Origin of the sequence: Tardiphaga robiniae (genome assembly GCF_001618955.1) — a bacterium.
In the GTDB taxonomy this organism is placed as follows: domain Bacteria; phylum Pseudomonadota; class Alphaproteobacteria; order Rhizobiales; family Xanthobacteraceae; genus Tardiphaga; species Tardiphaga robiniae_A.
In genome coordinates, this window is the sequence record NZ_LVYV01000054.1 from 114,082 (window position 1) to 171,752 (window position 57,671).

General features: G+C 61.9%; 52 protein-coding genes (2 of these 52 only partly in view). 22 read left to right on the plus strand and 30 right to left on the minus strand.

Translation table 11 applies throughout. The features are described from left to right. Together A4A58_RS25985 and A4A58_RS25990 are read right to left on the minus strand one after the other, a co-directional pair. Positions 1 to 2,026: the 5' portion of an amylo-alpha-1,6-glucosidase gene (locus A4A58_RS25985; RefSeq protein WP_068737673.1), read on the minus strand. Its footprint begins 179 nt before the window's first position; 2,026 of the gene's 2,205 nt are visible here — the first part of the coding sequence; its start codon is at positions 2,024 to 2,026; its stop codon lies beyond the left edge, outside the window. A 75-nt stretch (positions 2,027 to 2,101) separates the two neighbouring features. Further along, positions 2,102 to 3,868 (minus strand): ABC transporter ATP-binding protein, encoded by a 1,767-nt coding sequence (locus A4A58_RS25990; protein ID WP_068737675.1) that lies wholly within the window; start codon positions 3,866 to 3,868, stop codon positions 2,102 to 2,104. A 17-nt stretch (positions 3,869 to 3,885) separates the two neighbouring features. Between A4A58_RS25990 and A4A58_RS25995 the strand changes: the two genes are divergently transcribed. The 5 genes from A4A58_RS25995 (at position 3,886) to A4A58_RS30965 (ending at position 8,369) form a co-directional block, all read left to right on the plus strand. Further along, positions 3,886 to 4,170, plus strand: a complete 285-nt coding sequence (locus A4A58_RS25995) for a hypothetical protein (RefSeq protein ID WP_139069949.1) — start codon at positions 3,886 to 3,888, stop codon at positions 4,168 to 4,170. Then, the gene (locus A4A58_RS26000; RefSeq protein ID WP_068737683.1) at positions 4,171 to 5,235 is read left to right on the plus strand and encodes a glycosyltransferase family 4 protein; all 1,065 of its coding nucleotides are present in this window, start codon (positions 4,171 to 4,173) and stop codon (positions 5,233 to 5,235) included. A 187-nt stretch (positions 5,236 to 5,422) separates the two neighbouring features. Beyond that, the gene (locus A4A58_RS26005; protein ID WP_068737685.1) at positions 5,423 to 7,006 is read left to right on the plus strand and encodes a Na+/H+ antiporter; all 1,584 of its coding nucleotides are present in this window, start codon (positions 5,423 to 5,425) and stop codon (positions 7,004 to 7,006) included. A 113-nt stretch (positions 7,007 to 7,119) separates the two neighbouring features. Continuing rightward, a complete protein-coding gene (locus A4A58_RS26010; RefSeq protein ID WP_068737686.1) occupies positions 7,120 to 7,869 on the plus strand; it encodes a glucose 1-dehydrogenase in 750 nt (249 codons plus the stop codon). A 332-nt stretch (positions 7,870 to 8,201) separates the two neighbouring features. Further along, on the plus strand, positions 8,202 to 8,369 hold the full coding sequence (locus A4A58_RS30965) for a hypothetical protein (RefSeq protein ID WP_158005746.1): 168 nt from the start codon (positions 8,202 to 8,204) through the stop codon (positions 8,367 to 8,369). A 31-nt stretch (positions 8,370 to 8,400) separates the two neighbouring features. On the opposite strand, the gene A4A58_RS26020 is transcribed toward A4A58_RS30965, so the two are convergent. From A4A58_RS26020 to A4A58_RS26065, 10 genes are all read right to left on the minus strand, one after another. Then, complete coding sequence (locus A4A58_RS26020; protein ID WP_068737688.1) at positions 8,401 to 9,765, minus strand: FAD-containing oxidoreductase; 1,365 nt, start codon at positions 9,763 to 9,765, stop codon at positions 8,401 to 8,403. A gap of 113 nt (positions 9,766 to 9,878) precedes the next feature. Further along, a complete protein-coding gene (locus tag A4A58_RS26025) occupies positions 9,879 to 10,874 on the minus strand; it encodes a branched-chain amino acid ABC transporter permease (RefSeq protein WP_068737689.1) in 996 nt (331 codons plus the stop codon). Beyond that, positions 10,871 to 11,737, minus strand: coding sequence for a branched-chain amino acid ABC transporter permease (locus A4A58_RS26030; RefSeq protein ID WP_068737690.1), 867 nt, complete (start codon positions 11,735 to 11,737; stop codon positions 10,871 to 10,873). Before A4A58_RS26030 ends, A4A58_RS26025 begins: the two co-directional genes overlap by 4 nt. 12 nt (positions 11,738 to 11,749) lie before the next feature. Continuing rightward, complete coding sequence (locus A4A58_RS26035; RefSeq protein WP_068737691.1) at positions 11,750 to 12,454, minus strand: ABC transporter ATP-binding protein; 705 nt, start codon at positions 12,452 to 12,454, stop codon at positions 11,750 to 11,752. Beyond that, positions 12,447 to 13,166 carry an ABC transporter ATP-binding protein gene (locus A4A58_RS26040; protein ID WP_068737696.1) on the minus strand — a complete coding sequence of 240 codons (720 nt, stop codon included), beginning with the start codon at positions 13,164 to 13,166 and terminating at the stop codon, positions 12,447 to 12,449. Before A4A58_RS26040 ends, A4A58_RS26035 begins: the two co-directional genes overlap by 8 nt. 45 nt (positions 13,167 to 13,211) lie before the next feature. Continuing rightward, positions 13,212 to 14,456, minus strand: coding sequence for an ABC transporter substrate-binding protein (locus tag A4A58_RS26045; protein ID WP_068737697.1), 1,245 nt, complete (start codon positions 14,454 to 14,456; stop codon positions 13,212 to 13,214). A gap of 210 nt (positions 14,457 to 14,666) precedes the next feature. Next, positions 14,667 to 15,614 (minus strand): glutathione S-transferase family protein, encoded by a 948-nt coding sequence (locus A4A58_RS26050; RefSeq protein WP_068737699.1) that lies wholly within the window; start codon positions 15,612 to 15,614, stop codon positions 14,667 to 14,669. Between the two features lie 19 nt (positions 15,615 to 15,633). Next, on the minus strand, positions 15,634 to 15,843 hold the full coding sequence (locus A4A58_RS26055) for a hypothetical protein (RefSeq protein WP_068737702.1): 210 nt from the start codon (positions 15,841 to 15,843) through the stop codon (positions 15,634 to 15,636). A gap of 133 nt (positions 15,844 to 15,976) precedes the next feature. Next, complete coding sequence (locus A4A58_RS26060) at positions 15,977 to 17,257, minus strand: MFS transporter (protein WP_068737703.1); 1,281 nt, start codon at positions 17,255 to 17,257, stop codon at positions 15,977 to 15,979. An 84-nt stretch (positions 17,258 to 17,341) separates the two neighbouring features. Then, the gene (locus tag A4A58_RS26065; protein ID WP_068737987.1) at positions 17,342 to 19,624 is read right to left on the minus strand and encodes an FdhF/YdeP family oxidoreductase; all 2,283 of its coding nucleotides are present in this window, start codon (positions 19,622 to 19,624) and stop codon (positions 17,342 to 17,344) included. Between the two features lie 186 nt (positions 19,625 to 19,810). On the opposite strand from A4A58_RS26065, the gene A4A58_RS26070 reads away from it, so the two are divergent. The 3 genes from A4A58_RS26070 to A4A58_RS26075 all read left to right on the plus strand — a co-directional run bounded on the left by A4A58_RS26070 (position 19,811) and on the right by A4A58_RS26075 (position 23,383). After that, a complete protein-coding gene (locus tag A4A58_RS26070; RefSeq protein ID WP_068737704.1) occupies positions 19,811 to 20,923 on the plus strand; it encodes an alkene reductase in 1,113 nt (370 codons plus the stop codon). Positions 20,924 to 21,004: 81 nt separating this feature from the next. Continuing rightward, the gene (locus tag A4A58_RS29895; protein ID WP_081422070.1) at positions 21,005 to 21,196 is read left to right on the plus strand and encodes a hypothetical protein; all 192 of its coding nucleotides are present in this window, start codon (positions 21,005 to 21,007) and stop codon (positions 21,194 to 21,196) included. Positions 21,197 to 21,292: 96 nt separating this feature from the next. Next, entirely contained in the window at positions 21,293 to 23,383 is a 2,091-nt protein-coding gene (locus A4A58_RS26075) for a molybdopterin-containing oxidoreductase family protein (RefSeq protein ID WP_068737708.1), read from the plus strand. A gap of 221 nt (positions 23,384 to 23,604) precedes the next feature. Here A4A58_RS26075 and A4A58_RS26080 read toward each other — a convergent pair whose 3' ends face one another. The 3 genes from A4A58_RS26080 to alr form a co-directional block, all read right to left on the minus strand. Beyond that, positions 23,605 to 25,245 (minus strand): GMC family oxidoreductase, encoded by a 1,641-nt coding sequence (locus tag A4A58_RS26080; RefSeq protein ID WP_068737710.1) that lies wholly within the window; start codon positions 25,243 to 25,245, stop codon positions 23,605 to 23,607. A 327-nt stretch (positions 25,246 to 25,572) separates the two neighbouring features. After that, positions 25,573 to 26,826 (minus strand): D-amino acid dehydrogenase, encoded by a 1,254-nt coding sequence (locus tag A4A58_RS26085; RefSeq protein WP_068737990.1) that lies wholly within the window; start codon positions 26,824 to 26,826, stop codon positions 25,573 to 25,575. Then, complete coding sequence (gene alr / locus A4A58_RS26090) at positions 26,823 to 27,986, minus strand: alanine racemase (RefSeq protein ID WP_068737992.1); 1,164 nt, start codon at positions 27,984 to 27,986, stop codon at positions 26,823 to 26,825. Before alr ends, A4A58_RS26085 begins: the two co-directional genes overlap by 4 nt. A 152-nt stretch (positions 27,987 to 28,138) precedes the next feature. On the opposite strand from alr, the gene A4A58_RS26095 reads away from it, so the two are divergent. Continuing rightward, positions 28,139 to 28,615: an Lrp/AsnC family transcriptional regulator gene (locus A4A58_RS26095; protein ID WP_068737711.1), complete on the plus strand. Its 477-nt coding sequence runs from the start codon at positions 28,139 to 28,141 to the stop codon at positions 28,613 to 28,615. Between the two features lie 63 nt (positions 28,616 to 28,678). Here the strand turns inward: A4A58_RS26095 and A4A58_RS26100 are convergent, their stop codons facing one another. Then, entirely contained in the window at positions 28,679 to 30,304 is a 1,626-nt protein-coding gene (locus tag A4A58_RS26100; RefSeq protein ID WP_068737712.1) for an ABC-F family ATP-binding cassette domain-containing protein, read from the minus strand. A gap of 91 nt (positions 30,305 to 30,395) precedes the next feature. Continuing rightward, entirely contained in the window at positions 30,396 to 31,304 is a 909-nt protein-coding gene (locus A4A58_RS26105; protein WP_068737714.1) for a LysR family transcriptional regulator, read from the minus strand. A gap of 165 nt (positions 31,305 to 31,469) precedes the next feature. On the opposite strand from A4A58_RS26105, the gene A4A58_RS26110 reads away from it, so the two are divergent. The 8 genes from A4A58_RS26110 to A4A58_RS26145 all read left to right on the plus strand — a co-directional run bounded on the left by A4A58_RS26110 (position 31,470) and on the right by A4A58_RS26145 (position 40,249). Then, on the plus strand, positions 31,470 to 32,522 hold the full coding sequence (locus tag A4A58_RS26110; protein WP_068737716.1) for an ABC transporter substrate-binding protein: 1,053 nt from the start codon (positions 31,470 to 31,472) through the stop codon (positions 32,520 to 32,522). Next, the gene (locus A4A58_RS26115; protein ID WP_068737718.1) at positions 32,522 to 33,979 is read left to right on the plus strand and encodes an amidohydrolase family protein; all 1,458 of its coding nucleotides are present in this window, start codon (positions 32,522 to 32,524) and stop codon (positions 33,977 to 33,979) included. Before A4A58_RS26110 ends, A4A58_RS26115 begins: the two co-directional genes overlap by 1 nt. 208 nt (positions 33,980 to 34,187) lie before the next feature. After that, complete coding sequence (locus A4A58_RS26120) at positions 34,188 to 35,237, plus strand: ABC transporter substrate-binding protein (protein WP_068737720.1); 1,050 nt, start codon at positions 34,188 to 34,190, stop codon at positions 35,235 to 35,237. 193 nt (positions 35,238 to 35,430) lie between these two features. Then, the gene (locus tag A4A58_RS26125; protein ID WP_068737994.1) at positions 35,431 to 36,225 is read left to right on the plus strand and encodes an SDR family NAD(P)-dependent oxidoreductase; all 795 of its coding nucleotides are present in this window, start codon (positions 35,431 to 35,433) and stop codon (positions 36,223 to 36,225) included. Positions 36,226 to 36,239: 14 nt separating this feature from the next. Further along, on the plus strand, positions 36,240 to 37,667 hold the full coding sequence (allB, locus tag A4A58_RS26130) for an allantoinase AllB (RefSeq protein ID WP_068737722.1): 1,428 nt from the start codon (positions 36,240 to 36,242) through the stop codon (positions 37,665 to 37,667). Between the two features lie 4 nt (positions 37,668 to 37,671). Beyond that, on the plus strand, positions 37,672 to 38,514 hold the full coding sequence (locus tag A4A58_RS26135; RefSeq protein ID WP_068737724.1) for an ABC transporter ATP-binding protein: 843 nt from the start codon (positions 37,672 to 37,674) through the stop codon (positions 38,512 to 38,514). Further along, positions 38,511 to 39,287: an ABC transporter permease gene (locus A4A58_RS26140; protein ID WP_068737726.1), complete on the plus strand. Its 777-nt coding sequence runs from the start codon at positions 38,511 to 38,513 to the stop codon at positions 39,285 to 39,287. Before A4A58_RS26135 ends, A4A58_RS26140 begins: the two co-directional genes overlap by 4 nt. Positions 39,288 to 39,301: 14 nt before the next feature. Further along, positions 39,302 to 40,249 carry an acetamidase/formamidase family protein gene (locus A4A58_RS26145; RefSeq protein ID WP_068737728.1) on the plus strand — a complete coding sequence of 316 codons (948 nt, stop codon included), beginning with the start codon at positions 39,302 to 39,304 and terminating at the stop codon, positions 40,247 to 40,249. Here the strand turns inward: A4A58_RS26145 and A4A58_RS26150 are convergent. The 3 genes from A4A58_RS26150 to A4A58_RS26160 form a co-directional block, all read right to left on the minus strand. Next, entirely contained in the window at positions 40,246 to 41,265 is a 1,020-nt protein-coding gene (locus A4A58_RS26150; protein WP_068737995.1) for a carbon-nitrogen hydrolase family protein, read from the minus strand. The two genes, A4A58_RS26145 and A4A58_RS26150, sit on opposite strands and share 4 nt — an antisense overlap. A gap of 189 nt (positions 41,266 to 41,454) precedes the next feature. Continuing rightward, positions 41,455 to 41,769, minus strand: a complete 315-nt coding sequence (locus A4A58_RS26155; protein WP_068737730.1) for a hypothetical protein — start codon at positions 41,767 to 41,769, stop codon at positions 41,455 to 41,457. 132 nt (positions 41,770 to 41,901) lie between these two features. Next, positions 41,902 to 42,459, minus strand: coding sequence for a helix-turn-helix domain-containing protein (locus tag A4A58_RS26160; RefSeq protein ID WP_068737732.1), 558 nt, complete (start codon positions 42,457 to 42,459; stop codon positions 41,902 to 41,904). Here A4A58_RS26160 and A4A58_RS26165 point away from each other — a divergent pair. The 4 genes from A4A58_RS26165 (at position 42,444) to A4A58_RS26180 (ending at position 46,771) form a co-directional block, all read left to right on the plus strand. After that, a complete protein-coding gene (locus A4A58_RS26165; protein WP_158005747.1) occupies positions 42,444 to 44,231 on the plus strand; it encodes a sensor histidine kinase in 1,788 nt (595 codons plus the stop codon). The two genes, A4A58_RS26160 and A4A58_RS26165, sit on opposite strands and share 16 nt — an antisense overlap. Continuing rightward, the gene (locus A4A58_RS26170) at positions 44,224 to 44,865 is read left to right on the plus strand and encodes a response regulator transcription factor (protein ID WP_068737735.1); all 642 of its coding nucleotides are present in this window, start codon (positions 44,224 to 44,226) and stop codon (positions 44,863 to 44,865) included. Before A4A58_RS26165 ends, A4A58_RS26170 begins: the two co-directional genes overlap by 8 nt. 99 nt (positions 44,866 to 44,964) lie before the next feature. Then, on the plus strand, positions 44,965 to 45,330 hold the full coding sequence (locus A4A58_RS26175) for a response regulator transcription factor (RefSeq protein WP_068737736.1): 366 nt from the start codon (positions 44,965 to 44,967) through the stop codon (positions 45,328 to 45,330). A 136-nt stretch (positions 45,331 to 45,466) separates the two neighbouring features. After that, complete coding sequence (locus tag A4A58_RS26180; RefSeq protein ID WP_068737737.1) at positions 45,467 to 46,771, plus strand: PQQ-dependent sugar dehydrogenase; 1,305 nt, start codon at positions 45,467 to 45,469, stop codon at positions 46,769 to 46,771. 62 nt (positions 46,772 to 46,833) lie between these two features. Here the strand turns inward: A4A58_RS26180 and A4A58_RS26185 are convergent, their stop codons facing one another. Beyond that, positions 46,834 to 48,327 carry a CoA-acylating methylmalonate-semialdehyde dehydrogenase gene (locus A4A58_RS26185; protein WP_068737738.1) on the minus strand — a complete coding sequence of 498 codons (1,494 nt, stop codon included), beginning with the start codon at positions 48,325 to 48,327 and terminating at the stop codon, positions 46,834 to 46,836. 98 nt (positions 48,328 to 48,425) lie between these two features. On the opposite strand from A4A58_RS26185, the gene A4A58_RS26190 reads away from it, so the two are divergent. Beyond that, on the plus strand, positions 48,426 to 49,313 hold the full coding sequence (locus A4A58_RS26190; RefSeq protein WP_068737739.1) for a LysR family transcriptional regulator: 888 nt from the start codon (positions 48,426 to 48,428) through the stop codon (positions 49,311 to 49,313). A gap of 12 nt (positions 49,314 to 49,325) precedes the next feature. On the opposite strand, the gene A4A58_RS26195 is transcribed toward A4A58_RS26190, so the two are convergent. The 9 genes in view from A4A58_RS26195 to A4A58_RS26235 are tightly spaced (at most 29 nt apart) and all read right to left on the minus strand, a layout consistent with a single transcriptional unit that may run on beyond the window. Beyond that, positions 49,326 to 49,772, minus strand: coding sequence for a CoxG family protein (locus A4A58_RS26195; protein ID WP_068737740.1), 447 nt, complete (start codon positions 49,770 to 49,772; stop codon positions 49,326 to 49,328). Between the two features lie 27 nt (positions 49,773 to 49,799). Beyond that, positions 49,800 to 50,504 carry an ABC transporter ATP-binding protein gene (locus A4A58_RS26200; RefSeq protein ID WP_068737741.1) on the minus strand — a complete coding sequence of 235 codons (705 nt, stop codon included), beginning with the start codon at positions 50,502 to 50,504 and terminating at the stop codon, positions 49,800 to 49,802. Continuing rightward, positions 50,497 to 51,252: an ABC transporter ATP-binding protein gene (locus A4A58_RS26205; protein WP_068737742.1), complete on the minus strand. Its 756-nt coding sequence runs from the start codon at positions 51,250 to 51,252 to the stop codon at positions 50,497 to 50,499. The genes A4A58_RS26200 and A4A58_RS26205 overlap by 8 nt, the downstream gene beginning before the upstream one ends. Continuing rightward, positions 51,249 to 52,241, minus strand: coding sequence for a branched-chain amino acid ABC transporter permease (locus A4A58_RS26210; RefSeq protein WP_068737744.1), 993 nt, complete (start codon positions 52,239 to 52,241; stop codon positions 51,249 to 51,251). Before A4A58_RS26210 ends, A4A58_RS26205 begins: the two co-directional genes overlap by 4 nt. 11 nt (positions 52,242 to 52,252) lie before the next feature. Further along, entirely contained in the window at positions 52,253 to 53,119 is an 867-nt protein-coding gene (locus tag A4A58_RS26215; protein WP_068737750.1) for a branched-chain amino acid ABC transporter permease, read from the minus strand. 18 nt (positions 53,120 to 53,137) lie between these two features. After that, positions 53,138 to 54,388 (minus strand): ABC transporter substrate-binding protein, encoded by a 1,251-nt coding sequence (locus A4A58_RS26220; RefSeq protein WP_068737752.1) that lies wholly within the window; start codon positions 54,386 to 54,388, stop codon positions 53,138 to 53,140. Between the two features lie 29 nt (positions 54,389 to 54,417). After that, entirely contained in the window at positions 54,418 to 56,790 is a 2,373-nt protein-coding gene (locus A4A58_RS26225) for a xanthine dehydrogenase family protein molybdopterin-binding subunit (protein WP_068737754.1), read from the minus strand. Then, complete coding sequence (locus A4A58_RS26230; protein WP_068737755.1) at positions 56,787 to 57,299, minus strand: (2Fe-2S)-binding protein; 513 nt, start codon at positions 57,297 to 57,299, stop codon at positions 56,787 to 56,789. The genes A4A58_RS26225 and A4A58_RS26230 overlap by 4 nt, the downstream gene beginning before the upstream one ends. Beyond that, positions 57,296 to 57,671: the final stretch of an FAD binding domain-containing protein gene (locus A4A58_RS26235; RefSeq protein WP_068737760.1), read on the minus strand. It continues 488 nt past the right edge of the window; only the last 376 of its 864 coding nucleotides appear in the window; its start codon lies beyond the right edge, outside the window; it ends in the stop codon at positions 57,296 to 57,298. Before A4A58_RS26235 ends, A4A58_RS26230 begins: the two co-directional genes overlap by 4 nt.

Sequence of the window (57,671 nt, forward strand, 5' to 3'; positions counted from 1 at the left end):
CGCGCGCGACATCGAATTCTATTCCTAGTGCTGCCTCGAGCAGAGTATACGGCGTTGCGCTGGCCCAGGCCTGCGGCGCGCAGGCCACCGGATACAAGGTCGGGCCGCGGCGTTTTTCGCGCTGGAAGCCGCAGAACAATTCCGGCAATCGTCGCAAGTCCATATAGGCCGCGGTGTCGAACAGGCCCTTGAAGACGGCCTCGACCGAATGCTTCAGGCCATAGCGCGCCAGACCGAGTGTGATCAGCGCATTGTCGTGCGGCCAGATCGAGCCGTCATGATAGGACATCGGATTATAGCGCGCCTCGCCGCGCGCAATGGTGCGAATGCCCCAGCCGGTGAAGAAATGCGGGCGCATTAGGTCGGCGGCGACCATGCGTGCACGGTCTTCACGGACGATGCCTGTGAACAGCAACTGTCCCGCATTGGAGGCACGAACCGCGCAAGGCATCTTCTTGCCGTCGAGCGCAAGCGCATAGGTGCCGAGTTCCTCGCACCAGAATGCTTCCTCGAACCGCGCAGCAAGTTGCTCCGCTTCGGCCTCGAGCTGCCGGGCCTTGTCGGGCAGGCCTATGCGCAATGCGAGACGCGACGCCAGATGCTTGGCGGCGAAGACATAGCCTTGCACTTCGGCCAAGGCGATATTGCCCTCAACGAGCTTTCCGTCGGCATGGAAGATGGCGTCATACGAATCTTTCCAGCCCTGGTTCTGAAGTCCCTGTTCGGTGGCGCGCTGATATTCGACGAAGCCATCCTTGTCGGGGTCGCCGGGACCATCGATCCATCCGAGGGCCGCCTCAACGGACGGCCACAGCTCGCGCAAGGTTTCATCATCGCCGGTGCGCTCGACATACATCCCTGCGAGCATCACAAAGAGCGGCGTGGAGTCGACGCTGCCGTAATATTGCGCGAACGGCACCTCACGCAGGGCAGCCATCTCGCCGCCGCGCATTTCGTGCAGGATCTTGCCGGGCTCGGCATCCGCAAGCGGATCGACCGACTTCGCCTGAAATGCCGCAAGCCGTTTCAGCACGCCGCGCGCCACGCGCGGATCGATCCACAACAGTTGCAGCGCGGTGATCAGGCCGTCGCGGCCGAATGTCGTCGAATACCAGGGAATGCCGGCATAGGGATATCGCCCCTGCGGCGTATTCGTCATCAGGATACTGAGATCGGCCATCGCCTGGCAGAGCACCTCGTTGAAAATATCATTCGAGGTCTCGACCGTCGCCGCACCCTTGCTGAAATTGCGCATCTCGCGGCGATGCGCGAGCAACCCACGAAAGAACGGCACAGGCTTGTGGCCGACCTCGGCGTTGCAACTGGCGGCAACGAACAGCGACGTCGTTTGCTGCGGCTTCAGCTCAAAGTGATAGGTCGCTGTATTGGCCGCCAGCCGCGTCGGGCGCGGATCGAAATGCACCATCGTGCTGAGCGGCCTGCCGTCGAGGCCGGTATATTCCAGCGCAACGTCACTGGGTCCGATCAGGCGGCTGGTGGCGATGCCACGATGCTTGCGTTTTTCGCCGCGCACCTCGAACAAATCTGCAAAGTCATTGTCGAAAGATAGCGTCAGATCGAAACTGGCACGGTGTTCGCCGTGATTTTGCAAGCCGATCCGCTGATAGGCTGCACCACGCCACAGGAAGAACGTGCGCACGATGTGCAGCATATCTTTCTGCAGCACGAGGCGGCCGTTGCGATAGATATCCGGATTGGTCAGATCGACGGTCAGCGACGAGTTGTCGTCGCGCAGATTCGAGCCGAGCAACAGCGGCTGAACGTCGTTCAGGGCCAATTCCAGCCGCGCGAGATAGCGCGTATCCGCATTGAACAGGCCATCCGGCCCACCCGCGGACGCACCGATGTCACCATGGCTGTCGAGCACCACAAACGTATCGTCGTGTTTGAGCGCACGCCTCGGGCGCGACGCAGGACCCGTCATCGGAATATAGAACGGTGATTCGACCGCTTTTTGATCGGCGATGGCGTTCAACTTGGCGGCGGCGGCGGCTTCGACAGGCATGAAAGACCTCGGCCGGTTGTGGGGTCAGGGCAGGCACGGAGACAGACGCAGCGCTGGCGCAGAATAGCTGAGTCGTCAGGCGGCATGCTGCGCAAGACGACTCATCTCCTGCGTCACCAGTTCCCGATACGGCCCCTGGGACTGCATCAGATGGTCCGGCTTGCCATCTTCAATGATCTTGCCGCTCTGCAGCATGACCACGCGATCGAAATTACGCAGCGTCGCGAGGCGATGCGCGATCGCTATCACCGTGCGACCACGCATCAGACGCGACAGCGCCTCACGGATCGCCTCCTCCGATTCACTGTCGAGGGCAGCCGTCGCCTCATCCAGCAGCAAAATGGGCGCGTCTTTCAGGAAGGCGCGTGCAATGGCGATGCGCTGGCGCTGCCCGCCGGACAGTTTGACGCCGCGGTCCCCTACCATAGTGTGAAGACCTTCCGGCAGCGTCTCGACGAAGTCGCAACGCGCCGAAATGGCTGCACGCAATACCTCGTCATCCGTCGCCTCGGGACGTCCATACCGGATGTTCTCCATGATGGAGCGATGGAACAGTGAGATATCCTGCGGCACCACGGAGATCGCATGACGCAGGCTGTGCTGGGTCACGCGTGAAATATCCTGGCCATCGACGGTGATGCTGCCATCCTGCACGTCGTAGAAACGCTGCAACAGCACGAACAGGCTCGACTTTCCTCCGCCGGACTGGCCGACAAGGCCAACGCGCTGCCCGGCATTGAGCCGCAACGTGAACTTGTCGAACACCTGCAGACCGCCGGGGTAACGGAACGAGATGTTATTGAAGGCGATCGCTGCGCCTGACTTCACCAGCGGCTCGGCCTCGGGATGGTCGCTAAGCTCATGGGGCACCAGTAATGTGGACAGCGCCTCGGACAAGCGCGCAACATGTTGTGTTACATCCACGAGCGCCACCGCAAGATCTCGCGTCGCGTGCAGAATCGAGAGACCGAGCGTACAGATCAGAACAACGTCGCCGGTACTGGCGCCGCCGCGTTGCCAGAGCGTGATCGCCCAGGCGAGCAGCCCGATCGTCAGCGCGACCGTGATGGCCGCATGCGTCAGGCGCAGACGCTCAAGATAGCGCAGGCTGCGACCACGGGCGTTGAGCTCGCGATCGACCGTTTCATCGAAGCGGTCATGCTCGAAGCTCAATCCGCAGAATGCGCGGACCAGCGGCATATTGTTGATGACATCGACCATTTCGCCATCGACGGCGGCCGCCTTGCTGGCGAAGTCGTCATGCAGTTTCTTGCCGGCCGCGGCCATCTTGAACATCATCACGACGACCGCGCCCGCCACGACTGTCAATCCCGCCGCCATCGGCAGGCTCACGGTTCCAATCAGCAGGATTGCCGCGAATGTCGCGACACATGGCGGCAACACGTTCCAGACAAACATGTTTTCGACGGTGAAGACGGCGTTGGATGTTGCCGTGATACGGCTGGTCAGCATGCCGGGCAGCCGATCCGAGAAGTAGCTCGGTGCGTGTCCAGTCAGATGGCGAAAGATATCGCGCCTGAGATCGCCGGTGACACCAACGAATGTGTAGCTCGCGGTCCAGCTGGCCACGCGCCACAGGAACATGTCTGCCGTAATCAGGGAGATCAGAACGCCAAATGCGATCCAGACAGCATTACCCGCTCCCGAAGGTCCCGATGAGAGGCCATCGACTAAAAATTTAATCCCGTATTGCGTGCCCACCGAACAGGCGACGGCAGCAAGCACGGATATCAGGATGACCAGATGCGATGCAGAACGCATCCTGATGTAGCGCATCACGAAAGCGAAAGGGCGATACGCATATCCGGAAAGACTGTCCATGTGATTGTCAAAACCCGTTGAATAAGAACAAGAATCTCGACGGACAGCGTCCCCGCCCGCTGATGGAGATGATGCCATCCCGAATTTCCCACGCTCTCGCCATCTCGGCGCAACATTCGGGCAGCATTAACACTCCGGAAACCGTGGTTGAACGTGATGGCATCAGCAAGACCACAGTGTGGACGAACTACGCAGATCACATAGGAACTTCGCAGATGCGAGAACGTTCCAGCTTCAGGCATATCGATACCGACACGTCATCGCTGAAGTTGTTCATCATTTCCAACATGGGAGATATGTAAATGCGCATCGCGCAAGTTGCTCCGCTGACAGAAGCCGTTCCGCCGAAGCTCTATGGAGGCACGGAACGGGTCGTGCACTGGTTGACCGAAGAGCTGGTGGCGCAGGGGCATGATGTTACGCTGTTCGCCAGCGGCGACTCTCAAACGTCAGGCAAGCTCGACGCCGGATGGCCGAAGGCGCTGCGGCTCGATGGCTCTGTCCGCGATCCCAACGCACTCCATATGGAAATGCTCGAGCGCGTAAGGCGGAAATGTGACGACGACGAATTCGACGTTCTGCATTTCCATCTCGACTACTATCCGTTCTCGCTGTTCTCCCGCCAACCCACGCCGTTTCTCACGACGCTGCACGGCCGCCTGGATCTGCCGGAGCATCAGCCGACCTTCACGACCTTCTCCAAGATTCCCGTGATTTCGATTTCGAATGCGCAGCGGCGCCCGGTACCCCAGGCGAATTTCGTGCGCACGATCTATCACGGCCTTCCCGAGAAGCTGCTGACGCCGCAACCCATCACGCCGAGCTACCTCGCTGTGCTCGGGCGTATTGCGCCCGAGAAGGGCGTCGACCGCGCCATCAAGATCGCCATCCGCGCCGGCATCCCGCTGAAGATCGCAGCCAAGATCGATCGCGCGGATGAGGACTATTACGAGCAGGTCGTCCGCCCGCTGATGGATCATCCGCTGGTCGAATATATCGGCGAGATCAGCGACCGGGAGAAGCCGGAATTCCTCAGCGGTGCCTATGGCCTGCTGCTGCCGATCGACTGGCCGGAGCCGTTTGGCCTGGTGATGATCGAATCCATGGCCTGCGGCACGCCCGTCATCGCGTATAACCGTGGCTCGGTGCCGGAGATCATCGACGAGGCTCTCACCGGCTTTATTGTCGAGGACGAGACCAGCGCAGTTGCCGCGGTGGGTCGTCTCACCGGCATGGACCGCACGGCAATCCGCAAGCAGTTCGAAAAACGCTTCACGGCCCGGCGCATGGCCCTCGATTATGTGGCCACCTACCGCAGCATGATGGAGCATAAGGCGCCGCTGCGGCTGGTCAGCAGCGCGGAGTAATCTGAAGCGCATAATAAGGCATCGAAGGGCGGCCCGTCGGGTCGCCCTTTTTGGTACTGGCCTGCTGCAAAATCATCGGCCCGCTGTACAGCCTGCGCGGCATTTGCAAGATAGATGACAGACATCAGATCACGGCATTGGCCCGAATCGACGTCCGACCGTTTTTCTCGCATTTCGACAGGCCCTCATGACCGCCGTTTCCCGCTTCGAAATTATCCTGCTGCTGATGGCTGTCATCGTTTTGCTCGACATGATCGCGCGGCGTTTTCAGCTCCCGCGCGCGGCTGCACTGATCCTCGGCGGCATCGGCTTCGCGCTGATCCCAGGCACCCCCGATGTCGAGATCGACCCCGAGCTGGTGCTCGTGCTGTTTTTGCCACCGCTTCTGATGTCGAGCGCCTGGTTCACCTCCTGGCGGGATTTTCGCGCCGATTTGCGCATCATCCTGCAGCTCGCCGTCGGCGCCGTCTTCTTTACCACCCTCGTGGTCGGCGTCGTCGCGCATTGGGTGATGCCGTCGCTGCCCTGGGCTGCCTGTTTTGCGCTCGGCGCCATCGTCTCGCCGCCGGATTCGGTGGCGGCCAAGGCCGTGCTGCAGAGCGTGCCGCTCCCACCGCGCATCATCGTGCTGCTGGAGGGCGAAAGCCTCGTCAACGACGCATCGGGCCTGGTGCTGCTGCGCTTCGCCATCGCGGCAGCGCTGACCGGCTCGTTCAGCGCCACTGCGGCCACCGTGAGTTTCTTCTCGGTCGCGATCGGCGGCCTGCTTGTTGGCATCGCATTCGCCTTCGCCGCCATCCTGGTGATCAAGCGCATCAAGGACATCGACCTCGCCATTGCATGGACCTTCCTGGTCGCCTGGATCTCCTATATCGCAGCGGAAAAGCTGCACGTCTCCGGCGTGCTGTCCACAGTCGCCTGCGGCATGATCCTCGGCTGGAAGCAGCACGAGTTCTTCGGCGCTGCGACGCGTACCCGCGCCACCGCAGCGTGGAGTGTCGTCGTGTTCGTGCTGGAATCTCTGGTGTTCATCCTGATTGGCCTGTCGCTGCGCGGCGTGCTGTATCGCCTCGGCGGCTATGACGCGCTGGTGGCATTGTTGCCGGCGACAGGCGCAATCATCGCCGCGGTGATCCTGGCCCGCTTCGTCTGGATGTTTCCCGGCACCTATCTGCCGCGCATGCTGATGCCGAGACTGCGTGCCCGCGACCCCGCTCCGCCATGGACGGTGCCGTTCATCATGAGCTGGGCCGGTTTGCGCGGCGTGGTCAGTCTCGCTGCCGCGCTGTCACTGCCGGAGCAATTTCCCGGCCGTGATGTGATCCTGGCGATCACCTTCGCGGTGATCCTGTTAACCGTCCTTGTCCAGGGCTCGACGCTGGCACCGATCGTGCGCCGTCTGATCAAAACCGAGAATGTCCGCACACCGCATCACTCGAAACTCAGCGAGGCGCAGGCGCGCGCGCGGGTCGCAACCGCGCAATTTTCTGCCGTCGAGAAGGCGTCGCGCAATGATGACGGTACACATCGCCATCCGCGCCTGTTCGAGCAGTATACCTATCGCAAGGGTGCAGCAGCGCGCTATGCCGAAGAGGCTGAGGCACTATCGCCACACCGCATCGACCATTACACGACGGTGCTGGCCGCCATCGAAGCCGGCCGTGCAGAGCTCCTGAAGATGCACCGCGAGGGCGAAATCCACGACAGTGTGCTGCATGCGATCGAGGAAGGCCTCGATCTCGAAGAAGTCAACGCAAGACGTTTCCTGTAGAAGCCACGCTTCCTCTAGCAGCCATTCGCTGTCGAGACTTCCCAGCCGCCATCACAGGCTCTAACGTTCATCGTTAAGCGCCGAACAAGGCGCGGCATCCGGGAGAAAACACCATGAGACTTCAAGGCCTGTCTACCATCGTCACCGGCGGCGCATCGGGCTTCGGCGCCGAGATTGCGCGCTCTTACGCCCGCGAAGGCGCCAAGGTCGTCATCCTCGATCTGAATGCCGATGGCGCGAAGAAGGTTGCGGCCGAGATCGGCGACAGCGCAATCGCCCTTGGGGGCAGCGTCACCAGCAAGGCCGATGTTGATGCCTCGGTGAAGCTCGCGGTCGAGAAATTCGGCAAGCTCGACGTCGTCGTCAACAATGCCGGCTGGACCTTTCGCAACAAGCCCTTGCTCGAAGTGACCGAAGAAGAATTCGACAAGGCGTTCGACATCAATGTGAAATCGATCTTTCTGATGACCAATGCCTGCGTGCCCGTGATGAAGAAGCAGAAGAGCGGCCGCATCATCAATATCGGTTCGACAGCCGGTGTCCGGCCGCGCCCGGGCCTGACCTGGTACAACGCCACCAAGGGCGCGGTGAACCTGATGTCGAAATCGATGGCCGTGGAACTTGCGCCCGATGGCATCCGCGTCAACTGCATCGCGCCGGTGATGGGCGAGACCGGCCTGCTGGAATCCTTCATGGGCGTACCCGATACGCCGGAAAACCGCGCCAAGTTCATCGGGACAATCCCGCTCGGCCGCATGTCGCGCCCCTCGGATATCGCCAATGCCTGCGTTTATCTGGCGGGCGAGGAATCCGAGTTCCTCACCGGCGTGATCCTGCCGGTCGATGGCGGGCGAACGATTTGAACCACAAGCTCGTCGTTCCGGGGCGCGCGCATCTTCGCGCGTGAACCCGGAACCTCGAAGTGGTGAGTCTCATATCGAGATTCCCCGCCACTCCAAGTGGAGTGGCTGAGGTTCGCGCGCGCAAAGAGGCGCCCGCGCCCCGGAATGACGTGAGTGGCCGACTGCAGAAATTCATAAACCATCGAATCCGGTCAGATTCGATTCACCAATCGCGTTAAGCAGTTCACCGGCCATTCATGCGATAGTCGCGTCATGATCGGGGGATGAACCTCGGCAGGGAAGGCGTCAGGGTCAGGCCGGTCAACGGTCTGGCCCTCCTCTTTGGGGACATCATGGCAGCAAAGAAAAAACCCGCACCGCGCAAGAAGGTTCTGGCGCCGGATGCAGCCTATCCGACATCGGCCGTCGTCATCGCCACGCACAATCTCATCAACATGGCCGTCGTCATGGCATCCTGCGGGACGATCCTGCTCACGCTGATCATCGTCCAGAAATTCTGAGACACCAAGAAATTCCAGGACGTCACATCCGTCACTTCATTTCGTTGAGCAGCGTCGGGATCAGTTCCGACACGGTCGGATGGATCGGCACCGCCCATTGCAACTGGGTGTAATCGGCACCTGCATTCATGATGTCGAGAATGCCGTGAATAGCCTCGTCGCCCCCGGTACCGAGAATGGCTGCCCCCAAGATCTTTTTCGTCTCAGCGTCGACCACAACCTGCATCATGCCGGCGGTCTCGCCCTTCTCGACCGCACGGCCCACATGGGTCATCGGCCGGTTGCCGATCAGCAATTTCTTGCCTGTGGCCTTTGCCTGAGTCAGCGTCATGCCGACGCGACCAAGCGGCGGATCGATGAACAGCGCGTAGCCGGGAAGCCGATCGCTGACGCGGCGGCTTGCGCCATCGAGCAGGTTCGCGGCGAGAATCTCGAAGTCGTTATAGGCCGTATGCGTAAAGGCGCCGCGACCGTTGCAATCTCCCATGGCAAAGATGCCGGGCACGTTGGTGGCAAGACCGTCATCGACCTTGATGTAGCCGCGGGCATCCACAGCGACGCCGGCCTTGTCGAGACCGAGATCGTCGGTATTCGGCCGTCGCCCGACAGCGAGCAGCACATCGCTGCCGATGATCTCCGGCGCGCCTTCGCTGCAATCGACACCGACAGCCACGCCATCGGGATGCGACTTGAAGGTGATGCATTCGGCATTGGTGCGGATATGAATGCCCTCGGCAAGCAGGATGTCGCGGATCGCCTCTGAAATCTCCACATCCTCGCGCGAGACCAGATGCGATCCCTTCTCCACCACCGTCACTTCGGCGCCAAAGCGACGATACATCTGTGCGAATTCGAGTCCGATATAGCTGCCGCCAATCACCACCAGATGTTTCGGTACCCGGTCGAGCTGCAGGATGCCTGTATTGGTCAGATAGGTGACGTCGTTGATCCCCGGCATATCCGGCACGACAGCCCGCCCACCGACATTCAGGAAGATCCTCCGAGCGGTCAGCAACTCATCGCCAACACGGACCGTATCCGCGGATTCGAAGCGCGCATGGCCGTTAATGACCGTGCATTTGTCCATACCGCGCAACCAGCTTTCGACGCCATTGCGCGAGTCGTGGATCACCTTGTCGGCGCGCGCCTTCACGCGGGCCATATCGATCCGCACGGGCGCGTCAATCATCACGCCATATTCGCTGCCGCGGCGCGCAAGATGCGCGGCATAGGCGCTGGCGACCAGCGTCTTGGTCGGTTTGCAGCCGGTATTGACACAGGTGCCACCAAACAGATGACGCTCGATGATCGCGACCGACATGCCTGCGGATGTGAGCCGACCGGCGAGTGAAGGTCCGGCCTGACCGGCACCGACGATGATGGCATCGAAGCGCATGATTTCAGCTCCAACCGGCAGAGCCAATGCTCCGCCGCGGCGAGAGACTATCGTTGGAAACGGCATCAGCCAACGGATGACCGAAGTTTCAGCGCCGGAAATTCCCGAACCGCTTACGGCTTGCTGGCAACCGCCGGGCCGCGCCAGCGCGCCCAGAGCCGCTCGAACAGCGGCAGCAGCCCGCGCGGCGTGACCAGGATCACCGAGATCACGACGATGCCGTAGATGAAATAATGCAGGCCGGGCAGCGTGCTGCCGAGCTTGCCGCGCAGGATTTCGCCAAGCGGCACCAGCAGCAATGCGCCGAGCGCGGGGCCATAGGCACGACCCAGACCGCCGACCGTTGCGAACAGCACGATCTCGATGGTGATCACGGGCGAAATCAGCAGATAGGGATCGGCAAAAGTGAGATAGCGCACATAGGCGGTGCCCACGACAGAGGCGAGCATCGCCGAGATCACCATCGCGGTGATCTTGTAGCGCAGGATGTTGACGCCAATCGCCTGCGCCGCCTTCTCATTGTCGCGGATGGTGCGCAGATAGTAGCCAAGCGGCGAATTGAGGATCGCGACATTGACCAGCACGCAAATTGCGGCCAGCCCCAGCATCATCCAGAACGCGCCGTGGCCACCGCCAAACTGGAACGCCAGGAAATTACCCGTGTCCTTCGGCAGCAGCAGCCCGGACGCACCGCCGAGGAAGTCCCAGCCTTCGACGACGATGCTGCCCATTTCCGCGAAGGCCAGCGTGATCAACACGAAAGAGAGATGGCCGAGCTGAAAGCGGAAGTCGATCCAGGCTATGACGGCACCTAGGATTCCGGAGATCACCGCCGAGATCACGAGACCCAGCCACATATTGATGCCGAGCTTGAGCAGCAATGCCGCGGAGAACATCGAGCCGATGCCGATGAACAGACTGTGTGCCAGCGAGATCTGCCCGGCCATGCCGCCGACGATGTTCCACGACGAGGCCAGCGCCACATAGACCAGCGCCAGCGTGAGAATGTGGACGTAATAGCTCGACAGCACGAAGGGCATGATGGCAGCGATGACCAGCGCGCCCCACCAGATCGGCGACGACAGCGTCTTGTAGAATTCCTCTCTCATCGTGCCGAGCTCCAGGTCAGGCCCTTCGGGAGAAACAGCATGATCGCCACGAAGATGATGTAAGGCAGCAGCAACCCGATCGGACCATCGAGATAGATCGTGCCGAAGGCCTCGGCGATGCCGATGATCAGACCGCCGAGCATGATGCCAACGAAATTGGTCATGCCACCGAGCACAACGACCAAGAGCGTGATCACGGTGTAACGCAGGCCCTGGGTCGGCTGGATCGGCGTCCCCGGCAGCAGCAGCGCGGCAGCCAATGCGAGAATGCCGATGCCGAGCGCGAAAGTGAGCACCTGGACGCGGCCGACATTGATGCCCATCAGCGCCGCGGCATGGGCATTCTGGTGCACGGCGCGGATCGAGCGGCCGAAATCGGTCGAGCGCAGCATGATGTAGAGGCCGATGGCCAGCGCAAAGGAGACGACGAAGGCCACGATATGCGGCACCCGCAGCACCACGTCACCGAGAATGATCAGCTTGGATTCGACGAAGGACGGCGTGCGCGCCGGCTCGCCACCGAACACCATCAGGATGCCGTTCTGCAGCACGAGGCTGAGCCCCAGCGTGAGCTGCACCACCATCAGGAACTGATGCCCGACCATCGGCCGTATCAGAAAGATGTAGACCAGCGCGCCGATGGCGGTCATCAGCGGCACGGTGATGATGATCGACACATAGGGGTCCATGGCGAAAGCCGAATACAGCGCGAGGCACATGAACATGCCGAGCGAGATGAAATCGCCATGCGAGAAGTTGACGACGCCCGAGACGCCGTAGACAAGACCCATGCCCAGCGCCAGCAAGCCATAGGTGGCGCCGATCAGAAGACCTTGGGCGAGAGCCTGATAAAGTTCGGTCACATCACTCTCCGATCACAGACCAAGATAGGCGCTGCGGGTGCGCGGATCGTTTTTCACGGTGTCCGCATCGCCCTCGACCGCCACCTGCCCGCGCTCCAGCACGTAGCAGCGCCTGGCGTGGCGCAACGTCAAATTCAGATTCTGCTCGACCAGCAGGATGGTCAGCCCGTCGGCATGCAGTCTGTCGATGATCTCGAAAATATACTGCACGAACAGCGGCGACAGACCGAGCGAGGGTTCATCGAGCATCAGGAGCTTGGCTTCCGCCATCAGCCCGCGACCGATCGCCAGCATCTGCTGTTCGCCGCCTGACAGTGACCCGGCGCTCTGGGTCAGCCGCTCGCCGAGCCGCGGAAACAACCCGATGACTTTTTCCATCTGCTGCGGACGATGCTTGCGCGCATGCGCATTGATGCCGCCAAGCAGAAGGTTTTCGCGGATGCTCATTTCCGGAAACACCAGGCGGCCTTCCGGCACCTGCACGATGCCGAGCTCGACACGCGCCTGCGGCGTCAATTTGCTGATGTCCTCGCCGAGAAACAGAATGCGGCCGGATATCGGCTTGACCATGCCGGACAGTGCATTGATCAGCGTGGTCTTGCCGGCATTGTTGGCGCCAAGCAGGCCAACGATCTCGCCTGCAGCGATCTTGGCGTTGACATCGCGCAGCACCGGCACACCGCCATAGCCTGCGACCAGATTATCGATCTCAAGCATCGAGATGATCTCCGAAATAGGCATCGACGACGCGTTGATCCTTGAGAATCTCGTCGGGCGTGCCTTGCGCGATCTTCTCGCCGAAATTGATCACCACCATGCGCTGCGCCAGCCGCATGATGACCGGCATCACATGCTCCACCATCACGATGGTGACGCCCTGCTTGTTGAGCTCCTCGATGATCGCGATCGGCGCGGCGGTCTCGGCCATGGTCAGGCCGGCCATCACTTCGTCGAGCAGGATGCAGCGCGGATCGGTAGCAATGCACTTCGCCAGTTCCAGCAGCTTCTTGTCCTGCAGCGACAGTGTCGCCGGCGTCTTGTGCTCCTTGCCGCCGAGGCCGACGCGCAGCAGCGCCTGTGCAGCATAGTCAATGGCCTCACGCATTGGCCGGCGTGTCAATGCTGCGGTCGTGACGACGTCGAGCGCCGTCATGTCGGCAAAGGACTGGACGATCTGGAACGAACGCATCAATCCGCGACGCACCAGCCGATCCGGCGACACCCCGATAATGCTTTCGCCGTCATAAACGACGTTACCGGAGCTCGGCGGAATGAAGCCGGAGATCACACCAAACAGCGTGGTCTTGCCGGCACCGTTCGGGCCAATGATGCCGAGAATTTCGCCCTTCTCGACGTCGAAGCTCACCGCGTTGAGCGCGACCAGCCCGCCAAACCGCCTGGTGATGTTGGAGACTTCCAGAAATGCCACAGCCGTCCACTCTCTAGGTTGTGCTCAGTCTTACTACAGCGCCGCTCAGGACTTCGGCCGCGGCGGCACCTGGGCAAATTCCTTCGGGAATACGACCTGCTGATCCTGCTCGGGCGTCCATTGGACGAACATCGCAGAACCATCCTTGAGCAGACGGTCTTCCGCGAATTGCAGACCCTTCGGCTTGGCGATGTAGAGGTTCGGATCGCCTGCGGGAATGTTGACGTTCTTCAGCGCCTCGAGCAATGCATCGCTCTGCAGCGACTTGGCATTCTCGAGCACCTGCTGCAGCACGCGCGCCGCCTGGGCGTATTGCACCGCGCCCTGGCCGATTTTGTCGAGCTTGGCGACATCACGCAATTCCGTGACGATCTTCTGCATTGATTCGATCTTGGCGCCGGCGCTGAAGCCGGTCATGCCGAACAGGTTCTTCGTCAGCACGGCCTTGCCGATCTCGGGGCCGAGATCCTTCCAGAGCGACAGATCCGAGTAGCCGCCAGTGCCACCGCAGAAGATGCTGCCGTGATAGTTCAGATTGTAACGCGCCTGATGCAGCAGAATGCCATCGCGCGGCGTCACGAGGCCGACAACGACGTCGGGCTTGAGCGAGCGAATGCGAACCATGGCCGCCGTCTGGTCCTGCGCACGAATATCGAGCGCGGCTTCGCCGATGATCTGGATGCCGCTCGCCTTCAGCTTCTCGACCAGGAACTTGTTGGACTGCTGGCCGGCCTCGTAATTCGAATAGGCCATGACGGCAGTCTTGATCGGAAACTTGAAATCGTCGCGCAATGAGATGACGAAATCATGCATGGTCTGCGCATAGCCGCGATCATACGGGTATCCCAGCGTGAACATATAGTTCGACTGCGACCCACCGGCCCAAACCGACAGCGTCGGAATCTTGGCTTCGTCGACCACCGGCGTCAGCGCCAGCATCTGTGCGCTGAGAATGGTGCCGGTCAAAAGCTGCACCTTTTCCTCGGTGATCAGACGCCGTGCTTCAGCGGCAGTCCGCGCCGGCTGGCTGGTATCATCCGCCAGCACCAGCTCGATTCTGGCGCCGCCCTTACTCTTGATGCCGCCTTCGGCATTGATCTTCTTGATGATGTATTCGAACGCCGGCTGGCCTTCCTGCGCGTAAGCCGCAAGACCGCCGCTCATCGAATTGACCATGCCGATGCGGATCGCCGGCTCGGCAGCACCTGCGCCGCGAATGAATGGCGCGGCGATCGGCCCTGCCAGAACGGCAGAGGCACCAAGTCCAAACGTGCGGCGGGTCATGGTCATGTCATATCCTCCGAATTCGCAGCGTCGCTGCTACGACGCGCTTTCTTGTTCTGTTGCTGTGCGCTGAAGTGTCGAGCATTGCTTTGCAGATTGGGAGTCTGCATGTCGCAGTCGGGCAACGTTTTTCGGACTTAGCCGCGTTTGCGCAGCTGCGTCAAATTGCGGCGTACGGAAATCGCGAATGAGGGCCATGCATCTGCGATAGGGCTTTCACAGTCGAGCAATCGCAAAGCCTGTACGCGGGAAATGTACAACCGTCGCGCCGACATCAGGATCGTTACGCCGCAAAGCGATGCTGTCATGACCCGCAGAAACAAACGCACCGATAACGGGATCAAAGCCCCAATCGGTCGGCGTGACCGACACCATCGTGCCTTCCGTAAAAAGCTGATCCTGATCAGCGACAATATCGTTGTGAGCAGGATGAGGTGTCGCTACAGGTTGGCAAAACCGCGCCGTCTCCAGCGCCTGCTCGGGCGACAGCTCCTCAACCGTTCCGTGCCCGAGCGCGGCAACCCGGTCCATCCACGCGAGAACGCGCGGATGCTCGGCAAGGCCCTCGCTCTCGCCGAGATTGCCGCGCGCATACCAGAGCGGATGATGGACGGCGAGATCGGCAAGTGACGGCGCGTTGCCGAGCAGGAATGCGTCGCCATGCGTGAGCCAATCGTTGAGCCAGGCAAGATGAATGCGAAACTGGTCACGCAGCACGGGAAGCTGCGCGCGCATCTTCACGCTGTCCCAGCCATCGAACTTGCCTGATGTGAAACTCGCGCGATCGGCATGCAACTCCGGCGGGAAACGGTCGCCGTTGATGCCGAACACGAGACCAAGCGCAGTGGCGAAGAGTGCGCGATCGGCCCAGGCCGCAATGATATCGGCCTGACCACGCGTGCCCGCCAGATAAAGCGTCGGCTCGGGAAAACGCCGCTCGAGTTCGGCCAGAATACGGCGGGTATCGCAATAGATATCCGCGCCGACCTGCAGCACCGGAATGCGACGATAGCCTCCGGTAAGCGGCACAAGCTGTGGCTTCGGCGCGATCCGTGGCTGGATCACCGACTGCCAATGCAGGCCCTTCAATCCGAAGGCGACGCGCACTTTCTCGGCAAACGGCGAACGAGGATAGTGATGCAGAACAAGATCGGTCGCCGTCACTGCATCCCTTGCCTGTCAGCTATGTCGCATGCACCGCCGTCGTCGCGCCGGCGGAATACATCGCCTCGAATTCGGCAATCGGATGCGGAAGTCCATCCGGACCGGTGATCTCAACATCCCAGCTGCCGTCATCGAGCAGCTCCCTGGCCTTCTTGACAGCTCCGGCCGCGTTGTCGCGGCGGAGTGAAACAGTCCCTGACGTATCGGTTCCCCTGACGAAAAACGGCAAGTCACGTCCTCCCTGTGTGAGGCGCCCCGCAATGCGAGACCGCGCGCGACATCTTGATCGCGTCACTCTACGCATCAGACCACAGGACTCACGGCAATTCCAGCAACTTGCCGTCGCAATCATCATGAACCTGTTATGCAGCCCCGCGCTGCGCTGCGGGACGCGTCAACACGAAGAAGATGAGCGTGCAGACGGTCAGGAATACCGCCATTGAGATTAAAACTGCGGGCAATCCCCAGGCGGCAGCGATCGGACTGGTAGCCGATTGCATCACGGCGGTGCCGAGGAAGAACGACAGGTTTGCCGCAGAGAGCGCTTTGCCAATATTCTCGGCAGCAACGACCTGGCGGATCATCGCATAGACGAGCGGCTGCATCGCCACGAGAAGGCCGATGACCACAAGCAGGCCGGTATCGACTGCCACGGGCATCACTGGCAGGCCGAAAAGCGTGGCCAACGGATAGCCCGGTGCACCGAGCGCCATCATGAGCAGCAGCGCGGCGGCACACAAATGGACCGCAAGCAGCAGCACGCGGCGATGACCCAGCTTGCGATCGAGCAAGCCCGACAGCGTCGGTCCGATCACCAGCGCAACCGTAAACAACGCCAGCACATTGCCGGCCTCTATCCGCGACAGTCCCTTGACATTCATCAGCCAGGGGCCTGCCCAAAGCCCACGCAACACAAGCTGAACCGCAAGTGACACGAAAGCGAGGATCACGATACCGCGCACCGCACGGGAGACACCGAGTTGCAAAACCGAAACCATCTCACCCAGAAGCGCGCGCGGTTGGCCTTCGGGACGCGACGACGGAACGATAACCGCGATCAGCATGGCCACGACAATAGCCGCGGCCGCCGCAATCCAGAAGCCAGCGCGCCAGCCCCAATGCTCGACGACGTAAGCAAGCGGACTGGCCGACAAAAGCAGCCCCGCATTGCCGAATGATAGAATGATGCCGGACCACAGACCGAACTGCGCTGGTGTCAGTCGCTTGGCCGCGAGCGTCATCGGGCACATCAGCATGCCCGACGTCGCCATGCCGATCGTTGCCTGCGACACGAAGAACGAGAGCGGCCCGGTCGACAGCGCCGCGATCGCCGCGCCGCAGACCGTACCGGCGAACAGCACGAGCGACACCGTGCGGATGCTGTAGCGATCCAGCGCGACGCCGACCGGAATCTGCAGGAGCGCGAAGAAAAAATGATAGGCCGAAGTCAGCGCGGCCAGCGTCTGCGGCGTAACGCCGAGATCGGCCGACATCAGGTCGATCGCGACCGCAGGCGTGGTGCGCAGCATGTTGGACAGTACATGCCCGCAGGTCAGAATGAGCATGGCGGCCACGAGCGCTACGCTCACGGGCGGATCGATGGCAACGGGCTTGAAGGCAGAAGAGTCGGCAGCACTGGTCATGGCGCTCGCCTACGCGGAAACACGGCGCGCATCAACCGCCACGAAAGCCGTGGCGGTCATGCTCTCTCAATGCTGCGGTGCAGCTTAGGCGGCCGATGCCTCGATCCGGATCGGGATCGATTTGTAAGCCGGCGTTCCCGACTTCAAATCGTGCTGGTCGAGCGACACGAGCACATTGGCCTCGGGATAATAGGCCGCCACCGATCCTTGCGGAATGTTGTAAGCCACCGCCGTCACCCGACGCAGCGCGCGCGGCGCGCTGTCCGGACGGTCCAGCACGATGTCGATCAGATCACCGTGGCTCAGCCCGCGGCGGGCGAGGTCCTGCTCGTTGACGAACACCACATCGCGCCGCCCGGTGATGCCGCGATAGCGATCGTTCATACCGTAGATCGTGGTGTTGTACTGGTCGTGGCTGCGCAGTGTGGTCAGCGTCAACGCGGTCTCGGCGGGGCCGTCCTCATAGAGGCCGGAGAAAACCAGGAATTGCGCCTTCTTGCTCGGCGTCAGCCATTCCCGTTCCGAGGCGGCGTTGCGCAGCCGGAAGCCACCCGGCTTCTTGATCCGCGCATTGTAATCCTGGAAGGCCGGAAAGACCGACTCGATGGCGTCGCGGATCTTGCTGTAGTCGGCGACGTAGTCGAGCCACTTCACCTTGGTATTCGGCAAAGTCGCGATTGCCATATCGGCAACGATCGCAGTCTCGGACTTCAGATGCTCGGACGCCGGCTTCAAGCCGCCGCGCGAGGCGTGCACCATCGACATCGAATCTTCTACCGTCACCAGTTGCGGTCCCGTCGCCTGCACGTCGATCTCGGTACGGCCAAGGCATGGCAGGATGATCGACTCTTTCGCGATCAGAAGATGCGAGCGATTGAGCTTGGTGGCGATATGCACCACGAGATCGAGGCTACGCATCGCCGGATAGGTCGCCTCAGGATCTGACATCGCGACCGCGAGATTGCCGCCAAGACAGATCAACGCCTTCGAACGGCCATCGCGGATCGCCTTCACCGACGCGACGGCATCGTGACCATGCGCGCTCGGCGGCTTGAAGTTGAAGGTGCGTTCGATACCGGCGAGCAGTGCGGCGTTGGGTACTTCGGTGATCCCCACGGTGCGGTCGCCCTGCACGTTGGAGTGCCCGCGTAACGGCGAGATGCCGGCGCCGGGACGGCCGATGTTTCCGCGCAGCATCAGGAGATTGGCGATCTGCTGCACGTTACCGGTGCCGTGGCGATGCTGGGTGATGCCCATGCCGTAATTGATGATGACGCTCTTGGCCCCGGCGTAGATGTTGCCTAGGTTTTCGATATCGGCGCGCGGCAGGCCCGACGATTTCTCAATCGCCTCCCATGAGGTCGCGTCGAGATCCGCGAGCAGCGCCTCGATGCCGTCAGTGTGTTCTGCGATGAAGGCGCGGTCGAGCACACCGGGACCGCCCTGGGCCAGGCTCGCGGCGTCGAGCGCCACGACGGTCTTCATCATGCCCTTCAGCACCGCAATGTCACCGCCGACCTTGACCTGGTAATAGGTCGACGAGATCTGCGTGGAGCTCAACGTCAGCATTTCCGCAGGATGCTGCGGGGATGTGAATCGTTCCAGCCCGCGCTCGCGCAGCGGATTGATCGAGACGATGGCAGCGCCGCGCTTGGCGCATTCGCGCAGCGTCGTCAGCATGCGCGGATGATTGGTGCCGGGATTGTGCCCGATGCAGAACACCGCATCGGCATAGTCGAAATCCTCCAACGTCACCGTGCCCTTGCCGACGCCGATGGATTCCGGAAGGCCGACGCTGGTGGCCTCGTGGCACATGTTGGAGCAATCGGGAAAATTGTTTGTGCCGTATTCGCGCACGAACAACTGATACATAAACGCTGCTTCGTTCGAGCAGCGGCCCGACGTGTAGAACTCGGCCATGTTCGGATCTGGCAAAGCGCGCAGGCCGGCACCTATCCGCGCCATCGCATCTTCCCACGAGATCGGAAGATACTTGTCGCTAGCCTGGTCATAGGCCATCGGATGGGTGAGACGTCCCTCGTTTTCGAGGTCGTGATCATGCCATTCCCAGAGTTCGCTCACCGTATGGGCCGCAAAGAATTCCGGCGTCGTGCGCTTGGCCGTTGCTTCCCACGACACCGCCTTGGCGCCGTTCTCGCAGAATTCGAAGGACGATGTATGCTTTGGATCGGGCCAGGCGCAGCCCGGGCAATCGAAGCCGTGCGGCTGGTTCATCGTCAGGAGGCCATGCGTTTCGTTGACTACCGCCAACTGTCCGCGCACCGCGTCGGCCACTGCTTTCAACGCGCCCCAACCTGCGGCGGCACCTTTATAGTCTTCGACGCCCTGAACGTGCTTCTTCGCCATCGCGATCCGTCCTTCACCATTCCGGCCCATACGGCCTAATTCCGCCTCGTAGCATTAAAGGCTGCATTGCTGCGAATAGATGCCATCAACTTTGATTGACCGAGGCTACGCTGTATTGAACGATACGAATGTCGCGACACCTCTAGTGAACGCTATCGCCCGATTGATATTTTGAATGGAGCGCCGATGACGTCTTCTTCCCTGTTCCAGCCGCTGCAAGTCGGCCCGTATCGATTGAGCCACCGCGTCGCGATGGCGCCGCTGACGCGCATGCGCGCCGAGAAGACATCCCTCGCTGCGTGGACGCTCAATGCCGAATATTACGCGCAGCGCGCGACCGAAGGCGGATTGATTATCGCCGAGGCGTCGCAGGTCATGCAGGAAGGACAAGGCAATCCGAACACGCCGGGCATCTATACGAAGGAGCAGATCGCCGGCTGGCGTCAGGTTACCGACGCCGTGCATGCCAAAGGCGGCATTATCTTCCTGCAGTTGTGGCATGTCGGCCGTGCCTCGCATTCCTCGTTCCAGCCCGGCGGCGGGCTTCCGGTCGCGCCGTCAGCCATTGCGATCAACGCCACCACGCGGACGGCTTCAGGCGAGACGGTATCTTACGAAACGCCCCGCGCGCTCGAGACCAGCGAGATTCCCGGCATCATCGACGCCTACCGACAGGCCACGCGCAACGCCAGGGAAGCCGGCTTCGACGGCGTCGAGGTGCACGGCGCCAACGGCTATCTGCTCGAACAATTTCTGCAGACCCGCAGCAATCGGCGCACCGACCAATATGGTGGCTCAATCGAGAACCGCGCTCGCCTGCTGCTCGAAGTGACCAATGCCGTCATCGGCGCCTGGAGCGCGGATCGTGTCGCCGTCCGCGTGTCGCCCTATGGTGTCTCGAATGACTCCGGCGAGGCCGATCCAATGCCGCTCTACAGCTATGTGGTCCGTGAGCTCGACAAGCTCGGCCTCGCTTACCTCCATTTCGTCGAGCCGCGCACCAGCGGTGTCGGCCGCGCGGAAGTGTTTCATAACAATGTGCCTAAAGCCTATGAGCTGTTCCGGCCGATGTGGAGCGGCGTACTGGTCACCGCCGGCGGATTCGACGGCACCTCCGCCGAGGAGGCCGTCGCTTCCGGCAATGTCGATATTATCGCCTTCGGCCGCCCGTTCATCGCCAATCCGGATCTGCCGGAGCGTATCAAGCGGAAGGCGCCCTTTACGCCTTATAACCGGGCGACGTTTTACGGCGGCGATGTGGCTGGCTACACCGACTACCCGGTGCTTGGCGCAGGCTAGTGCTGCGGATTATTCAATAGAAAGCACTTCTGGCGCGCTATAGTCTGTGTAGGGCCCGTAGCGGGTCAGGAGTATCGCCCCATGGATTCCACCCTCTCAGCCGCCGAGCTCGACGATCGCATCGCCATCCTTCGCGACAATATCCGGCAGTTGATCGAGCAGGCCACCGCGGCTTCCGGCGAGAGCAACGAGGAGCGCACCGCGGATCGGCTGGCTCAGCAGAATGAGGAGCTGGACCGGCTGATCGCCCAACGCGACGCCCTGGGCAAATAGCCGAGAGGACTACGGACTGGAGGCCTGCCCGGTTGTCGGGCGGGATGCGTAAAACCACGGCTTTTCCTCCAGTAAACTTTTGGCTAGCTTGGCTTCATGAACGTTCAAGCCAAGATCGACATCAAGCACTCCACCTGCCCGCATGATTGCCCCTCTGCCTGCGCCCTCGACATCGAGGTGATCGGCGGGAACACCATCGGCCGGGTCCGCGGCTCCAAGGAGCAAAGCTATACCGCCGGCGTGGTCTGCGCGAAGGTCGCGCGCTATGCCGAGCGCATCCATCATCCCGAACGGCTGATGTATCCGATGCGCCGCACCGGGCCGAAGGGCACTGGCCATTTCACCCGCATCACCTGGGACGAGGCGCTCGACGAGATCGCCACGAAGTTCGACGCGGCCGAGCGCGACTTTGGCGCGGAGTCGGTGTTTCCCTATTACTATGCTGGCACCATGGGTCTGGTGATGCGCGATGGCATCAACCGCCTCGCCAATGTGAAGAAATATTCGCGCTTCTACTCGACGATCTGCGCAACCATTGCCTGGGCCGGCTTTGCCGCCGGCACCGGCAAGGTCGCCGGCGTCGATCCGCGCGAGATGGCGAAGTCGGACCTGATCGTGATCTGGGGTACCAATCCGGTATCCACGCAGGTCAATGTGATGACCCACGTCTCGCGCGCGCGAAAAGAACGCGGCACCAAGCTGGCGGTTGTCGACATCTACGACAACGACACCATGAAGCAGGCCGACATCAAGATCCTGCTGCGACCAGGTACAGACGGCGCCTTCGCCGCCGGCGTGATGCATGTGCTGTTTCGCGACAACCTTGTAGATCGCGACTATCTCGCCAAATACACCGACCACTCGCCCGAGTTCGAGGCGCATCTGGCGGCGCGCACGCCGCAATGGGCCTCAGCCATTTGTGGTGTGCCGGCCGCCGAAATTGAAGCCTTCGCGCATCTCGTCGGCGAAAACAAACGCAGCTATTTCCGCCTCGGCTATGGCTTCACCCGCAGCCGCAACGGCGCCGCGCAGATGCATGCAGCGCTGTGCGTGCCCACCGTTACCGGTGCCTGGCAATATGAAGGCGGCGGCGCTTTCTTCAACAATGCCGCGATCTGGAAATTCGACAAGACGCTGATCGAGGGCCTCGACGTGCTCGACGAGAGCGTTCGGCGCCTCGATCAGTCGAAGATCGGCCGCATCCTGACCGGCGATGCCGAGGCCTTGCATAACGGCCCGCCAGTGAAGGCGATGCTGATCCAGAACACCAATCCGATGACGGTGGCGCCCGAGCAGGCCTTGGTGCGGCAGGGCTTTGCCCGCGAGGACCTGTTTGTCGCGGTGCATGAGCAGTTCATGACCGAGACCGCCATGATGGCCGACATCGTGCTCCCCGCGACCATGTTCATGGAGCACGACGATCTCTATTACGCCGGCGGCAACCAGCATATCTCGGTCGGCGCCAAACTGATCGACGCGCCGGAAGAATGCCGCTCGAACCACGACGTTCTGCAGGGCATCGCCACCCGCCTCGGCGCGAAACACCGCGCTTTCGAGATGCATCCGCGCGACATCATCGACGAGACGCTGCAAGTCAGCGGCCGCGGTGGCATCGAAGGGCTGGAGGCCGACAAATGGCGCGATATCCAGCCGGATTTCCGCACCTCGCACTATCTCGACGGTTTCGCCCATGCCGACGGCAAATTCCACTTCAAGGCGGACTGGTCGAAAGTGCCGATGCCCAATGCCGGGCTGATGGGCGCATGGGACGAGATGCCGTCATTCCCCGACCACTGGGCGGTGATCGAACAGGTCGATGAGGCGCATCCGTTCCGTCTGGCCACCAGCCCGTCGCGCTCGTTCCTCAACACCTCGTTCAACGAGACGCCATCATCGCAGGCCCGCGAGGGTGCACCCAGTGTGATGATGCATCCCGTCGACGCGGCCAAGCTCGGCATTGCCGATGGCGATGCCGTCACGCTCGGCAACACGCGCGGCGAGACGACCCTGACCGCGCGCATCTTCGACGGCCTGCGGCGCGGTGTGCTGATTGCGGAATCGGTGCACCCCAACAAGGCGCATATCGGCGGTCATGGAATCAATATGCTGACCGGCGGCGAAGCGGTCGCGCCCTATGGCGGCGCGGCGTTTCATGACAACAAGGTGTGGGTGAAGAAGGCTTCTTGAGTCAAGAAGCACCGGCCGCGCGCTCCTTCTCCCCGCTCTGCGCGGGGAGAAGGGTGGGATGAGGGGCGTGGCACAAGGCGCAATACAATGGCGCACCATCGGGTCGGCATATGTGAGATCCGAGAGCTGAATGATAAGAGCAAGTTCAGTGGATGCCCCTCACCCGCCCGGCTTCGCTGCGCTTCGCCGGTCGACCTCTCCCCGCAAAGAGCGGGGCGAGGTTAAGAACGGGCATCCCCCAGGATCATATCCGACGCCTTCTCGGCGATCATGATCACCGGCGCGTTGGTGTTACCCGACATCAGGTCCGGCATGATCGATGCATCGATGACGCGCAGACCTTCCAGCCCACGCACGCGCAGGCGCTGATCGACCACCGCCTTCGCATCGTTGCCCATCCGGCAGGTCGAGGTCGGGTGATAGACGGTGCTGCCGCGCTGGCGGCAATAAGCGAGCCATTGCTCGTCGGTCACAGTGCCGGTACCGGGCTCGACTTCCTTGGTCACGAAGGGATTCATCGCCGGCGCGTTCAGCATCTTGCGCAGGATCTTGAGCCCTTCGACATTCGCCGTCCGATCCGTTTCCGTCGCCAGATAGTTGATGCGGATCGCTGGCGGCACCGAGGGGTCCGCGCTCTTAATACGCAGCGAGCCGCGGCTTTCCGGGCGCAACTGACAGACCGAGGCGGAGAAGCCGGAAAACGGATGCAGTTTCTCGCCCATCTTATCGGTGGAGAACGGCAGGAAGTGGATCTGGATATCCGGCGACGCCATGCGCGGATCGGTCTTGAAGAAAGCTCCTGTGGTGCCGGCAGCATAGGTCAGCGGGCCGGTGCGAAACGCCGCGTATTGCAGCCCCATCATCGCCCTGCGAACCGGATGATTGACGAAGTCATTGAGCGTGATCTTCTGCGGACACTCCATCACCATGCGGACCTGCATGTGATCCTGCAGATCGCTGCCCACGCCCGGGGCATCGAGAAGGACCTCGATGCCGTGCTCCTTGAGCAGATCGGCCGGACCGACGCCGGAGAGCTGCAGCAGTTGCGGTGAATTATAGGCGCCGCTCGACACCAGCACTTCCTTGCGGGCGCGCGCCTTGCGCACCGCGCCGTGCTGCTTGAATTCGATGCCGATGGCACGCTTGCCTTCGAACAGGATACGCTGCGCCAGCGCTTCGGTCTCGACGCGAACATTGCCCTGTTTCAGCGCCGGGCGCAGATAGGCTCGCGCCGTCGAGGCGCGACGGCCGCCCTTTGTCGTGGTCTGAAACCAGCCGGCGCCTTCCTGCGTGGCACCGTTGAAGTCGTTGTTCACCGGAATGCCCGTCTCGGCAGCTGCAGCGATGAAAGCTTCCGACAGCGGGTCGGGGCAGCGCGAATCGGACACCGGCAGCGGGCCGCCGACGCCGTGATACTCGCTCGGCCCGCGCGTCTGATTTTCCGCCTTCTTGAAATAGGGCAGCACATCGTCATAGCCCCAGCCGGTGTTCCCCAACTGACGCCAGCGATCGTAATCCTCATGCTGGCCGCGCACATACAACAGTCCGTTGATGGAGCTGGAGCCGCCGAGCACTTTTCCGCGCGGCTGAAACACTGAACGCCCATCGAGGCCCGGTTCGGGCTCGGTCTGATACATCCAGTTGACGGTCTTTTCCTTGAACAGCTTGCCGTAGCCGAGCGGAATGTGGATCCAGATATTGCGATCCTTCGGGCCGGCTTCCAGCAGCAGCACCGAATGTTTGCCGGATGCCGACAGGCGATTGGCGAGCACGCAACCGGCCGAGCCGGCGCCGACGATGATGTAATCAACCTCAATGGCATCAGCCGACGCGCGATGCGTCGACGCAGTTTGACCGTTCATGTTTCCCCCAATTGTTTTAAGCAACTGAAAACGGAAATGGCGGGGATGTAAATGGGCGCGGCCGGAAGCATGGCACGCATGCGGCTAGAATCGTCGCAATGCGAAAGCGGGAGACTGCGTGAGGTAAGCTCCCTCTCCCCGCTCTGCGCGGGGAGAGGGTTGGGGTGAGGGGCGAGGCACAAAGCCCCGAGACGGGGATGCTTTATCGGGTCGACATATGCGCGACCCGATAAATGGTGATTGAGGCTTCGTCCGAGACGGCCCCTCACCCGCCGCGAAAACGCGGCGACCTCTCCCCGCGCAGAGCGGGGAGAGGTTAAGCAAGCATTAAGCGTATCGCGCGATCGCCAGATCCTTCACATCCAGCTCCGGTGCCTTGCCGGAGATCTGGTCGGCGAGCACGCGGGCGGTGCCGCAAGCCATGGTCCAGCCGAGCGTACCATGGCCCGTATTGAGATGCAGATTGCCTAGATGCGTTGGACCGACGATAGGCGGGCCATCCGGCGTCATCGGCCGCAAGCCACTCCAGAACGTCGAGCGCGACAGATCGCCGGCGGTCGGGAACAAATCGGTCACTGATTTATCGAGCGGCATGCGGCGCGGTGCGGTCGGCACTGGGTGATAATTGCCGACTTCAGCGGTGCCGCCGACACGGATGCGGTCACCAAGGCGTGTGATGGCCACTTTGTAGCTTTCGTCCATGATCGTCGATTGTGGCGCAACACTCTCATCGGTGATCGGAACCGTGAGCGAATAGCCCTTCACCGGATAGACCGGCGCATCGATGCCGAGCGGCCGCAACAGCAGCGGCGAGAAGCTGCCGAGTGCCATCACATAAGTATCCGCGGTGAAGACGCCCTTGTCGGTCATGACCTGTGCGACGCGGCCACCCGTGACATCCACCGACTTGATCGTGGTCTCATAGACGAATTTCACACCGAGCCCGGCCGTAATCTTTTCCAGCCGCTGCGTGAACAGATGGCAGTCACCAGTCTCGTCCTCCGGCAGACGCAAACCACCGACGAACAGATCCTGCACACCGGCAAGACCCGGCTCATATTTCACGCAGCCGGCGCGATCCAGCACCTCATAGGGCACGCCATATTGCTTGAGCACGTCGATATCGCCGCCGGTGGCATCGAGCTGCGACTGCTTGCGGAACAGTTGCAGCGTGCCCTGGCTGCGCTCGTCATAGGTGATGCCGGTCTCGGCGCGCAGCGCGCGCAGGCAATCGCGGCTGTATTCGGCGATCCCCACCATGCGTGATTTGTTCAGCGCGTAGCGTGCGCTTGTGCAGTTGCGCAGCATCTGCAGCATCCAGCGCCACTGATGCGGATCGGCCTGTGGCCGCACCACCAGCGGACCGTATTTGTCCATGATCCAGCCGAGCGCCTTCTTCGGCACGCCGGGGCCGGCCCAGGGCGAGGCGTAGCCGGGCGAGACTTCGCCCGCATTGCCAAAACTCGTCTCCAGCGCGGGGCCGGGCTGGCGATCGATCACCGTCACCTCATGGCCGGCCTTGGCCAGATAATAGGACGTGGTAACGCCGATCACGCCCGCGCCGAGAACCAGAACCTTCATCGCACCGTGCCTCCAGACCGAGCGGTCCACCGCACATCGATCTCATCCGAGTAAATTCTCTCATAGCGCTGACCCAACGAGGTCAGCATTTCATAGCCAATCGTGCCCGCGGTTGCGGCCAGCGCGTCGAGCGACTGATGCCCGCCGATGATCTCCACTTGCGAGCCCCGTGCCAACATGCCGGGCGGCAGATCGCCGAGATCGACGGTCAGTGAATCCATCGAGACACGTCCGGCAATCGCCAGCCGCCGCCCACGGAAATAGACCGCGCCGCCATTGCCGAAGGCGCGCTGCAATCCGTCGGCGTAACCAATGGCCAATGTCGCCAACCGCGTCGGCTTCGTCGCCTTGAAATTCCAGCCATAGCCGACATGGGCATCGGCTTCGATCTCGCGGGTCTGGATCACCTGCGCGGTGAGCCGCACCACCGGCAGCATCGGATTGCATTGCGCGGGATTGGGATTGAGACCGTAGAGCGCAGCACCAGGGCGGACGAGATCGTGATGGTAATTACGGCCAAGAAAAATGCCTGAGGAGTTGGCGAAGGATTTTCGCGCACCGGGAAAGCGCTTCGCAAGCGTCTGAAACGCTGCAAGCTGATGCGCATTGGCCGGATGCTCCGGCGTATCGGCGCAGGCGAGATGGCTCATCACCACCTGGATATCGAGAACCGAGGTATCGTTGCCGGCAAGGTCGGCGATTTCGCGTGGCGACATGCCCAGTCGCGACATGCCGCTATCGACCTGAACGACTGCCGGCAGAATCCGGCCGCGTTGCCGCGCCTGATCAGACCAGGCTTGAAGCTGTTCGCGCGAATTGAGCACCGGAACAATGCCGGCTTCGACGCAGTCACGCTCGCCGCCTGAGGGCAGACCATTGAGCACATAGATCGCGACGTCGCGGGGCAGATGCGTTTGAAGGTCCAACGCCTCGTCGAGATGCGCCACGAAGAAGGTGCGGCAGCCGGCCCAATAAAGTGTCGGCGCGACGCGATCGGCACCAAGGCCGTAGGCATCGGCCTTGACCACACCGGCACAGGTGACGCCGGGGCCGACCCGCTCGGCCAATAGCCGGTAATTGCGTGAGATCGCTTCGAGGTCGATGGTCAGCACCGCGCTCGCGTGCCGCGTGCCCGTTCCGCCTGTCCAAGGTGCCAGCATCACATCCCCCGCCGCGAATGATCGCAACGGCAGTATCTCACCTTCCGCATGCCGCTTTACGGCGATTCCGGCCGCTGCTACGGTCATAAACGGTGATTATCGGCGTCAATTTACGTCCGCGTAGAGAAATCCTGCGAATTTTTGCGAGAACCATGGCAAGCGACCTCGATTCAACCGACCGCAAGATCCTTCGCGAGGTCGTCCGGGATGCCCGGATCAGCCAGATGGCACTGGCGGAGAAAGTCGGCCTGTCACCCACCGCCTGTACCCGGCGGCTCACGGCCCTGGAAAAGAAGGGTGTCATCAAGGGCTATGCCGCCGAGATCGACGCATCCGAGCTCGGCTACATGATGACGGTCCACGTCCACATCACGCTCGACAAGCAGAGCGAGGATGCGCTGTCAGCCTTCGAGCGCGAGATCGCCAAATGCCCGGATGTCGTGTCCTGCTACCTGATGTCGGGCAATGACGACTATCTCGTCCATGTGCAGGCGCGCGACATGGAAGACTATGAGCGCATCCACAAGCAGCACCTCTCGCGGATGCCCGGCGTGGCGCGGCTGCATTCAAGCTTCGCGATGCGCAGCGTGGTGAAGCGCGGTGTCTCGGTGTCCGCGCTGACAGGCTGAGCTTGCTTAACCTCTCCCCGCCTAGCGAAGCTTCGCCGGGCGGGGCGAGGGAAGCAGGCGCGCTTAATTCGGATGCAGCCCCGGCGCTTCCTGGCCGGTGCGTTCGACATATTCAGTATAGCCGCCGCCATATTGCTGGATGCCGTCCGGCGTCAGCTCAAGCACGCGGTTCGACAGCGCCGCGAGGAAGTGGCGATCATGCGACACGAACAGCATGGTGCCTTCGTAATCGGCGAGCGCCTTGATCAGCATTTCCTTGGTGGCCATGTCCAGATGGTTGGTCGGCTCGTCGAGCACCAGGAAATTCGGCGGATCGAACAGCATCTTGGCCATCACCAGACGCGCCTTCTCGCCGCCTGACAACACGCGGCAGCGCTTCTCGACATCGTCGCCGGAGAAGCCGAAGCAGCCGGCGAGTGCGCGCAGCGTGCCCTGGCCGGCCTGCGGGAATGAGTCTTCGAGATTCTGGAAGATCGTGCGCTCGCCATCGAGCAGATCCATCGCATGCTGCGCGAAGTAACCGAGCTTGACGCTGCCGCCGATGGTGACGTTGCCGTTGTCAGGCTCGGCCGCGCCAGTGACCAGCTTCAGCAGCGTCGACTTGCCGGCGCCGTTGATGCCCATGACGGCCCAGCGTTCCTTGCGACGCACCGAGAAATCCAGCCCTTCATAGATGGTGCGGCTGCCATAGGCTTTGTGGATGTTCTTCAGGCTGACGACGTCTTCGCCCGAACGCGGCGCCGGCAGGAAGTCGAACGACACGACTTCACGACGCTTCGGCGGCTCGACGCGCTCGATCTTGTCGAGTTTCTTGACGCGGCTCTGCACCTGCGCAGCGTGCGAGGCGCGGGCCTTGAAGCGCTCAATGAACTTGATTTCCTTCGACAGCATCGCCTGCTGGCGCTCGAACTGCGCCTGCTGCTGCTTCTCGTTCATGGCGCGCTGCGCTTCGTAGAATTCGTAGTCGCCCGAGTAAGAGGTCAGCGATCCGGAATCGATCTCCATGATCTTGGTGACGATGCGGTTCATGAACTCGCGGTCATGCGAGGTCATGAGCAGCGCGCCCTCGTAACCCTTGAGGAAGCCTTCGAGCCAGATCAGGCTTTCGAGATCGAGATGGTTCGACGGTTCGTCGAGCAGCATCACATCCGGCCGCATCAACAGGATGCGGGCCAGCGCCACGCGCATCTTCCAGCCGCCGGACAGCTTGCCGACGTCGCCTTCCATCATTTCCTGCGTGAAGGACAGACCCGCCAGCACTTCGCGGGCACGGCCTTCCAGCGCGTAGCCGTCGAGTTCCTCGAAACGCGCCTGCACCTCTCCGTAGCGCTCGATGATGGTGTCCATATTGTCGGCCTGGTCCGGATCGGCCATCGCCGTTTCCAGTTCCTTCAGCTCGGTCGCGACCACGCTGACCGGGCCTGCGCCCTCCATGACCTCGGCGACGGCGCTGTGGCCCGCCATTTCGCCGACATCCTGGCTGAAATAGCCGATGGTAACGCCGCGCTCGACCACGACCTGGCCTTCATCGGGTAGTTCACGGCCGGTGACCATGCGGAACAGGGTTGTCTTGCCCGATCCGTTGGGGCCGACCAGCCCGATTTTCTCGCCCTTCAGCAGCGCGCCGGCGGCTTCGATGAAGACGATCTGATGACCGTTCTGCTTGCTGATATTGTCGAGGCGGATCATTGGGGACTATGGGCTCACGGGACAGGGGATCGAGGCCTGCCAATAAGGCATCCGGCCCGCCCAAGGAAGGATATTTTGCACCGCAAAAGAGCTAAGTGCCTGCCCGCATCTCGCTCAGGCTCTTCATCAGGATTTCCGCGAAAGTCGCCGCGGCTACCGGTAGCGTGCGACCGCGCAGCTGGCACAGCACCAGATCGGCGGTGGGCACATCGCGGGTATCGATCGGGCGGCCGACCAGCCCCATGCCGAGGTTCCCGGTGGGGGCCCCTATCTCGATCTGGAACGAGATCATGTCGCAGCGAAACACCAGCCCGCGCAGCATCTCGAAGGAGTTTGATTCCGCGAGCATGTTGAGGCGCAGATCGCGCCGGGTCGTGACCTCATCGAGAATTTGGCGGCCGCTCAAGGTCCGATCCGGCAGGGCTGCGGGATAATCGACACAATCGGAGAGGCGCAGCATTTTCTTGGCCGCCAGCGGATGATCCGAGCGGGTGATCACCACGAGACGCTGGGGAAGGCTGGCGATGACGCGCAGTGACGGCCACATCGCCGGACGATGCACCAGAGCGAGATCGACGTCGTAAGCCGCCAGCGCGGCCAGCGCGCGCTCGTGATCCATCACCTTGAGGTCGAACACCACTTTCGGATGCTTCTTCTGGAACGCAGCGACGCGCAGCGCCAGAAAATCCAGCGCCAGCGCCTGGCTGCAGGCGATCTGGATCGGACCGCGCCGCAGACCTCTGAGATCCTCGACCTGCGATCTCATCCGCTCGGCATCGGCAATCTGGCTGCGCGCGTAGCGCACGAACATCTCGCCGGCGGTGGTCAGCTTCACGCCCCGCGGCCGGCGCTCGAACAAAGGCGTGCCGATTTCGGCTTCGAGGTCCTGAATGCGCCGGTTCATCGCGGAAGGCGTCAAGTTGAGCAGTTCCGCGGCGCGGCGGATCGAGCCGGTGCGAGCCACTTCGACCACATGGGTCAGTAACCGCAGATGCCTCATTGCTCTCGCCTCTCAAGTGATGCCTTTTTCACACCGGTCACTGGAAAAGATAGCAGCAGATGTGACCACTCGAATAGGTCTATCCTGATTCACACAGGAAGATAGTCGCGAGAGCGACGTCGCCCACCGACCAATCATGTCACGTTTCGCAACAGGAAAGCATCGATGACCGAACGCCGGGCACTTCGTGGATTACTGACGCTCGTGTTAGCCTTGGGCGTAGCCGCAGGAACACTCACTTTTGCCCAAGCTGCCGGGCCAACCAAGATCAAGTTTACCCTCGACTGGAAAATCCAGGGTCTCCATGCGTGGTACTACTGGGCGAAGGCCAAAGGGTACTTCAAAGATGAAAATCTCGACGTGACGATCGATCAGGGCGAAGGCTCGGCGGCGACCGTCACGCGAATCATGTCAGGCGCTTATGACGCCGGCTTTGGCGATATCAACGCCATCATTCAGAACGCCGCCACCAAGCCGGACGATGCACCGGTGATGGTCTACATGATCTATAACAAGACGCCGTTCGCGCTGCTCAGCAAGGCGGATGGGCCGATCAAAACTCTCAAGAATCTCGAGGGATCCAAGCTTGCCTCGCCTTCCGGCAGCGCGTCGCTGAAACTACTGCCGCTGCTCGCCAAGCAGAACGGCATCGATTACAGCAAGATCAGCATTCTGCAGGTTTCTCCGGCCTTGCAGGAACAAATGCTGCTGCAGGGCCAGGTGGATTCGATCGCGGTGTTCGCGGCCACCAGCTATCTCAACCTGGTGTCGCTCAAGGTCGATCCCGACAAGGACTTCCGCTGGAATTTTTATTCTGACGCCGGCCTCGACCTCTATTCCAACGGCGTAATGGTGTCGCAGAAGCTGCTGAAGGGACATCCGGAGGCGGTGAAAGGTCTGCTGCGCGCCATTAACCGCTCGATCAAGGAAACCGTCCAGGCACCGGACGCCGCCATCGACCTGCTCGCCACCGAGGAACCGCTGATCAAGAAGGATATCGAGAAGCGGCGCCTGACCTACGTCTACAACAACTTCATCAACACGCCAGAGGTCGGGGATCTGGGCCTCGGCGAGCTCGATCAGAAGCGCCTGGGTTCGGCGATCTCCACCATCGTCACCTCGTTCGAACTGCCGCGCACGCCGAAGCCCGACGACGTGTTCAACAATACGTTCCTGCCGGCCAAGCCCGACCGGATGCCCCCGACCATCGCGCCGTAATGACAACGGCTCGCCCCACCGACGCGCCGCGTCGCTTCACCTGCGCTCATGTGCTTGGCCCGGACGGGCCGATGCCCGGCGCGCAGGTGATCGCGCTGCAGGACGGCAAGATCCAGTCGATCGCACGGACAGCTGAAGCAGCAGAGCCGATCATGGCGCTGCCCGCTTTGGTCAATGCCCACGACCACGGCCGCGCGGTCCGCACCAGCTCCATCGGCGCCGACGCCAAGCCGCTGGAGTCCTGGATCCACTATCTCGCATTGTTTCCTGCGGTCGATCCCTATGTAGCGGCCTGCGTCGCGTTCGCCAGCAGCGCGCTGGGCGGTGCCGGTATCGTCATGAACCATTACACCCGCGTGCAGGGCTTCACTGATCTGCCGACCGAACTGGCCGAGGTATCGCGCGCGGCACGCGATGTCGGCGTGCGCGCCGGCCTCGCCGTGGCAATGAGAGATCGCAATCCTTTGGTCTACGGTCCCTCGGAACCTGTGCTGGCAGCGCTGCCGCCGGCCGTTCGGGCGGAGATCGCGCAGCGCTTCATGCGTCCGGCGCTGTCGCCGCGCGATTACATGACGCTAGTGGACGAGATTGTCTCCGCCGCCGATGGCCCGAAATTCGATGTGCAATATGGTCCCAATGGCGTGCAGTGGTGCGGCGACGCGCTGTTGCAGGCGATCGCTGAAGCCTCGGCACGCACCGGCCGCCGCGTCCACATGCATCTGCTCGAGACCAAGTATCAACGCGAGTGGTGCGACGCCAATTATCCTGGCGGCGTAGTCCGCATGCTGGACGAGATCGGTCTGCTGTCCCCGCGGCTGACATTGGCACATTGCGTCTGGGCCCGGCCCGATGAACTCGAACTCATGGCCGAACGGGGCGTCGTCATTTCGGTCAATACCAGCTCCAACCTGCATCTGCATTCGGGCCTGGCTCCCATGACCCGAATGTGGACCGCCGGATGCCGGGTCGCCCTCGGCATCGACAGCAAAGCACTCGACGACGACAACGATGCACTGCGCGAGCTCCGACTGTCACATCTGCTTCATGCCGGCAGCGGTTTCGATCAAGTCGTGACCCGCCACCGTGCACTGCATGAGAGCGTAAGCAACGGCCGCTTCGCCGTCACCAATATCGCCAGCGACGGCGGCCTGCGCGACCGCGCCGATGCGGACATGCTGCTGCTGGACTGGAACGCGCTCAACGACGACGCGCTGCACAGCGATCTCGACCCGATCAATCTCCTGTTCTCGCGGGCAACCGCACGCCATATCCGGGAGGTGATCGTCGCCGGCCACACGATCGTGCGCGATGGGCATGTCACCGGGATCGACTTCACGGCCGCGCGGCAGGAGATTCTGGCGCAGATGCGCGCCGGCATGCCCTCTGGCCAGAACCTTGCTGGGGCCCTCGCCGCGCTCGACGGCGTGATTACCGCAAGCTTTTGCGGATGCTGCTGACGCGCCTGCGCCTCGCGGTTCTGCAAGCGCCGGCGCGAACGACGCGTTATCTGGACGATTCCGAGTGAAGCCTTTTTTGCACCGCTTAAGCAAAAAGATAGCAGCAGATAAGCGCACTCCGATGGGCTTAACTTTGCTCCTGAGGGCGGCCGCAGGCAGAAACACCCCACCGGTCGATCGTGTCACTCTTCTCAACAGGAACACACCGATGACCGGATGCCATGCATTTCGTCGATTGCAGACGCTTGCCCTGACACTGATCGTGACGGCCGGATCGTTTGTCGCCGCGCAGGCCGACACCAAGATCAAGATGGTCCTGAACTGGAAGTACGAAGGTCCGCAGGGCATGTTCTTCCTGGCGCAGGATCGCGGCTACTTCAAAGCGGAAGGCCTCGACGTCAGTTTCGATCAGGGCAACGGGTCCGGCGCAGCAGTGCCGCAGGTCGCCAACGGCGCCTATGACATGGGGTTCGGCGACATCAATGCGCTGATCGAACTTGCCGCCAAGAAGCCAGACGAAGCGCCCATCGGCGTCTACCAGATGTACAACCGCCCGCCCTTCACGGTGGCGGTGAAAGCCGACAGCCCGATCAAGACCCCGGCCGATTTCGTTGGCCGAAAGCTCGGCGGCGCGGCCAACGACGGCGCGCTGAAGCTATTCCCGGCGCTCTGCGCGGCGACCAAGATCGACTGCACCAAGGTCGAGGTGACCAACATGCAGCCGAACCTGCGCGAACAGATGCTGATGAAGGATCAGGTCGACGGCGTGTTCGGCTACATCACCACCATCCGCTTCAGCGCCAGGCTGATCGGCATCGATCCTGAAAAGGAGATCCGCTTCATCAAATTCGGCGACTACGGTATGGATCTGTATTCCAACGCCATCATCGTCTCGCGGAAGTTTGCCAAGGAAAACCCCGACGCCGTGAAAGGCTTCCTCAAGGCGCTCAACCGTGGCGTCAAGGATGCCATGGCCGATCCGAAAGCCGCCATCGAGGCCGTGCAGAAGCGCGAACCGCTGATCAAGCCGGAGATCGAACGCGCGCGCCTGGAAGCCACGCTGTCCGACGAAATGACTTCGCCGGAAATTTCAAAGATCGGCCATGGCGACATCAACGACGAACGCATGAGCAAGGCGATCGATATCCTCGTCAGCGCCAAGGAGCTGCCACGCACGCCGAAGGTCGGCGACGTATTCGACCGCAGCTTCATGCCGCCGCTGGCCGATCGCCCAACGGCCATCAAGGCCGCGATGTAACGACGAACCGGCCCCTCAGCATCATCGCCTCTCAACCGTCATTGCGAACGAAGCTAAACAATCCAGTCTTCCTGCGCTCGTGGCTTCTGAATTGCCGCGTCGCGTCGCTAAGGGGAAAGCCGGTAAGCCAGCTTTCCCTCACCTCGCAATGACGTCGAGGGGCCAGAGCAAACGACCCAAGAAAGACAATAGCATGAAACTCTCCCTAGAAAACCGCGTCGTCATGATCACAGGCCCCGCCAAGGGTATGGGCGCCTCCATCACCCACGCCTTTGCCGAACAAGGTTGCAAGCTGGCGCTGCTGGGCCGCGATACCTCGGCGATTGAGCCGGTTGCCGCCGAGGTGAAAGCCAAGGGCAGCGAGGTGATCGTCATTCCCTGCGATCTCACGAAGTCCGACCAATGCGAGGCCGCGGCGGAGAAGACCAAGGCGGCGTTCGGCGGGCGCATCGACATTCTTGTCAATGTCGCCGGCGGCTCCGGACCGATCGGTAAGACCGGCGTGCAGACCACGCCGGAGGAATTCGACGAGATCGTCACGCTCAATATGAACGGTTGCTTCCACTCCATGCGCGCGGCGTTGCCGACCATGATCGATCAGCGCTACGGCAAGATCGTCAATGTTGGCGGCACCTTCGGCATGCGCGGCCGCGCCGGCCGGATGGCTTACTCGGCCTCGAAATGGGGTCTGCGCGGCATCACCAAGAGCTTCGCGCTCGAGGTCGGCCCGCACAACATCAACGTCAATTGCGTCGCGCCTGGCATGGTGGACGGCCCGCGCTTTCGCGACAAGGTATGCCGCGACATGGCGCTGAAGCTCGGCATCACCGAACAGGAAGCCGCCGAGCGCCACGCCATGGACTACGCGCTGCGCCGCGTCACCGTGGATGCCGACGTCGCCAATGCCTGTCTCTTTCTGGGCAGCGACGTCTCGCGCCAGATTACCGGCGTCGACCTGCCGGTCGATGGCGGTTGGGCAATGCTGTGAGCGAGGGGACTAACATGGGCGACAAGGTTGATCTGGTCATCAATGGCGGCACCATTGTATCACCCGATGCAAGTTACAAAGCCAGCATCGCCATCAAGGACGGCGTGATCCACGCCATCGGCGCGCCGGAGGCGATGCCGCCGGCGACGCAGATACTCGACGCCACGGGACTTCATATTCTGCCCGGCGCCATCGACGTGCACGTGCATTTCCGCGACCCCGGCTATCCGCAGAAGGAAGACTTTGCCAGCGGCACCGCCGCGGCGGCCTTTGGCGGCGTCACCACCGTGTTCGACATGCCCAACACGCTGCCCACCATCAACAATGCGGAAGCACTGGCCGACAAGCACAAGATCGCTTCTGCCAAGGCCTATGTCGACTACGGGCTCTATGCGGTGCTGGGCGAAGACAGCATCGAACATGTCGACGCGCTGATCGATGGCGGCGTGATCGGCTTCAAGCTCTATATGGGCAACACTTTCGGCCGCATCCCCTCGCCGACCACCGGCGCGATGCTCGAAGCCTTCGAAGTGGTGTCCCCAACCGGCAAGCGCATCTCGCTGCATGCCGAGACCAATTCCATCATGGAGCGCCGCGAAGCGCGGCTGCGTGCCAGCGGACGCATCGAGCCGATCGCGCATCTGGCAGCACGGCCCGCCGTCGTCGCCGTCGAGGCCGTCGCTCGCGCGGCGATCCTCGCCGAATGGACCGGCGCGCGCATCCACGTGCTGCACATTTCCTCCGCTGCCGAACTGCAGCCGCTGGCCGAAGCCAAGGCGCGGGGTGTCGACATCACCGGCGAGACCTGCCCGCAATATCTCCTTCTGGACGAGACCGATTACGACAAATTCCGTGGCGTCGTCCGCGTCAATCCGCCCGTGCGCGAGAAGGCCAACCAGCAGCCGCTGTGGAACGCGCTGATGGATGGCACGGTCGACATGATCGCCACCGACCATGCGCCACATGCACCGGACGAGAAGACCCGGCCGGACATCTGGACGGTCGACTGCGGCTTTCCCGGCGTCGAGACCCAGATGCCGCTGATGCTGACCGAGATCAACAAGGGCCGCGCCACCATCAACGACTACGTGCGCTGGAGCGCCGAGAGTCCCGCCAAGATCTGGGGCCTGTATCCGCGCAAGGGCACGCTGACGGTGGGGTCCGATGCCGATATCGTCATCGTCGACCTCAAGCGCGAATGGACTGTCGACGACGCTATGATCCAGTCGCGCGCGAAGATTTCGCCGTGGCATGGCCGCAAGGCCTCGGCACTGCCGATCCATACCATCGTGCGCGGCCGCTTCGTGATGAAGAACCGGATCTTGCAAGAGAAAGCCCGCGGCACCGGGCAATCGGTGCATGCGATCCAGCAGATGCCGCCGGCGATGCCGGCCAACACCGACTCGACCATGGCCGCGATCACCTCCGTGCAGAAAGCCTGACCCGATGAACGCACCGCTCGCCCACCCAAAGCCCCGCGCTGCGGACAATGTGATCGAGCTCGAAAAGGTGCGCGTCACTTTCGGCACGGCGAAGAACGCCGTGACCGCGCTGGCCGAGACGTCGCTACGCATAGACAAGGGCGAATTCGTCGCGCTGGTCGGTCCGTCCGGCTGCGGCAAGTCGACGATTCTGAAACTGGTGGCCGGCACGCTCAATGCGACCCAGGGCAACGTGTTCGTTGCCGGCCGCGAAATCGGCGCGGGCGCGGCACGGATCGGCATGGCGTTCCAGAACCCGACATTGCTGCCGTGGCTGAACATACGCGACAACGTCATGCTGCCACTCAAGATCGTGCCGCCGTTCAAGGAAGCGTTCGGCGCCAAGCGCAAGACCGAATATCGCGACCGCGTCGAGGCATCGCTCAAGCAGGTCGGCCTCGGCGGTTTCGGCGACAAGTTTCCCTGGCAGCTGTCCGGCGGCATGCAGCAGCGTGCCTCGCTGTGCCGGGCGCTGATTCATGATCCGACCTTGTTGCTGCTCGACGAGCCATTCGGAGCGCTCGACCAGTTCACCCGCGAGGAATTATGGGAGATCATGCAGAATCTCTGGATCGAGAAGCGCCCGACGGTGCTGCTGGTCACTCACGACCTCAAGGAAGCCGCCTATCTGGCGTCGCGCATCTGCGTGATGCAGGCGCGGCCCGGTCGCATCGTCGATGACAGCCCGGTGCCGTTCGCGCGGCCGCGCACCATCGACGTGTCGTTCGAGCCGGATTTCGTCACGCTGACCCAGCGCCTGCGCCAGCGCATCGTCGCGGCTCGCGCCGTTCAGGAGATCGTGTCATGAGCGAACGCGTCCGCCGCCAAGTCATGTCCACCGCCTGCATCATCGGCTTCTTCGTACTGTGGGAATTGTTGTGCTTGATGTTCCATGTCTCGGACATCGTGCTGCCGCGGCCGAGCCAGGTGCTTGCGACGCTCTGGACGCGCTTCCCCGCGATCTGGCCGCATGCACTGCAGACGCTATATACAACCATGGTTGGGTTCGGCTTCGGCATCGCGATCGGCATTCTGCTGGGCATGCTGATCGGCTCGTCGAAGCTGGCTTATGACGTCGCCTATCCGATGCTGGTGGGATTCTCGTCGATCCCGAAAGTCGCGGTGGTGCCGATCTTCGTACTGTGGTTTGGCGCGGGTACCGTGCCGGCGATCCTCACCGCGATGATCATGTGCATCTTCCCGATCGTCGTGAACGTCGCCACCGGCCTTGCGGCGACAGAGCCCGAATTGCAGGATGTCATGAAGACGCTGCGCGCGACCAAGCTGGAAATTCTGTGGAATGTGGGCCTGCCGCGCACCATGCCGTACTTCTTCGCCTCACTAAAGGTGGCTGCGACGCTGGCTTTCGTCGGCACGGTGATTTCGGAGACCGTGGCCTCCAATCGCGGCATCGGCAATCTGATGATGATCGCGTCATCCAGCTTCGATGTGCCGCTGGTGTTCGCCGGCCTGTTCATTCTGGCTGCATTGGGCGTCGGTTTGTATATTGTGTTCTCGCTGATCGAGGCGCGCGTCACCGGCTGGGCCGTGCGCAGCGACAGTTTCGCCGCCGGCGGCTGAACACAGGACATTCCATGACGCAGACACTGCTTCCGAGCCCAACGACCGTTCATTGGGGCTATTTCGACGCCACGCTGAAGCCGATCGCCACCATCGATCCCGGTGAGACGGTCACAATCACAAGCGTCAGCGGCACACGCGAGAACCTTCCGACAGAAGCGGACATGACCGTCCGCCCCGAACTTGTCGCCATCCTGGATGCCGTCACGCCAGAACTCGGGCCGCATATCCTCACCGGGCCTGTCGCCGTGCGCGGCGCCCAACCGGGTGACGCATTGCGTGTCGAGATCCTTGATGTCCAGCTCACGGATGACTGGGGCTATACGCTCTTCAAGCCCGGCATGGGCACGCTGCCCGACGACTTCGACTATTTCCGCCGCGTCCATATCGGACTTGATCGGGCCAATGGCGTGGTGAAGACGCCATGGGGCATCACGCTAAAGGCGCGGCCGTTCTTCGGCGTGATGGGCACCGCGCCGAAACCCGCGGTTGGCCGGGTCAGCACGACCATGCCCTCGCATTTCGGCGGCAATATCGACAACAAGGAGCTCGGCGCAGGCTGCGTTCTCTATCTTCCTGTCTGGACCGAGGGCGGCCTGTTCTCCTGCGGCGACGGTCACGCCGTGCAGGGCGATGGCGAAGTCTGTGTAACTGCCGTCGAGACCGGCCTCACCGGCACGTTCAAGATCGATCTCGTCAAGAATGCGCAGTTGGAGGCCCCCTATGCCGAGACGAAGGATCATCTCATCTCGATGGCCTTCGATCCCGATCTCGACGAAGCCGCGCGTATCGCGCTCCGCCGGATGGTGAGCATGATCGTCGCACGCACGACGCTGACGCCCGATGATGCCTATATGCTCTGCAGCCTCGCCGCCGATGTCCGCGTCACCCAGCTAGTCAATCTCGACAAGGGCATCCATGTCATGATGCCACATGCGGTTCTGAACCAGTCTAAGCGCTAAACCGCGCGTTCGGCCGGCTCAAACGCGACCTCTTCGTCGTCGATCTTGTCGACGAAGGTTGCCGGTACGAGGCGCTTGCGATTGATGGTCAGATCGAACACGTCGAAACGATTGTAGTAGCCGACCACGTCGTGGAACTGCTTCGGCTCGATGCAGCGGCGCAGGTCGAATTCGGCATAGGCGATGCCTTCCTCGTCCTGCAGCATGTCGCCGAGCACTTCGCCGGTCGGGTCGACGAAGAAGCTGGCGGCACGCTGCGTGCGATCGATCACATCGACCACATCGGGATCCCGCGCGATCAGGAAGTCGCGCATTGCCTTGTCCATATAGCCGGCGGTGACGATGCCGAAGGCCTTGGCCTCGAACGAATGCGCGCTGGCACGAATGCGATTGGCTGCAACATTGTTGAAATTTCCACCGCTGCTCGGGCGGCGCGTTGGCCACATCGGCGGCCAGCTCGAAATGTGAATCTGCTCAGCCTGCGCCATCAGCGTATAGCGTGCCAGCGGATTGGTATTCTCGCCACAGATGAGATTGCCGACACGCCCCACAGGCGTATCGGCGACACGAAGGCCCGCGCCATCGCCGGCAGCCCAGACCAGCTTCTCATAGAAGGTCGGCACCAGCTTGCGGTGATGATTGAGAATGTTGCCGTCGGGCCCGATCAGGACATTGCTGTTCCAGATCAGGCCGACGCTGACCGGCGAGCTCTCGCTGATCCCCATCGAAACCGTCACGCCAAGCGCCCGCGCCTCGTTGCGCAAGGCGGCCATTTCCGGACCTGCAATCGACACCGACTGCTCCGCCATCGTCACGAACAGATCGTGATTCTCGATCGGCGCCCACAATGCCGCCCAGACCGGAAATGCCGGGATATAGGTTTCAGGAAAGGCAATCAGCCGCGCGCCTGCGGCAGCAGCCTCGCGAATGATCGAAATCGCCTTCGCCGTGGTGGCCGCGCGATCGAGAAATACGGGCGCAGCATGGACCGCAGCGACTTTAACCTGTGACGACATCGTCATTCTTCCTTTTGCATCGATGCGGCGACCTTTCCGGCCAATCGGAACGGCCCGGAAATATCGCTGAACCATGTTGAGGAGGAACCTATCCATTCAGGGCCGCGGGACCACGGGGCATTTCTGCAACCCGGGGTGCACGGACCACCATGCTTCGAAGATCGACCGGGCCTGGCCGAGCGCCTCGCTTCACCACGTCTGATTGCGGGAGTTGTCGCCGATGCCGTAGCCATAGCTGGTCGGCGCACTCGCATAGGAATCCATCGGCCGCACCGGCGGAGCAACGGAAGGAACAGTCACGCGGACCGCAGCATGGACACGCCGCTGCTGTACGCGGCGGGCTGCGCTGATATCGGTGGAGAGCCGGGGGTCGCCGATCCAGCGATAGGCCTTGTCGGATGCCGCCGAGCTCTCCGCCATGGAGGTCCACAACACGAAAGCCACGGACGCGGGCACCAAGAGCCACCGCCGGGCCGATTTCATCATCGTCTTGCGCGCAGACATTTGAGCGATCCTTTCATAGTGGTTGGGGTAGCGAGATATCTTCGGGTGGTTCGTCGATGCGAACTATTCGTCAAAGGCGGGGACGATCATGCAAGCGTCCGTAGCCCATTTCTGGATACTCCCCGAGGAGCGTCACTGCTGTGTTGCTAGTGCGGACATCATCATGTTGTCGCGGCGCCAGGCGTTGGGGCTGACGCCAGTTGCGCGCCGAAACTGGCGGCACATGTGGGCCTGATCGGAGAAGCCGCAATCGATGGCGATCTCGCAGAGTGACTTGCTGCTGGACGTCATCAACTCCATCGCGCGTGTCAGGCGGCGGGAAACGATATAGGTATGGGGAGACTGGCCGAACGTAGTCTTGAACGCATTTGAGAAGTAACCGCAACTCAGGCGAGCGAGACTCGCGAGATCCGATACTTGGATCGCTTCATCCAGATTTGAATCAATGTGGCACTTGATCCGCTCCGCCTGCCAGCGTGCGAGGCCGCCCCTCGCGGGGCTGACGGGCGACGGTTGGGAGGGCGCCTCGAGCAGCGATGCAGCCTGCCTGATGCAGCGAAGAGCCGCACCGACATCCGATCCAATCGCCTGCCGTGCATCTAGCAGGAGCTGGGCGACCGTCGTAGAACCTGCGTCAGACAATACACCGGCAAACGAGTCAGAATTCTGGGACTGTGAATCGAGCAGCATATCGGTCTCCTTTGGGTGGTGAATGCCATCGACATCGCGATGACTTCGACGATCCAAGGATGAGAGATTCCGGCCGCGCTAACCATTCTACGAGGATAGAGATTCAAGAAACGAAGGTAATCCCGCCCTATACCAAGGTTTATCCCGGGCGAGACGCCACCGACTTCGGACGACTTTACCATTCCCTGCAGGACGCATGCCCTGCTTCCTATTTTGCGGCTCAAATGACCAATTCTGATCGGGTGCAACGACCCTCACAGCTGCCCATGGCCATTGCGACAGCTATCCTTGCCGCAGGTATTTTCGCGTTCGACGCCTTCAGCACATTCGAGATCGCCGTCGCGGCGCTTTATATCGTCGTGCTGCTGATGGCGCTCCGTTTCACCAATGTCACGGGCATCATCCTGATCGCCCTCGGTTGCATCGGCCTGACAATCCTCGGTTATCTAATCGGCCACGCGAACGACCCCAATGAGGGAGCAATGCTGCGCGGCGCCGTCAGCGCGCTCGCCATTGCCATCGCGGCGGTGCTCTGCGTCCAGATCAGGATGTCGGACGCAAGGCTTCGGCGGAGCGAAGAGCGCTATCGCAACATCTTTCAGGGCACGAGCGTTGCCATCTGGGAGCAGGACTTCACGGAAGCGGCCAATGCCTGCGCGCCGATCCTGCAACAAGGCATTCCCCGATTGCGCGACTATCTCACCGCCAATGAGGGCTTCCTCAAGCATTGCCTGTTTCTCGTCCGGACCCTCGACGCGAATGACGCCGCGAAGCAATTGATCGGCGATCTCGACCAGAAGAACGTTCAGCAGTCCTGGGATGCAGCACTTGAGCCGGAGACTTTGGTCGCCTTTCGCGAAATCCTGCTCGCATTTCTTGCGGGAGAAAGCTCATTCACGATTGAAGCAGCCATCCGTGCCGTCAACGGCGAGTTGCGCACCACCATCGTCACGGCAACCTTCCCCACCGATCGATCTCGTTCCGTCTTGATCAATTCGCTTGATGTCACCGCCAAGATCGCAGCCGAGCAAGCACTCCAGCAGAGCATCGCAGAACTCACCCGCGTGTCGCGCATCGCGACCTTGGGTGCCCTGACGGCATCGATCGGCCATGAGGTCAACCAGCCACTTGCCGCCGTGGTGACCAATGCGGAGGCGGCCTTGCGCTGGCTGTCGCGGGAACGGCCCGATCTCGGCGAGACCACGGCCTGTCTTAAGGAAGTCGTGCAGGAGGGGCGCAGGGCCGGCGGCATTATTCACCGGCTGAGGTCGCTCGCCGTGAAGGGCGAGTTGGCGCGCGGTCCGGTCGACGTCAACGCCATCGTCACGCAGGTACTGGCGATGGTTCAGCGCGATCTGGCACAGCACCAGATTTCAGCAGTCCTCGACCTGACACCCGATCTACCCACCATCGCCGGCGACGAAGTGCAGCTTCAGCAGGTGCTGATGAATCTCGTCAACAACGCCGTCCACGCCATGAAGGCGACCGCGACGAAAGAGCTGAGGGTGTGGTCGGCATTCGACGCGACGCGGGGAATTCTCGTCTCGGTGCGCGATTCAGGATCGGGTATACCGGACGACCATATGCAACGCCTGTTCGCGCCGTTCTTCACGACAAAGGCCGAGGGGATGGGCATCGGCCTCTCGATCTCCCGATCCATCATCGAGTCGCATCACGGGCGCATCTGGGCGGAACGAAACGAGAGTGGTGGAACCACCTTTCATTTCATGATACCGACGGCCACCGCAGAAGGATCCGGCAACCTTGCCTAACGACGCAGAAGCACCTTTGGTCGTCATCGTGGACGACGAAGCGGCCATCCGCACTGCGGTTGGCAGTCTGCTGCGTTCGGTCGGATATGAAGTCAGCTTCGCCTCCTCTGCGGTCGAGCTTCTCGAGAGCGACATTCTCACCAAGGCCAGCTGCCTTGTCCTCGATATTCGGCTGCCGATCGTTAGCGGCCTCGATTTTCAGAAGCGTCTTGCGGATCTCGGCGGCAATACGCCTATCGTCTTCATGACCGGCCATGCCGATGTGCCGATGACGGTACGCGCCATGAAGGCCGGCGCCGTCGATTTTCTCGCCAAGCCGTTTCGCGATCAGGAAATGCTCGATGCCGTCGCCGGCGCCGTGGAACGCGACCGCAAGGCGCGGCAGGAGCGCGATGGACTGGCCGATATCAAGGCGCGTTTCGGCACCTTGAGTTCACGAGAACGCGAGGTGATGGAATTTGCCACCGCGGGGCTGCTGAACAAGCAGATCGCCGCAAAGCTGAACCTCAGCGAAATTACGGTTAAGATCCACCGCGGCAAGATGATGAAGAAGATGGACGCCAAATCCTTCGCCTCTCTGGTGCGCATGGCCGAAGCCATTGGCATGAAACCAGCCTCGGTTACCTCCCGATAAACCTCAGTATGATTTCGCTGCACGGCGATATTTGACAATATTCTGGGCGAAACGGCTCAACACTGGGGTCGCTGTCAAAGCCGCCGTGTGGAGATTGCGTTGAACTCTAAACATGCCATTGCCATCATCGACGATTCCTCGTCGGTTCGCCGCGCGCTTGAAAGCCTGCTGCGATCGCTGGGCTTCGTTGTCCTCAGCTTCGAATCCGCCGAAGCGTTTCTGACCTCGCCCGTGGTCCGCGAGACGTCATGCGTGGTGACCGACGTCGAAATGCCCGGCCTCACCGGCATCGATCTCTATGAGAGCATGCGCTCGGACAAGAACCAGACGCCGGTCATTTTCATCACGGCCAATTCCGAAGAGAAAGTGCGCGCGCGACTGGGCAGCATGCCCTGCGTCCTCAACAAGCCGTTCGAAGTCGACGAACTCGCCGCCTGCATCAACCAGGCCATCGCGGCGCCATAGCCGCCGGCACCGCCCCGATCGTCATGGCGCCGATCCCCCATGAATGACGGGCTCGCATGCCCTATACGCCGTCACGCAACGGTTTTAACCCGCGTAGGTGTCGGATAGTGTGCGCGCAATCGAATGGGGGAATGACATGAGCTTGTCCGGAATATTTGCGCGCGTTGTCGCGGTGATCGGTGGCGCGGCGCTGCAATGGCGCCGCCTGCAGGGCAACGTGCACGCGCCCGCCTGGGGCAGCGCGCCGGTGGTGCCGGAAGCCAAGCCGCAAGGCGCCATCCCCACGCTGAAGATGCCGACGGCCCAGGGATGGGCCGTGGGACAGAAGCCCGTGGTCGCGCCCGGGCTCAAGGTCAATGCCTTTGCCTCCGGGCTGAAGCATCCGCGCTGGATCAATGTTTTGCCCAACGGCGACGTCCTCATCGCGGAGGCGACGCAGGTCGCAGGCCCAGTGCGTAACATGTTCGGCTATGCGATGCAGGCGACGATGCGGCGGGCCGCGGCGCTCGGCGTCAGCGCCAACTGCATCACGCTGCTGCGTGACCGGGATGGCGACGGTGTCGCCGAGACCAGCCAGACCTTCATGGAGGGACTGAACCAGCCGTTCGGCATGGCGCTGCTGAGCGACACGTTCTATGTCGGCAATGTCGATGGCGTGGTGGCCTTCCCCTATGTGGCGGGCGCGGATAGCATCACGGCGCCGGGCAAGAAACTCACCAATTTCAAATCCGGCGGCCACTGGACGCGCAGCATCCTGCCGAGCCCGGATGGCAGCAAGCTCTATATCGGCGTCGGCTCGCTGAGCAATATCGCCGAAGGCGGCATGGAGGTCGAAGAAGGCCGCGCGGCCGTCTATGAGCTCGATATTGCCAGTGGCAAGAGCCGCATCTTCGGCGCCGGCTTGCGCAACCCCGTCGGCCTCGCTTGGGAGCCGACGACAAACGCGCTGTGGACGGTGGTCAATGAGCGCGACGGCCTCGGCGACGAGACGCCGCCGGACTACCTGACCTCAGTGCGCGATGGCGGCTTCTATGGCTGGCCCTATTGCTACTGGGGCAAGACCGTCGACGACCGCGTACCGCAGGATCCGGCGCTGGTCGCCACCGCGATCACGCCCGACTACGCGCTGGGCGGCCACACCGCCTCGCTCGGCCTGTGCTGGCTGCCCGCCGGTACGCTGCCGGGATTTCCGGACGGCATGGTCATCGGCCAGCACGGGTCGTGGAATCGCAGCACGCTCAGCGGCTACAAGGTCGTCTTCATCCCGTTCGTGAACGGCAAGCCGTCCGGACCACCGCGGGATATCTTGTCGGGCTTCCTCGCACCCGACGAGAAAGTGTCCTATGGACGCCCTGTCGGCGTCACCCTCACCCCGGACGGTGCATTGCTGGTGGCCGACGATGTGGGCGACGTCATCTGGCGTGTAACGGCCGCGGCCTAAGGGCGCGGAATAGTCCGGCAGGCTCGTGGAGCACGCGTTAGTCGCGCGCTCCACGCTTCGATCTACTTCATTGTCGGCATCACGAATTCCGGCCCCTGCGCAATACTCGTCGGCCAGCGGCTAGTGACGGTCTTGAGCCGGGTATAGAAGCGGACGCCTTCGGGACCGTGCATCGAATGATCGCCGAACAGTGAGGCCTTCCAGCCACCGAAGGAGTGGAAAGCGACCGGCACCGGAATCGGCACATTGATGCCGACCATGCCGACGCGGATGCGATGAGCGAATTCACGCGCGACGTCGCCGTTCTGCGTGAAGATGGCCGTGCCGTTGCCGTATTCGTTGTCGTTGATCATGCGCGCTGCCGTCGCATAGTCCGGCGTGCGCACCACGGCGAGCACCGGCCCGAAGATCTCTTCCTTGTAGATCTTCATGTCCGGCGTGACGTGATCGAACAGCGACCCACCAATGAAATAGCCGCCTTCGTTGGACCGGAAGTCCCGGCCATCGACGATCAGCTTCGCGCCCTGCTCGACGCCGGAATCCACATAGCCGCGCACCTTGTCGAGATGCTGCTGGGTGACCAGCGGGCCCATTTCGGATTCGGCGTTGAAGCCCGAGCCGACCTTCAGTGCACGGATCTTAGGCTCGAGCTTGGAGATCAGGGCGTCCGCGGTCTTCTCGCCGACCGGCACTGCGACCGAGATCGCCATGCAGCGTTCGCCGGCCGAGCCATAGGCAGCGCCCATCAGCGCATCGACCGCCTGATCGATGTCCGCGTCCGGCATTACGACCATGTGATTCTTGGCGCCACCGAGCGCCTGGCAGCGCTTGCCGGTGCTGGTAGCGGTCGAATAAATGTAACGCGCGATCGGAGTCGATCCGACGAAGCTGATCGCTGCAACATCGGGATGATGCAGCAGCGCATCGACGGCTTCCTTATCGCCATGCACGACGTTGAAGACGCCGGCCGGCAGACCGGCTTCTGCGAGCCATTCGGCAATCAGGAGCGGCGCCGATGGATCACGCTCGGAGGGCTTCAGCACGAAGGTGTTGCCGCAGGCCAGCGCCACCGGGAACATCCACATCGGCACCATGACCGGGAAGTTGAACGGCGTGATGCCCGCGACCACACCCAGCGCCTGACGGACGCCGTAGCTGTCGACACGCGTGCCGACATTCTCGCTGACTTCGCCCTTCAGCAACTGCGGCGCACCGACGGCGAATTCGACGACTTCGAGGCCACGCTGGATCTCGCCCTTGGCGTCCGACAGGGTCTTGCCGTGCTCCGAGGTGATCACCGCCGCGAGATCATCGATGCGATCTTCACAAATGCGCAGGAATTTATTGAGAATGCGGGCGCGGCGCAGCGATGGCGTATCGGCCCAGCTCTCTGCAGCCGCGTGTGCGGCTGCAACTGCAGCACCGACTTCGGACGTGCTCGCGAGGCTCACCTGAGCGGTCTGCTCGCCGGTGGCCGGGTTGAAAACCGGCGACGTCCGGCCGCTGCGACCCGCCACCTGTTGCCCGCCGATATAGTGCTTGATTTCCGAAGCCATCGAACTCTCCTTTGATGCTCCGGCGGTCATGCGCCGCTTCCCAGCCCCGGACAACGCGAAGTATTGCGGCTTCGATGTGCAGCAAATAGAGTCCGGCGATGGATTGGGACAAAGTTCGGATTTTCCTGGAAGTCGCCCGTACCGGCCAGATTCTGGGCGCCGCCAAACGGCTGAAACTCAACCATGCAACGGTGGCGCGCCAGCTTACGGCCCTGGAGAACGACCTCAAAACCAAGTTGCTGAACCGGCAGACGACCGGGTCATCGCTGACGCCATCAGGGGTCGCTCTTCTCGCAGCGGCCGAGCGCGCCGAATCCGAACTGCTCAAGGTTGGATCGCAGCTCACCTCGGCCGCGGACAAGGTGGCGGGCACGGTGCGGATCGGCGCGCCGGACGGGCTCGGCAATTATTTTCTGGCTGACAAGCTTGGCGGCTTTGCCGCAGCCAATCCGGATCTGATCGTCCAGCTCGTGGCTTTGCCCCGCACATTTTCGCTAGCCAAACGCGAGGCCGATATCGTCGTGACGCTGGAGCGCCCGGATGAGGGCAAGCTGATCTGCACCAAGCTTACCGACTACACGCTGAGCGTCTACGCGTCGGAAGATTATCTAGCCCGATCAACACCGATCCGCGAGCCCGGCGATCTCACCGATCACCTGCTGATCACCTATATCTACGATATCATCTATAGCCGCGCGCTGGACTATGCATCGACCTTCAGCGAACTGATCACCCGCCGCTTCGAATGCGGCAGCGTGGTCGGCCAGCTCGAAGCGGTTCGCGCAGGTCATGGCGTCGGCATCCTGCACGACTATGCCGCACAGCTTTATCCCGAGCTGAAGCGCATCCTGCCAGCCAGCCGCTTCACGCGAAGCTACTGGCTCGTGTCACATCCCGATACGCATGACACCAGCCGAGTCCGCGAAGTGCGTCGTTATATCGTCGCCAAGGTCCGCGAGGCCCGCTGCCAGTTCGTCGTGCAATAGCGGGCGTCACACTCAGCTTGCGGAAACGACCGCGCCGAATTTGGTGAAGAACTCGCCCGCGAGCTTCTTGGCTGTGGAGTCGATCAAGCGCCCACCGAGTTGCGCCAGCTTGCCGCCAATCTGGGAATCGACCTCATAGTGTAGGATCGTTTCGTCGTCACCCGCGGCCTCAAGCCTGATCGCCGCGCCGCCTTTGGCGAAGCCGGCAACGCCACCAGACCCCTCCCCCGTGATCTTGTAGCCATTCGGCGGGTCGAGATCGCTCAGCGTCACCTTGCCGCCGAACGTCGCTTTCACCGGGCCCACCTTGATCACTACCGTCGCGGTCATCTCGGTCGGGGACGTCATGTCCAGCACCTGGCAACCGGGGATGCACTGCTTCAGCACAGCGGGATCGTTGAGTGCGGCCCAGACCTTGTCGCGTGACGCCGGGACGGTCTGGCTGTCTTTCATCTGCATGAGATCACCTGTCTGCGAGCATACGCGTCAAACCGCGCAATAACGTTCCTGAATTTCCTTGTCGGCCAGCAATGCCGCCGAGCTGCTCTCATAGACGACCTCGCCCTGATCCATGATGACCGCACGATCGGCGAGACGTAGCGCCCATTCCACATTTTGCTCGACCAGTAACAGCGTGACGCCCTGATCACGCAGCTTGCGGAACAACACGCCCATCTCCTCGACGAGCACCGGCATGATGCCCTCCGACGGCTCGTCGAGCAGGATCATCTTGGGCTTGGCGATGGTCGCGCGCGCGATGGCCAGCATCTGCTGCTCGCCGCCGGACATGGTAACGCCTTCCTGATCGAGACGCTCCTTGAGGCGCGGAAAGCTCTCTGCGATTTCCTCGATGGCTTCGCGCTCGTCGATCTTCCCGCGGCTGGCAACGAGACCAAGCTGGAGATTTTCGCGCACAGTGAGTCCCGGAATGATCCGGCGCTCTTCGGGCACATAAGCAAGGCCGAGCCGGAAACGATCATGCGCGGGCATCGACGTCAGGTCGTTGCCGTTGAAGGTCATGCTGCCTGTGGTTTTCGACATTAACCCCATGACCGAACGGATCGTGGTGGTCTTGCCGGCGCCATTGCGGCCGACCAGTGCGACGATTTCGCCCTGCGCCACCGAGATCGAGACCCCATGCAGCGTATGGCTGGCGCCGTACCAGGCGTTCAGGTCTTTGGTTTCAAGCATAGCCATCGTTCTGTCCCAGATAGACGCGACGAACCTCGGGGTCCGTCTGAATGTCGCGCGGTGAGCCGTCCGCAATCAGCCGGCCATGATGCAGCACCAGAATCCGGTCGCTGAGGCCGAGGATCATCTTCATCTTGTGTTCGACCAGGAGGATGGTGCGTTCCGCCGCCAGCTTCTCCAGCAGCGCCACCATTTCCTTGGTCTCTTCCGGGCCCATGCCTGCGGTCGGCTCGTCCAGCAGCAACACTTCCGGATTGGAGATCAGCGCGATGGCAATCTCCAACGCACGCTGCTGGCCATGAGCCAGAAACTTCGCGGTCTCGTCGCGCTTGGCGACCAGACCGACAGCCTCCAGCGCCGCATCGGCTTTGGCATCCAGCTCCGTGAACTTGTTGCGGTTGGTCCAGATATTGTAGCGCGAGCGACTGGCCTGCGCAGCGACACGAACGTTCTCGTGGACGCTCAGATCGGGAAAGATGTTGGTGATCTGATAAGAGCGCGCGATGCCGCGATGCACGAATTCGTGCTGCTTCGTGCCCTTGAGATCGTCGCCCTTGAAGCGGATCGAGCCGCTGGACGGCGTCAGTACGCCGGACAGCACGTTGAAGAACGTGCTTTTTCCTGCGCCATTAGGGCCAATGATGGAGGTGACGCGGCCCGGCCGGAACTCCGTCGTCACGCCTTGCAGCGCGACGAAGCCGCCGAACCTCACTCCGATATCGTTAACGGCGAGAAGCGGCGCGTTCATCGCATGACCTTTGTGAGAAATGTGCCCCAGATGCCCTTGGGCAGGAACAGCACGAACAGCACGAAGATGGATCCGACGATGATCTGCCAGTGCGACGTCCACAGCGAGAACACGTCCTCCATCACCAGGAACACCAATGCACCGATGAACGGGCCGAAGAAGCTGCTGGCGCCGCCCAGCAGAGTCATCATCACGATCATGCCGGAGGACAGGTAGTGCAGCGAATCCAGCGCCACGAAGGCCAGATGCAGTGCTGACATGGTGCCACCGAGGGCGCAGATCGTGCCAGACAGTGTGAATGACAACAGCTTGGTGCGCTCGACATTGTAGCCGCAGGTCCGTGCACGACGCTCGTTCTCGCGGATCGCCTCGATGGCTGCGCCGAATGGCGAGTTGAGAATGCGCGAGACGAGCCACAGCGCCAGCGCTGCGAACATCATCAGCACGTAGTATTTGTTGACCGGATCGAGAAAATTGATCTCGAATCCGAACAGATTGATCTTGTTGACGGTGAAACCGCGCAGTCCGTTCTCACCACCCGTCCAGGACGGTGTCTGGAGCGCCACGTAATAGACCAGCTGCGCGAGAGCAAGCGTCACCATCGAGAAGTAGATGCCGCGCGTGCGCGTGGACAGCGCGCCCATGACGAAGGCCAGCAGCGCACCGCCAATAACACCCATCAGCACCGCGAGATACCAGGGCACACCGAACTGGCCGATGGCGATGCCGGTGATGTACGCCCCGGTGCCGACAAAGGCCGCGTGGCCGAACGACAGCAAACCGGTATAGCCGAATAGCAGATTATAACCGACGGCGACCGTGCCGTAGATCAGGACGTTCACCGCCAGCGCCTTGGACGGCAGCAGCCACGGCAGCAGGCATAGCGCGAGGATCGACAGCGGGACGCGATATTTGGTCACGAGCGATTTGAAGCGCGCAGGCTTTCGCGCACTGGCGGAAGGAGAAACGGTGAGCGCCGGTGATGTCATGGTCCGCTCCGTTACGCGAGTTTGCCGAACAGGCCCTGCGGCCGGATCATAAGAACGATGGCCATCAATGCGAACATCACGATAGTCGCCATTTCCGGTGCGAACAGCGCGGTCATGCTGATCACGACGCCGACCAGAAGACCCGCGATGATCGAGCCGACCAGCGAGCCGAGGCCGCCGATGACAGTTACGACGAAGGCTTCGGCCAGCACTAAGGCGCCCATCTCGGGATTAACTGACCGCATCGGGCCGGAGAGCACGCCGCCGAGCGAGGCGAGACCAACGCCGAGCCCGAACACCAGCAACCAGACTTTGCTAATATCGACGCCGAGCACCTTCATCATGGCCGGATCGCGCGCGCCGGCGCGCACGATCAGGCCGAATTTGGTCTTCTCCAGCCCCAACCACAACAGCACCACGACCAGGAAGACGACGCCGACAACGAAGATGCGATAGATCGGAAAGAAACCGACGCCGAGATCGACCACGCCGGTCAGTGACGACGGCGTGGGAAACGGAATGCCGTCACTGCCAAATACAATGCGAACACCTTCGACCAGCACGTAACTGAGACCGAAGGTCAGCAGCAGCGGATCGTCGATCGAACGGCCGTAAAGCGGGCGTATCAGGACATATTCGATCGCCATCCCGAACACGCCGATCATGATGGGGGCAACGAGCAGCCCCCACCAGAAACTGCCGGTCAATGAGGCGACCCAAAGCCCGGCATAGGCGCCGACCATGAACAGCGCGCCATGCGCGAAGTTCACCACACCCAGCATGCCGAAAATGATCGACAGGCCGAGCGCGGTGATCACGAGGATCGCACCGAGGGCAACTCCGGAGAAGAGTTGCATCAGAATGAGTTCTGTATCCATGGACGGCGAATGCTTTCGTTAGGCCGGGAAGCCGAGTTCAGTGCAGCCGCGCAGTACGTTTTCCGAAGCCGGCTCATTGGCCACGATACTGAACAGATCGCTGTCGCCCTTCATATCGGCCTTCTTCTTGGACTCGAGCACGAGAACCGACTGGACCGACTGGTGATCGCATTTGCGATAATATTGCGGGCCCTTGGCGACATCGTATTTCAGGCCTTCCAGCGCCGCGATCACCTTGTCGGTGTCGGTACCGCCAGCCACCTGCATCGCCTGCAGCAGCGACGAGACGCCGGTATAGCCATAGGCGCCGTAGTCGGTCGGGATCGCGCCGCCATTGGCCGCGCGATAGGCGTCGTTGAACGCCTTTGCGCTCGGCAACTGGCTCTCAAGGCCCCAATAGTAGTTAGAGCCGCCAACGACCCCTTCGAACACTTCCGGGCTCACCGCCAGTCGCTGATTATGCAGCAATACCGGCACGACTATCTTGGACTGTTGCTTCAAGCCGAAATCAACCGCCTGCTTGATGGAATTGGCCTGGTCGCGGCCGAAATTGCTGATGCACAGGATGTCCGGACGCATCGAGCGCAGACGCGGCATGAAAGTCGAGTAATCCGCGGCGCCGAACGGGTGCATGATCTCGCCGACGGTCTCAGCACCGATTACGGCCTGCGCACGCTTGAAGCCGCGCAGCATTTCATGGCCATAGGCATAGTCGGCCACCAGATGCGCGACCTTGGTACCCTTCTTGAACGCGTGGCGCGCGACGGCACCGGCGGTCATGGTCGGGTTAAGGGCCTCATGGAAGGTGTATTTGCTGAAGTCCTTGACCTCGTTGATCGTGTCGGACTGGCTGATCGAGACATAGAGCACGCCGCGCGCACGCGTCACTTCGTTGACCGCGAGCTGCACGGCGCTGGACAGCGAGCCGACGATGGCATGGACCTTGTCCTTCTCGATCAGTTCGAGCGTGCGGGTCGCCGCTTCGCCGCCGTTGAGCTTGTCATCGCGCACCAGCAATTCGACCTTGCGGCCGTTGACGCCGCCCTTGTCGTTGAACTGCTTGACGGCGAGCTCTGCGCTCTTGACCTGGTCCTTAGCTTCGGCGGCGAACGGGCCGGTCAGCGGCGTCGGAAAGCCGATGCGGATTGTGTCATCGGCAGCGCGTGCGATCCACGGCATGGCGACAACGCTCGCGCCGGTGCCGAGCGCAGCCAGCACATGGCGGCGCGAAATATGATTGCGTTTGGTGTCTCGAATGTCCTTCGTCATGATGTCCTCCGTTTGATTTCTTTTATGGGTCAGATGTGTCCAAGCGCCTTGAGTATTCGTGCAGGTGTCATCGGCACCTGTGCGACCGTGCCTCCGAATGGCTTCATCGCGTCATTGATCGCATTAAGCGCTGCTGCCGATGCCGCAGCCGTACCGGCTTCGCCGACGCCCTTGGCGCCGAGCTGGGTATCCAGCGTCGGCGTCTCGACATGTCCGATTTCGATATCCGGCATCTCCACCGCCATCGGCACGAGATAGTCGGCGAGCGAGCCGTTGGTGAGCTGACCGTTGTCTCCGTAGACGCATTCCTCGAAGAACGCCGCGCCGAGCCCCTGCACGACGCCGCCGCGGATCTGCTCATCGACCAGCAGCGGATTGATGACCCGGCCGCAATCCTCGACCACCCATAGTTTGAGGATCTTGACCAGACCTGTCTCAACATCGAGTTCGAGATGACAGGCCTGGACACCATTGGTGAAGGCAAAAGGATAACCCTGCGGCGCATAATGATGCGCGACCGACAGTTGCGCCTGCGTGCCGGGCGGCAATGTATCCGACCGGAAGTAAGCGATACGCGCGATCTCGGAGAGCTCCATGCGCTGCTGCGCCGTCGCGGCATCGACGATCCAGCCACTGTGGATGTCGAGCTTCTCCGGCTCGTCCTGCAGGATGGCCGCAGCCACGGCCAGCACATTGGCCTTCAGCTTCTTGGCGGCCTGCAACGCCGTTTCGCCGCCGATGCCGGCGCCACGGCAAGCATAGGTCGCACCGCCATGCGGGGTGGTGTCCGTGTCGCCTGTCATCACCTTAATGCGATTGCTGTCGACGCCGAGATGTTCGGCGACGATCTGCCCGATGATGGTCTCGGTGCCCTGCCCGAGTTCGGTCACTGAAATCGAGCAATGAACATCCCCCGACGGCGTGATCTTGATGATGGCGCCATCCTGCGACGAGATGCGCGCACCGCCGACGCCATAGAAGGCAGGACCAGGATTGGTGATTTCCACAAAGGTCGCAATGCCGATACCGCGATGAATGCCTTTAGTGCGCAGCTCCGCCTGCTCGGCGCGCAGCCTGTCGTAGTCCATCATCGCCTTCAGCTTGGCGAGACAGGCATGATGCGACAGTGCTTCGAACTGATAGCCGGTCGGCGACGTGCAGGGATAGGCATCATCCGCAATCATGTTGCGGCTGCGGATGTCGAACACATCCAGCGCCGTCTTGTCGGCGATCATGTCCACCAGCCGCTCCGTCACAGTGCAGGCGACGGGATGCCCGACGGCCCGGTACTGGCTCATCTGCACCTTGTTCTGGAACACCACCTGCAGATCGGCGCGGTAGTTCCTGAATGTGTAGGGCGCACCCATCAGGCGATAGACCTGATTACCTTCGACCACACTGGTGCGCGGATAGGCCGAGAACGCCCCGATGCCTGTAACGTCCTCCACATCCATCGCCAGGATGTTGCCCTCTGCATCGGCCGCCATGCGCGCGCGGACGCGGTGATCTCGCGCGTGAATGTCGGACACGAAAGATTCGATACGATCAGCGACATATTTGACGGGACGGCCAAGCATCATGCTGAGCCCGACCACCGCCATGTCCTCGTGATACATGTGCAGCTTCATGCCGAACGAACCGCCGATGTCCGGTGCGATCACGCGCACGCGGGATTCGGGGATACCGTAGTGGCGTGAGTAGATGTCCTGAAACTGATAAGGCGTCTGCGTGGCATGATGGACCGTCAGCTGTCCCTCACTGGCATCGTAATCGGCGATGATCGCGCGCGGCTCCATGGTGACCGCCGTATGGCGGCCGAAGTGAAACTCCTCCTCCACCACATATGCGGCGCCTGTGAAAATCTCGTCGATGCCGCCGGTATCGATCTTGCCGTGGAAACAGAGATTGCTGCCCAGCTCGGGGGAGATCACTGGCGCATCCGGTTCACGCGCGGCGTCGATATCGACGACGGCAGGCAATTCGTCGAATTCGATAGTGACCGCCTCGGCGGCATCCTCGGCCAGCGCCCGCGTATCCGCCACGACGGCAACCACCGCCTGGCCGGACCACACTACCTTATCGATGGGCAGCGGCAGCTGCGGCGGCGACTTCATGCCCTTGAAGTGATCCATGGTGCCGACCCATGGCGTGCACAGCTTGGCAAGGTCTTCGCCGGTGGCCACCAGCCGCACACCAGGCATCTCGCGCGCGGCCAGCGCGTTAATCGAGACGATACGGGCATGCGCATAAGGGCTGCGTACATAGGCGACATGGAGCATGCGCGGCAGCGTAATGTCGGTGACATAGCGTCCGCGGCCGGCCAAGAGCCGCTTGGCATTGGGGCGCGGTACCGACCGGCCTATATAGGAGTTTGGACGATCGAGCGGGGTCAGTGCGCTCATGCGCCAACCTCCTCGTTTTGCGGCGCAGCCGCGCCGTCATGGCGCTTGCGTGCAACCATCTCGATCGCATCGACGATCGCTTCATAGCCGGTGCAGCGACAGTAATTACCGGACAGCGCGTCGCGAATGTCCTCGCGCGACGGCACACCCGGCTGCGACAGCAGGCTGTGTGCTGTCATCAGCATCCCGGGAGTACAGAATCCACATTGCAGCGCATTGCGCTGATGAAACGCCTCCTGCAGATCGGCAATCGCCGCACGTTCCGACAGGCCCTCGACCGTCTCGATGGTCGAGCCGCTTGCCTGCACCGCGAAGGTCAGACAGGAATGCACGACGCGGCCGTCCAGCACGACGAGGCAGGCGCCGCAGACGCCCATTTCGCAGCCGGTATGGGTGCCGGTGAGCTCCAGTGTCTGGCGCAGGAAATCTGCAAGCGTATTGCGCGGCGCGATTGCATGCGACACGTCGGTGCCGTTGACCTTCATCGTGACATTGACGACATCGCTCATGGCGCCTGCCTCGCGATCTGGCCAAGCAGGCGCCCAAGGAGCACGCGCGCGAGATGGCGCTTCATCGCCGGCGGCACGTGCTCATCCTCGGACGGGTCGAGATCATCGCCAGCGACGGCCTGCGCCGCAGCGATGGTGGCCTGATCCAGCCGCTTGCCGATCAGGATGTCCTCCGCCTGCTGCGCACGGATCGGTGTGCTGCCGACGGCGAAGAACGCAATACGGATTTGCGCGACCGCGTCATCCACGAATTCAGCGAGAATCCCGCAACCAACCAGCGCAAAATCGCCGCGGCGGCGCGCAAGTTCATGAAAGGCCCAGCGATGGCCGGGCCTGACCACCGGCACATGAATGGCAACGAGAAGCTCGCCA

What these genes read in the sequence shown, in the direction of transcription:
- A4A58_RS26150 (WP_068737995.1), bottom strand. Translation starts at nt 41,265, where the DNA reads ATGTCGTCACAGGTTAAAGTCGCTGCGGTCCATGCTGCGCCCGTATTT.
- A4A58_RS26110 (WP_068737716.1), top strand. Translation starts at nt 31,470, where the DNA reads ATGACCGAACGCCGGGCACTTCGTGGATTACTGACGCTCGTGTTAGCC.
- A4A58_RS26195 (WP_068737740.1), bottom strand. Translation starts at nt 49,772, where the DNA reads ATGCAGATGAAAGACAGCCAGACCGTCCCGGCGTCACGCGACAAGGTC.
- A4A58_RS26225 (WP_068737754.1), bottom strand. Translation starts at nt 56,790, where the DNA reads ATGAGCGCACTGACCCCGCTCGATCGTCCAAACTCCTATATAGGCCGG.
- alr (WP_068737992.1), bottom strand. Translation starts at nt 27,986, where the DNA reads ATGCTGGCACCTTGGACAGGCGGAACGGGCACGCGGCACGCGAGCGCG.
- A4A58_RS26180 (WP_068737737.1), top strand. Translation starts at nt 45,467, where the DNA reads ATGAGCTTGTCCGGAATATTTGCGCGCGTTGTCGCGGTGATCGGTGGC.
- A4A58_RS26065 (WP_068737987.1), bottom strand. Translation starts at nt 19,624, where the DNA reads ATGGCGAAGAAGCACGTTCAGGGCGTCGAAGACTATAAAGGTGCCGCC.
- A4A58_RS26125 (WP_068737994.1), top strand. Translation starts at nt 35,431, where the DNA reads ATGAAACTCTCCCTAGAAAACCGCGTCGTCATGATCACAGGCCCCGCC.
- A4A58_RS26190 (WP_068737739.1), top strand. Translation starts at nt 48,426, where the DNA reads ATGGATTGGGACAAAGTTCGGATTTTCCTGGAAGTCGCCCGTACCGGC.
- A4A58_RS26120 (WP_068737720.1), top strand. Translation starts at nt 34,188, where the DNA reads ATGACCGGATGCCATGCATTTCGTCGATTGCAGACGCTTGCCCTGACA.
- A4A58_RS26230 (WP_068737755.1), bottom strand. Translation starts at nt 57,299, where the DNA reads ATGAGCGATGTCGTCAATGTCACGATGAAGGTCAACGGCACCGACGTG.
- A4A58_RS26035 (WP_068737691.1), bottom strand. Translation starts at nt 12,454, where the DNA reads ATGCTTGAGATCGATAATCTGGTCGCAGGCTATGGCGGTGTGCCGGTG.
- A4A58_RS26145 (WP_068737728.1), top strand. Translation starts at nt 39,302, where the DNA reads ATGACGCAGACACTGCTTCCGAGCCCAACGACCGTTCATTGGGGCTAT.
- A4A58_RS25990 (WP_068737675.1), bottom strand. Translation starts at nt 3,868, where the DNA reads ATGGACAGTCTTTCCGGATATGCGTATCGCCCTTTCGCTTTCGTGATG.
- A4A58_RS26105 (WP_068737714.1), bottom strand. Translation starts at nt 31,304, where the DNA reads ATGAGGCATCTGCGGTTACTGACCCATGTGGTCGAAGTGGCTCGCACC.
- A4A58_RS26160 (WP_068737732.1), bottom strand. Translation starts at nt 42,459, where the DNA reads ATGCTGCTCGATTCACAGTCCCAGAATTCTGACTCGTTTGCCGGTGTA.
- A4A58_RS26185 (WP_068737738.1), bottom strand. Translation starts at nt 48,327, where the DNA reads ATGGCTTCGGAAATCAAGCACTATATCGGCGGGCAACAGGTGGCGGGT.
- A4A58_RS29895 (WP_081422070.1), top strand. Translation starts at nt 21,005, where the DNA reads ATGGATTCCACCCTCTCAGCCGCCGAGCTCGACGATCGCATCGCCATC.
- A4A58_RS26205 (WP_068737742.1), bottom strand. Translation starts at nt 51,252, where the DNA reads ATGAACGCGCCGCTTCTCGCCGTTAACGATATCGGAGTGAGGTTCGGC.
- A4A58_RS26070 (WP_068737704.1), top strand. Translation starts at nt 19,811, where the DNA reads ATGACGTCTTCTTCCCTGTTCCAGCCGCTGCAAGTCGGCCCGTATCGA.
- A4A58_RS26075 (WP_068737708.1), top strand. Translation starts at nt 21,293, where the DNA reads ATGAACGTTCAAGCCAAGATCGACATCAAGCACTCCACCTGCCCGCAT.
- allB (WP_068737722.1), top strand. Translation starts at nt 36,240, where the DNA reads ATGGGCGACAAGGTTGATCTGGTCATCAATGGCGGCACCATTGTATCA.
- A4A58_RS26020 (WP_068737688.1), bottom strand. Translation starts at nt 9,765, where the DNA reads ATGCGCTTCGATGCCATCATCGTCGGTGCCGGTCAGGCCGGACCTTCA.
- A4A58_RS26025 (WP_068737689.1), bottom strand. Translation starts at nt 10,874, where the DNA reads ATGAGAGAGGAATTCTACAAGACGCTGTCGTCGCCGATCTGGTGGGGC.
- A4A58_RS26100 (WP_068737712.1), bottom strand. Translation starts at nt 30,304, where the DNA reads ATGATCCGCCTCGACAATATCAGCAAGCAGAACGGTCATCAGATCGTC.
- A4A58_RS26005 (WP_068737685.1), top strand. Translation starts at nt 5,423, where the DNA reads ATGACCGCCGTTTCCCGCTTCGAAATTATCCTGCTGCTGATGGCTGTC.
- A4A58_RS26045 (WP_068737697.1), bottom strand. Translation starts at nt 14,456, where the DNA reads ATGACCATGACCCGCCGCACGTTTGGACTTGGTGCCTCTGCCGTTCTG.
- A4A58_RS26080 (WP_068737710.1), bottom strand. Translation starts at nt 25,245, where the DNA reads ATGAACGGTCAAACTGCGTCGACGCATCGCGCGTCGGCTGATGCCATT.
- A4A58_RS26000 (WP_068737683.1), top strand. Translation starts at nt 4,171, where the DNA reads ATGCGCATCGCGCAAGTTGCTCCGCTGACAGAAGCCGTTCCGCCGAAG.
- A4A58_RS26115 (WP_068737718.1), top strand. Translation starts at nt 32,522, where the DNA reads ATGACAACGGCTCGCCCCACCGACGCGCCGCGTCGCTTCACCTGCGCT.
- A4A58_RS26095 (WP_068737711.1), top strand. Translation starts at nt 28,139, where the DNA reads ATGGCAAGCGACCTCGATTCAACCGACCGCAAGATCCTTCGCGAGGTC.
- A4A58_RS26140 (WP_068737726.1), top strand. Translation starts at nt 38,511, where the DNA reads ATGAGCGAACGCGTCCGCCGCCAAGTCATGTCCACCGCCTGCATCATC.
- A4A58_RS26210 (WP_068737744.1), bottom strand. Translation starts at nt 52,241, where the DNA reads ATGACATCACCGGCGCTCACCGTTTCTCCTTCCGCCAGTGCGCGAAAG.
- A4A58_RS26010 (WP_068737686.1), top strand. Translation starts at nt 7,120, where the DNA reads ATGAGACTTCAAGGCCTGTCTACCATCGTCACCGGCGGCGCATCGGGC.
- A4A58_RS26060 (WP_068737703.1), bottom strand. Translation starts at nt 17,257, where the DNA reads ATGACCAGTGCTGCCGACTCTTCTGCCTTCAAGCCCGTTGCCATCGAT.
- A4A58_RS26220 (WP_068737752.1), bottom strand. Translation starts at nt 54,388, where the DNA reads ATGACGAAGGACATTCGAGACACCAAACGCAATCATATTTCGCGCCGC.
- A4A58_RS26200 (WP_068737741.1), bottom strand. Translation starts at nt 50,504, where the DNA reads ATGCTTGAAACCAAAGACCTGAACGCCTGGTACGGCGCCAGCCATACG.
- A4A58_RS26085 (WP_068737990.1), bottom strand. Translation starts at nt 26,826, where the DNA reads ATGAAGGTTCTGGTTCTCGGCGCGGGCGTGATCGGCGTTACCACGTCC.
- A4A58_RS30965 (WP_158005746.1), top strand. Translation starts at nt 8,202, where the DNA reads ATGGCAGCAAAGAAAAAACCCGCACCGCGCAAGAAGGTTCTGGCGCCG.
- A4A58_RS26215 (WP_068737750.1), bottom strand. Translation starts at nt 53,119, where the DNA reads ATGGATACAGAACTCATTCTGATGCAACTCTTCTCCGGAGTTGCCCTC.
- A4A58_RS26135 (WP_068737724.1), top strand. Translation starts at nt 37,672, where the DNA reads ATGAACGCACCGCTCGCCCACCCAAAGCCCCGCGCTGCGGACAATGTG.
- A4A58_RS26155 (WP_068737730.1), bottom strand. Translation starts at nt 41,769, where the DNA reads ATGTCTGCGCGCAAGACGATGATGAAATCGGCCCGGCGGTGGCTCTTG.